Raw genomic sequence first — 57,671 nt, 5'->3', positions numbered from 1 at the left:
GGAAGGAGCTCGGGATCGACGAGGTGACGGCTGCGGCTCATGCGAAGATCTTCCCCGGGTTCATCAAATTCTTGGGATCGAGTGCTCGCTTGATGTCGCGCATCAGGTCAACCGCCTCACCGAGTTCGTCGCGCAGATAGTCCTGCTTGCCGAGCCCGATGCCGTGTTCGCCGGTGCAGGTCCCGTCCATCGCCAGCGCGCGCTCGACCATGCGGCGGTTGATCTCCTTGACCTCGGCCAGTTCGGCGGCGTTGTCGGGCTCGATCGAGAAGACGACGTGGAAATTGCCGTCGCCGACATGGCCGAGGATGGTCGCGGGGACCTGGCCGGCGTCGAGGTCGGCCTTGGTCTCGGCGATGCATTCGGCGAGCCGGCTGATCGGCACGCAGACGTCGGTCGCCCAGCCGATCGCGCCGGGGCGCAGGTTGACCGCGGCGTAATAAGCCTCGTGCCGCGCCTTCCACAGGATGGTGCGTTCCTCGGCGAGATTGGCCCAACGGAACTCGCCCCCGCCATTGTCGGCGGCCAGCGCCTTCACCGTCTCGACCTGCTCGGCGACATGGCCGGGCGAGCCGTGGAACTCGAAGAACAAGGTGGTGAGTTCGGGCAGGTCGAGCTTCGACCAGCGGTTGACCGCACGGATCTGGAGGTCGTCGAGGATTTCGACTCGCGCGAGCGGGACGCCGAGCTGGATCGACTGAACCACCGTGTCGACCGCCCCGGCGATGGTGGCGAAGCTGCAGGTCGCGGCGGAAATGGTCTCGGGGATGGGATGGAGCCGCAGCGTCACCTCGGTGATGACGCCGAGCGTGCCCTCGGCACCGACGAACAGCCGGGTGAGGTCGTAGCCCGCGGCCGACTTGCGGGCGCGGCGGCTGGTGCGGATGACGCGGCCGTCGGCGGTGACCACGGTCAGGGCGAGCACCGCCTCGCGCATCGTGCCGTAGCGCACCGCATTGGTCCCCGAGGCGCGGGTCGAGGCCATCCCGCCGAGCGTCGCATTGGCGCCGGGATCGATCGGGAAGAACAGCCCGCAATCGCGCAGGTGCGTATTGAGTTGCTCGCGGCGGACCCCGGCCTCGACCACGCAGTCGAAGTCGCCGGCGTTGACCGCGACGATCCGGTCCATCCGCGACAGATCGAGCGAGAGGCCGCCATGGACCGCGAGGGTGTTGCCCTCGACCGAGGTGCCGGCGCCGAACGGGACCACCGGGACGCCGTGCGTCGCGCAGGCCCTGACGATCGCCTGCACCTCGGCGGTGCTGGTGGCAAAGGCGACCGCGTCGGGCGGCATGGGCGCGAAATGGGTTTCGCTGCGCCCATGCTCCATCCGGATCGCCTCGCCGGTCTGCAGCCGGTCGCCGAGCAGCTGCTCGAGCTCCGCCAGCAGCGGGCTCGGCAGCCAGTCGGGACCCGTCTCCTTGCGGGTCGCCACCGGCCTAGAACCGGAAGCGGGTGCGGACGCCGTAGCGGCGCTTGTCGCCGATGATGCCGACGTCGCTGTTGGGCAGGCCGGCGAGGATCAGCGTGGTCCGCTCGATGTAGCTTTCGAAATATTTCTTGTTGAAGAGGTTGTCGACGAACCCGCCGATCTCGATCCCGCCGACGCGATAGGTCAGCGAGGCGTTGACCAGCGCATAGGCCTTGAGCGCGCGCAGCGGCGGCTGGCCGGGGACCTCGGGAGCGATCTGGCGGATGCTCGCCGGGATGCGGCTGCCCTTGCCGACCACGCCCGCGTCGAACGCCACGCTGCCCTTGCCGAGCGGCACGACATAGTCGGAATTGAGGTAGTAGTTGTAGTCGGGCTGGAACGGCAGGCGATCCGACGCCAGTGTGCGGCCGGTGGTTGCGGTGTAGATGTCGTCGTTGGTGATCCGCGCGTGCATCAGCGAGCCGCCACCGGTCAGCGTCCAGTTCTCGGTCGGACGGAAGGTGCCCTCGATCTCGACGCCGTAACTCTTCACATTGCCGGTGTTGAGATCGATGGTGGTGAAGCCAGCGGCGGTGCGCAGGATACTGTTGAGGCCGATATAGTCCTTATAGTTGTTGTAGAAGACGTCGGCGGCGAGGCTGACGCGGCGGTCGGCCGAGGCATATTTGGTGCCCAGCTCGTAGGTCCAGGCGCTGTCGCCCTTGTAGGTGCGCAGGTTGGCCGGGACCGCGGGCGGGTTGAAGCCGCCGCCGCGCGAGCCGCGCGCGACCGAGGCGTAGGTCATCAGCTCGCGGTTCCAGTGGCGGGTGACCGCGACGCGCGGCGAGACGTTGGTCTCGTTGATCGCGCCGCCGGTGACGACGGTGGCCGGCGGCAGCCCGGCGAGCGCGTTGGGGAAGGCGTTGACCTGGAGCCCGTTGGCGCGGCGCTTCTGATGGTCGTAGCGCAGGCCCGCCGACACTTCCCACGCATCGCTCGGCCGCCAGAACAGGGTGCCGAAGGCGGCGGTGCTGGTGTTGCCGGTGAAGGCGTGGGTGGTGTTGGTGAGGTTGAGGACGCCGGGGAGGACGGTCAGAACGCTGTCGGTTGTGCGGGTCTCGCGGCTGTAAAAGAGACCGATGATCGAGCTCAGGGTCGAGCTCAGCGTGCTGTCGAAGCGCAGCTCGGCGGTCTTGGTCTTGAGGTCGTCGAGCGAGCTCTGACGGAGCGTGTCGGCGGCGGTGAAGTCAGGGTCGGCGTTGTCGGTGGTGACGCCGCGGCGATCGTAGGCGCCGATCAGCGTGACCTTGGTCGACAAGGCGTCGAGCGGGAACTCGAGCTTGGCGTTGAGGCCGCGGTACTTGAAAAACTGATAGTTAGAGCTGTTGTAGGCGACGTCGCTCTTATAGTCGGTCGGCCCCGAGACGAAGGCATAGGGTACCGCGCCGCCCTTCACCCAGGTGTAATAGCCGTTGACCGTCAGCTGGACGTTGTCGGCCGGGGTCGCCCGGACGGTGCCGCTCAGCGCGTCGGTGTTGAGCGGGTTCTGGTCGACGTTGAGCAGCGTGTTGTGGATGAAGCCATCCTGCTGCTGGTGGGTGTAGGCGATCCGCGCCTGAAGCCGGTCGCGGATGATCGGGCCGCTGATCGAGCCGCCCGCGATCCACTGGTTGTCGGGCCCGGCGTAGCTGGCGATGCCCTTGATCTCGGTGCGGTTGCTCGGCTGGCGGGTGATGACGTTGATCGCCCCGCCCAGCGTGTTCTTGCCGTAGAGCGTGCCCTGCGGGCCGCGCAGGATCTCGACCCGCTCGACGTCGGTCAGCGGGTTGTTCAGGTAGGAGGTGTTGGGCTGGTAGATGCCGTCGACGAAGATGCCGACGCCCGGCTGGACGGTGTCGATGAGCGTGGTGCCGACGCCGCGGATGGCGACAAAGGCGCGGCCGGCGCCGTCCGAGTTGATGTTCACCGAGGGCGAAATGGTGGCGACGTCGCGGACCGCGGTGAAGCCGCGCCGCTCGATCGTGTCGCCGGTGACGGCGGTGGCGGCGACGGGAACGTCCTTGAGCGTTTCCTCGCGCTTACGGGCGGTGACGACGACGTCCTGGCCCTGGCCTTCGGCGGCGTTGGCGGGCTGGCTGGCGGCGGTGTTGGGTGCGGTCGCGGGGACCGGGGTGGCCGGCGGCGGCGGCGCGGCGACTTCCTGCGCCACGGCGGGCGACGCGATCAACATCGCCGACCCGGCGAGCAGCAGAAACTTGGACGTCATGATGTGCGATCTCCTCCAGACCAGAGGAGCCGTGTAGGCGTTGCGCTACCTATCTGAAAGGTCGGAGGCTGTGCCGATCGGCACAAAAACTATGCCGAGCGGGCCTGCAAAGCGAGGGCGATGCTGGCGAGCGGGCCGGCCTGGTCACCGAGACCCGGGGCGCTGACGTAGCCTTCGTCGGCGGCGAGCGCGGGCGAGACATGGTAGCCGGCGAGGCTGTCGAGCAGGCGCGCGCGCACCCGCGGCAGCAGCCACGGCCGACCCTCGCTGACCCCGCCGCCGATCAGGATCCGCTGCGGCTGGAGCGTCAGGAAGAGGTTGTGGAGCAGCATGGCCAGCGCCTGCTCGACCCGGTCCCAGCCGGGCCAGTCGTCGGCGATGGTGCCGGGGCCGTGGGCGGCGCGGATGGCGGGGCCGGCGGCCAGTCCCTCGGCACAGTCGCCGTGGAAGGGGCAGGCGCCGGGCCATTCGTCGCCCGCGAGCCGCGGCCCGCGCAGATGCCCGGCCTCGCCGTGCCCGAGCCCGCCGATCGAGCGCCCGTGATCGACCACGCCGACGCCGATCCCGGTGCCGACAGTGATGTAGGCGAAGCTGGTGAGCCCTTGCGCGCGGCCCCAGCGCCCTTCGGCGAAGGCAGCGGCGTTGACGTCGGTGTCGAGCGCCACCGGCACCGCGCCGTCGCTCAAGCCGTCGAGCAGGTCAGCGCCGCTCCAGCCGGGCTTGGGGGTCGGCAGGATCCGGCCGTAGCCGCGCGAGTTGGGATCGAGGTCGATCGGGCCGAAGCTGGCGATCCCTAGCGCGTCATAGCGGCCGCGCCAGCGCTCGAGGATGCCGCGCAATTCGCCCAGCGTGGCGGCGGGATCGCGCGTCTCCACCCGCTGCTGCTCGACCACCGTGCCGCGGGCGTCGGCGAGGGTGCAGACGCCCTTGGTCCCGCCGAGCTCAACCCCGGCCAGCAAAGCGTCGGCGCCGCTCACCAGCAGCTGTAGCCGCCGTCGGCGAGCACGATGCTACCGGTCATCAGGCTGCTCGCGTCGGAGGCAAGGAAGAGCACCACCGCGGCGACTTCCTCGGGGGTGCCGAGCCGGCCCATCGGCGTGCCGTCGATCCAGCGGCGGTACATTTCGCTGGTCTGGTCGGCGAAGGCGTTCAAGGGCGTCGAGATATAGGTCGGGGCGACGGCGTTGACGCGCACGCCGCGCGGCGCCCACTCGGCGGCGAGCGAGCGGGTGAGCTGGTGCACCGCCGCCTTGGAGGCGTTGTAATAGCTCTGCGGCTGGGGGCGGTTGACGATGAAGCCGCTCATCGAGCCGACGTTGACCACGCTGCCGCGCCCGGCGGCGAGCATGTGGCGGCCGAATTCGCGCGCGCACCAGAAAGTGCCGTTCAGATTGACGTCGAGGACGTTGCGCCAATGCTCGTCGGCGACCTCCTCGGCGGGCGTGTCGCTGCGCGCGATGCCGGCATTGTTGACGAGGATGTCGGCGTCGCGGTGGCGCGCGGCGACCGCGACGACCTGCGCGCTGTCGGTGACGTCGAGCAATTCGGTGGCGACGCTGAAGCCCGCTTCCGCGAGCTGCGCGGCGGCGGTGTCGAGGCGGGCCTGGTCGAGGTCGGCGATGACCACCGCGGCGCCCGACTCGGCGAGCGCTTCGGCGCAGGCGAGGCCGATCCCCTGCGCGCCGCCGGTGACGAACGCCTTGCGGCCGTCGAGCCGGAATTTGGCGAGGTAGCTCATGAGAGGAACTCGGCGGCGGGCATCACCGGCTCGTGCACCGTCTTGTCGGCGGCGAGCAAGTGGACCTGGCGGCCGGCCTCGTCGAACTCGGGCCAGGGCAGGCTGCCGTCGGTGGCGAAACCGACCCACAGGTCGTGGATGCGATCGGCCAGCGCGGTCGGCGGGCTTTCGCCGAGCAGGCCCTTGGGCCCGCTGGCGAGGGCAGTCGTCTTGAAGACGAACGGCACCTCGACCGCATGGGCGGCGCCCAGCTGGCCGTCGCAGGCGGGCGAATGCCAGTCGAACTCGTAGAGGTGGGTGGGGCCTTGGTGCGCGGCGGCGAAGCGGCGCGCGGGCCAGCGGAAGACGAGGTCGGTGAGCGCGTCGGTGAAGACATGGCCGGCGCGCTTGCCGCGGCCCCAGCCGTAGGCGCGCAGCACGGCGAGCGGACGCGGGTGCGACTTGCCGAGCAGCCAGCGCAGCAGCAGCCCGGGCGCCTTGTCGCGCACCTTTGTGGGGACGAAATAGAGGTTCATCTCGGCGGCGTTGGTGCCGATCAGCAGGTCGATGTCCTTGCCGGCGCCGTGGGCGAGCGCGTCGACCGGCTTCTCGGGCAAAACGTCGTCACCCCAGACGGGGACGAAGCGGCTGATCCCGAACACCGGCTCATAGCCCTGGGCGTCGCGCAGGTCGAGGCGGGCGAAGGGCTGGCCGACCTTCTCGAGCGCCTGCCAGACCTTGTCGGCCGGGACCGTGCCGAACCCCTCGGCGGTTGGGGCGACGCCGAGCTTGACCGCCAGCTTGCGGACGAGGCGCTGCATGACCGAGACCTCGCGGACCATCGCGCCATGGCCGCTCTCGACGATCGCGCGGCGGAAGAGGCCGGTGGCGAGCGGCGAGGTGATGAGGTTGGCGATCGCCATCGCGCCGGCGGATTCACCGAACACGGTGACGTTGGCGGGGTCGCCGCCGAACGCCGCGATATTGTCGCGCACCCAGGCGAGCGCGCACAGCATGTCGCGCAGGCCAAGGTTGGTCGGCACGCCCGGGATCGGGAGAAAGCCGTCGATCCCCATGCGATAATTGATCGCCACGCAGACCACGCCCGAGCGGGCGAATTCGCTGCCGTCGGTGACCGGTGCATCCTTGCTGCCGACGACGAAACCGCCGCCGTGGATCCAGACCATTACCGGGCGCCTGTCGCCGTCTTCAGGCGCCCAGATGTTGAGGCGGAGGTAGTCGCCGCCGTCGAGCCCGCCGTGGCCGACCAGTGCGGCGACATCGAGCTGGGGGAAGGGGCGGATCTTGTGCGGGGCGCACGGGCCCGCCTCGGTCGCGTCGCGCACCTCGGTCCACGGCTCGGGCGGCTCGGGCAGCTTGAAGCGGCGGGGGCCGACCGGCGGCGCCGCGTAAGGAAGGCCGAGGAAGGTGCGGACGCCGGCGCTCAGCCGTCCCCGCACCGGCCCCGAACGGGTCGCGACGACGGGCGTCGCCTTGCTGTCAGCCGGATCGATCATGCGGCCTTGTAGGGCGCTCGGGCCCAGCTTCGCACCCGCGCCCACTGTGCGGAGCGGATTTTTCGCTGTGCCGCTGAGCGCAGGCCGATGGCACTCACCGGCGGTGGGCGGTCAGCCAGGCGAGGCTTCCCGCGCGCAGCCGCGCGGTTTCGCCGAGGCGGGTCCGGATGCGCGTGGTGACCTGCTGGATCGGCTTGCGGTCGCTCGCCGCGACATGCGCCGCAGCATAAGCGTTGAGCTTGGCGATCGTCGCCGGCTTGTCGCTGCCCGAGCCCAGCTGCGCGAGGTAGCGCGACCAGCCCGATGTATCGACCAGCGCCCGCACCTGCGTGAGATGCGCGAGCGCGAAGTCGAGCGCGAGCTCGGGATGGTTGCGGGCGACCGCCGAGATCATGCCCGCGCTGACCGTCGCGCCGGGCTCGGTCGTCAGCGCGAGCGCCAGCGCGCGGCGGGCGAGCCCCTCGTCCTTCGCGCTGCCGAGGAGCTGGTAGTAAGTAGTGCGCTCAACCGAGCCCTTGGTCGACTGGGCGAGCTGGTGCAGCCGTTCCCAGGTCGGCGCATCGGCGCCGTAAGCTACGACCCCGAGCCAGGTCGAGCGGAGCGCGCCGGGAATGCGCGCCGGATTGGCGAACAGGCGGCGGCTCTGCGCGAGCACGGCCGGGTCACCGACCTTGCCGAGCGCGCTGATGAGGTCGGGCCTGAGCGTGGCGTCGAGCACCGGCTCGTCATCGCGCGGGCTCATTCCAATCTGGTCGAGGATCGGCTTGAAGCGGCGGTCGATCTGCGCCGCGACCAGCGCCTGCGCCGACGGCTGGTCGGCGAACAGGCCGTAGAGGTCGAGCCACTTGGCCAGCGCGCTCGCGGTGACCTTGCGCTGGGCGTTGGCGGGAACCGCCGCGAGCAGGTCGAGCGAGGGCGCGACCGGCAGGTAACCCGAGCGGGACAGTGCGCTGTTGTCGTTGAGCAGGCCATATTGATCGACCGCGCTGAGGCGACCGAAGGCCTGGGTCAGCGCGGCAAGCTGCTGCGGCTGGTAGAGCGTGCGGTAGTAGCCAGTCTGGCCGGCGTTGACGAGCAACGGGCCGCAGCCGGGGGTCGACAGCGTGGCGGTGCGGCCGGCGGTGACCAGCGCGGTGGCCGGGCCGCCGACGGTCGTCGCCCGCACCGGCACGTGCCAGGACAGCGGCTTCAGCTTGCCGCGGCGGTCTTCGCTATACTGGTCCTGGGTCAGCGTGGCGCGGGTCGCGCCGCCGCTGCAGGTGGCCGGCCCGACGCGGATCAGCGGCACGCCCGGCTGGAGCGTGAAGTCGTGGGCGATGCGGGTCAGCCCGGGCGCGCCGGCGCCCTCGACCGCCGACCACAAATCGTCGGTGCGGGTGTTCCCGTAGGCGTGCTTGGCGATGTAGGCCTGGATGCCGCGCTGCCAGACGTCGGCGCCGGCGAAGCCCTCGAGCATGGCGATGACGGATTCGCCCTTCTCGTAGGTGATCGTGTCGAACGCCTGGTTGGCCTGCTCGACCGTGCGGACCTGCTGGACGATCGGGTGGGTGGTGGCGAGCGCGTCGATGCCGAGCGCCGCTTCGCGCGAGGCGACATGGCTGACGTCGCTGCCCCATTCGGGGTGGAAATGCTGCTCGGTCTTGTTCGCCATCCAGCTGGCGAAGCCCTCGTTGAGCCAAAGGTCGTCCCACCACGCCATGGTGACGAGGTCGCCGAACCACTGGTGCGCCATCTCGTGCGCCTGGACGCCGAAAATGGCCTGGCGTTCGGCGTCGGTGGTGATCGCCGGATCGTCGAGCAGGATCCGCTCGAAGGTGAAGATCGCGCCCCAATTCTCCATCGCGCCGAAGAATTGCGACTGGCCCGGGCCGGCGACATTCTCGAGCTTGGGCAAGGGGTAACGGGTGCCGAAGTAGCGGTTGTAGTAGGTCAGCACCTGGCCTTCGGCGTCGAGCGCGGTGCGGGCCTTGGATTCATTGCCGCGGCTCATGGTGATGGCGACTTCGGTGCCGTCGACCTTCTTGGAAATGCGACCGAAATCGCCGGTGGCGAAGAAGAGCAGGTAGCTCGACATCAGGGGGGTGGTGGCGAAGGTGACGCGCTTCATGTCGCCGGAAAGTCGCTCGGTTGCGACAATTGGCATATTTCCTACCGCCATTTGCGCATTCGGAACGACCGCCGAGAGGTCCCACTGGGTCTTATAGTCGGGCTCGTCCCAGCTGGGCACGAAGGCGCGCGCGTCGGCGGCCTCGAACTGAGTGAAGAGCGAGCGGCGCGGGGTGCCGTCGGGTGCCGTGCTGTCGAGCGCGAACAGGCCGGTGGCCTGCTGGTTTATGGTGCCGGTGTAGGCGATGGTCAGGCGGTAGCGGCCAGGGGTCAGCGTGCCCGGGAAAGTCAGGGTCGCGGTCTCGTTGGCGGCATTGACGGTGGCGCGGCCGGGGCGGACCGGGCCGCCGCTGCCGGGCTGGATCGCGACCGACTGGAAGCGGAGCGCCTTGGCGTTGAGGGTCAGGCTGCTGGTCGGCTTCACCACGTCGAGGTCGATCGCGACCGTGCCGGCGAAGCTCAAGCGCGCGGCGTCGGGGGTGACGGCGACGGTGTAGTGGCGCGGGATGGCGGTACGCGGCAGCTGGGTGACGGTGGACTCGATACGGTCCTGGGCAGGCGCGGGAACCTGGGCGAAAGCGGCGGGCCCGGCCAGCGCGGACCCGAGGAGCAGCAACGGCAACAGACGGTCAGAACGCATCACTCGGGCCTCTTCCTTGATGGAACGCCCGTGTGGCCGCTCCCGCGCCATCAAGCAAACAAGCGCGGATCGTCAGGCGGCCGGCGAGGTTCGACGGACGGCGGCTTGCGATCAGCGCCGGTAGGTGCCCGCGGTCATGAGGTCGCGCGGCTGCGACGAGGTGCCGACCAGCAGGCGATAGCTGCCCGCGGGCGTGAACCACTTGCCCGCGGCGGCATCCCACGACTGGAGCGGGTGATTGCTGCCGTCGAGCGCGATCGGGATGGAGACGGTGCGCGACGCGCCGGGCGCGAGGTCGACGCGGGCGAAGCCGACGAGGCGCTTGGCGCCGCTGCCGGGCAAGGCGACATAGGCCTGGACGACCTCGCTGCCGGCGCGCGCGCCGCTGTTGCGGACGGTGGCGCGGACGGTCAGCCGGGCGCGCTCGGTGACGAGGCTGGGCCGGGCGAGCGTGAAGCTGGTGTAGGAGAGGCCGTAGCCGAACGGGAAGGCGACGCACGGATTGCGGCCGCCGACCGCGGCGCAGCGACCTCTCGCATTGGCGTCGTACCAGCGATAGCCGATCAGCCGGCCTTCCGCGTAAGTCACCGTCTGCTTCTTCGCCGCGGCGTCGAGGACACCGGGAAATTGGGTGGCGGTGACGGTGTCGAGGAAGCTGCGCCCCGCGAAGGGGAAGGTGACCGGGGTCTTGCCGCCGGGCACCGCGCGCCCGAACAACAGGTCGGCGACGATCCGGCCGTCCTCCTGGCCCGGGAACCACGCTTCGAGGATCGCCGGCCCCTGCGGTCCGACCATCGCCGGGTCGAGCGCGACGCCGGCATTGTCCTTGAGGACGAGCGCGGTCTTCTGCGCCATCGTCCGGCCGGTGGTCGAGCGGGCGGCGAGGAGCGCGCGAAGCATCGCCTCGGTCCCGCTCGAGCGGGCGACGTTGGGGCCGCCGCGGCCGGTGACCGGCGCACCGGGCACGGTGGCGATGCTGTTGGGCCGCGCGCTGTACCAGTTGAGCGACTGGCCCGCGGCGGCGGGCGCGGCGAGCGCATGGCCGCTGTCGTCGTGGAAGGTGGCGCGGTCGGCGCCTTCCTCGGCGACGGTGCCGGCCATGACGATCACCGCATCGGCCGCCGCGGCCGCGGCGAGCGCGTCGGCGAAGCGCACCGGGCCACCGTCGATGGTGGCGGTGCGATTGTCGTCGTCGACCAGCACCACCGACAGCGCCGCGCCGGCGGGCATCGCCGCGCGAATGCCCTCGGCCGGGGCGACCGTGTAGTGAGGGACGACGTCCGAGCTGCCGCCGCCGCCACCCATCGGCTTGCCGAGCACCGCGCCGCCAGCGATCGCCTGCTGCGCGAAGGGCTGCGAAGCCTTGCCGACCAGCACCAGCCGGTGCGCGGTCGGGGCGAGCGGCAGGGCGCCGTTGTTCTGCAGGAGCACCGCCGAGCGGACACCGATTTCGCGCGCGATGCGGCCGCCGGCGGCGACGTCGAGCGGGGTCTGCCGGACCGGGCGGTCGAAGATGCCGGCGCGGAACATCTCGGTGAAGCGACGGGTCAGCGCGCGGTCGATCTCGACCTCGCTGACCTCGCCCGCGGCAAGTGCGGCGCGCACTTTGTCGGGCGCCCAGTGGATCGGGGTCGGCATCTCATGGTCGAGGCCGTTGCGGAGCGGGGCGACGGTGCTCTTCATCGCGAAGAAGTCGGTCTGGACGTAGCCGCGGAAGCCCCAGTCGCCGCGCAGGACGTCGGTCAGCATCGCCTTATTCTCGCAGGCCTGCGCGCCGTTGACGAAGTTATACGAGCACATCACCGCCGCGACATGGCCGTCGCGGACCGCCATCTCGAAAGGCAACAAATAGATTTCGCGTAAGGTCGCCGGGTCGATCGTCTCCTGGATGATCATCCGGTTGGTTTCCTGCTCGTTGGCGACATAATGCTTCGCCATCGCGATCAGTCCGCCGGCCTGGACCGCCTTGATCTCGCTCACCGCCATGGTCCCGGTGAGGAAGGGGTCTTCGCCGAAATATTCGAAGTTGCGGCCGAGCACGGGTAGCCGCGCGAGATTGACCCCGGGCGCCTCGAACACGTGCAGCCCGAGCGCGTTCATCTCGGCCGCGATGACCTCGCCGAAGCGGGTCGCGACGGTCGGGTCGAACGAGGCGGCGACCGCCATCCCCGACGGCAACGCGGTGGCCTTGGCCGAGGTCGGGTGGGTGTAGACGGCGAACTTGCTCTCGGTCCCGGCGGCGATCCTATCGCGGACCGAGGGCGCGACGCAGTCGTTCTGGCCGACCCCGACCGGGCCGTTGGTGATGCGGAAGGTCGGGATGCCGAGCGCGGGGATCGCGCTGACGTGGCGCGCGCCGAAGCATTGCGGCAGCTCGGCGAGCAGCTCGGGCTCGGCGCCGGTCAGTTGCTGCAGTTTCTGGTCGAGGGTCATCGCCGCGACGAGCTGGCGGGCGCGGCGGGTGGCGACGGCATATTGCGCGTCCGGCGTGCGCGCGGCGGCCTGCTCGGCGCGGGCGGCGGGGGAGAGCCACGGGCGGGCGAGCGGCGGCGCGGCGCCGATGGCGGCGGTGGCCAGGAGCGCGAGAGCGAACCGTTTGATCATGACGATTTTCTCCTCAGCGTGTGCGCTGGGCGCGGCTGGCGTAGAAGCCGGCGAGCACGTCGAAGGCGGCCTTGCGCTGGCCGGTCTCCGAGATCAGGCCCTTGCGGTTCCAGCCCTGCTGGAAGTCGGGGTTCTGCCGGCGCGGCGAGCGGAAGTCCTTGAGGATCCACGGCGACATGCCGCGCAGGGTCGGCAGCTTCTGCGCCATCGCCAGCGTCGCGCGGTAGTAATCGGCCTGGAACTCCTCGGAGAATTTCTGCTTGTTGGCGGGGTCGTGGAAGCCGGCGCGGGCGTCGGCCCCGAACTCGGAGAAGACGAGCGGCTTGTCGGCGGGGACGCGCCACTCGCTCGTGGCGAGGTCGCTCAGCCGGTCGTTGGTGTACCAGCCGTTGTAGGTGTTGATCGCCAGCACATCGAGGTCGGAGGCCAGGGGGTCGGCCATGGTCATCACCGGATGGTCGGCGGCCTTGTCGCGCTCGACCAGCAGGGCGGCGCTGACCAGGCGGGTGTCGTCGAGGCGGCGGACGTCGCTCACCAGGGTTCGGAGGAAGGCGATGCGGGCGTCGGTGACGGGGGTCTCGTTGGCGACGCTCCAGATGGCGATCGAGGCGCGGTTGCGGTCGCGGGTGATGTTCTCGGCGAGCATCGTCCGGGCGCGCTCCAGCGTGGCCGGGTTCGACCAGGCGACGCGCCAGTAGACGGGGACCTCGCTCCACACGAGGAGGCCCAGCTCGTCGGCGAGGCGGGTGGTGACCTCCGAATGGGGATAATGGGCGAGGCGGACGAAATTGCCGTGGAGGCCGTCCTTGATCTCGCCGAGCAGGGCGCGCGAGGCGGCGGGTGTCATCGCCCGGGTCGGCTCGGCGCCCAATTCCTCTTCGTGCATCGAGATGCCGCGGAGGAAGATGGGCTTGCCATTGAGGAGGATGTCGCGGCCACGGACGGCGATGGTGCGGAAGCCGATGCGGTCGCGCCAGCGGTCCTCGCCGGCGCTGATCGCGACGTCGTACAATTGCGGGCGTTCGGGCGACCAGCGGACGAGCGCGCGGGGGGCGGTCATGGTCGCGCGCCAGTTGCCGGCGGCGTCGGTGACGCCCGACTGGGTCAGGCGGAGGCCGGCGATGCTGAGCTGGACCGGGCGGCCCGCGGCCTGGGGTCCGTCGAGGTGGACGTCGACCGCCAGCCGGCCGTCGCGGGTCAGCCGGACCCAGGCGTCGTCGACATAGGTGTCGGGGGTGGCGATCAGGCGGATGTCGCGGGTGATCCCGCCGTAATTCTCCCAATCGGTGACGGGCGGCGGGACGGTCGCTTCGGTCGCCTGCGAGTCGACGCCGACGGTGACCTGGTTGTCGCCATCGCGGAGCAATTTGGTGACGTCGAAGGCGAAGGGGGTGAAGCCGCCCTCGTGCATCCCGACGAGCTGACCGTTCAAGTAGACGCGGGTGGCGTAGTTGGCGGCGCCGAAGCGGAGGAAGCGGCGGCCGGGGCGGGCGGCGGGGACGGTGAAGGTCCGCTGGTACCACATCAGGCCGTCATAGTGGCGCAGCTCGGGCGCGGTGGTCAGCCAGGAGGAGGGCAGCGAAGTCAGCGGCGAGCGGGCGAGGTCGAACTCGTAGAGGACGCGGCTGTCGCGCTGCATCGCGCTGCGCACGTCGACGTCGCGCCAGCGTTGCTGGCCGATGTCGGGAGTCTCGCCGTGGAAACCGGCGATGCCTGAGCGGAACGGGTCGATCGAGTAGTGCCACGGGCCCGACAGGTCGAGGCCGTCGCGGAGGTCGGCGGCGACCAGCGCCGGGGAGGGAGACGTTTGGGCGGAGGCGGTGGTTGCGCCAAGGAAGAGGCTGGCGGCCAGGATTGCCCAGCGGGTCATTCGCATCGCCTCAAACTCCTTGCATCGATCAGGCTTGTCCGGTGGTCGCGAGCAGGATCCCGCGCTCGAGCCCGCGCAGCTCGGCGAGGCCGCGCATCCGGCCGAGCAGCGAGTAGCCGGGGTTGGTGTGTTTGGTCAGGTCGTCGAGCATCTGGTGGCCGTGGTCGGGGCGCATCGGGATCGAGCGGCCGGTCCGCTGCTGGAGCGCGACGACCTTCGCCATCACCGCGGGGAGGTCGGCGTCGCCCTCGAGGTGGGCGGCTTCGTGGAAGGCGCCGCCGGCCTCGCGCTGGACCGAGCGGAGGTGGAGGAAGCCGATCCGGTCCCCGAGCCGCTCGACCATGCCGGGGAGGTCGTTGTCGGCGCGCACACCGAACGAGCCGGTGCATAGGCACAGGCCATTGGAGCGGTTGGGGACGGCGGCGAAGAGCGCGGCGACGTCGGCCTCGGTGCTGACCGCGCGGGGCAGGCCGAAGATCGGGAAGGGCGGGTCGTCGGGGTGGACGACGAGCTGGAGCCCGAGCTCGTCGGCGACCGGGCAGACCGCTTCGAGGAAGGCGAGGTGGTTGGCGCGCAAAGCCGAGTGGTCGATCCCGTCGAAGGTCTGGACGGCGGCGAGGAACTGGGCGGCGGTGAAGCTTTCCTCGCTGCCCGGCAGGCCGGCGATGATCGTCTGCTCGAGCCGCGTCCGACCGGCCTCGTCGAGCGCGGCGAAGCGGCGGCCGGCTTCCTCGACCAGCGCGGGGTCATAGTCGTCGGCGGCGTTGGGACGGCGCAGGATGTGAAGGTCGAAGGCGGCGACCATCGCCAACTCGAAGCGGAGCGCTAGCGCGCCGTCGGGGAGGGGCCAGGCAAGGTCGGTCCGGGTCCAGTCGAGCAAGGGCATGAAATTGTAGGTGACGGTGGTGATGCCGCCCGCGGCGAGGTTGCGCAGGCTTTCGCAATAGGCGTCGACCAGCCGCGCCCAGTCTGGCCCGCGGCGCTTGATCTCCTCGTGGACCGGGAGGCTCTCGACGACGGTCCAGTCGAGCCCCGCCGCCTCGATCAGCGCGCGCCGCTCGAGCACTGCTGCGCGCGACCAGACGTCGCCATTGTGGACCTCGTGGAGCGCGGTGACGATATGGGTCGCGCCGGCCTGGCGGATGTCGCGCAGGGCGACGGGATCGGCCGGCCCGAACCAGCGCATCGCCTGGGTCATGCGGACCGGGGCGTCGCTCATCGGCCCGGGCGGCTTTCGAAGCGCAGGCCGACCGCGCGGCTCGGCTGGAAGCCCTTCCACACGGTGACGGCGGGCGGGCCCGGGCTGTAGCCGGCGTAGCGGCCGACCGGGGCGTCGGGCCACGCGCCCGCGTCGCTGTCGGGAACGAGGCCGTCGATGTAGGCGGCCTTGGCGTCGTCGTCCTTGACGTAGCGGTCGAGGAAGGCGGTGATGAAGTGGGCTTCGATCGGCAGCAGCCGGTCCTTGCGCCAGACCGAATCCTCGAACCAGTCCTGGTCCCAGAAGGTGCGGCGCATCGCCGGCGGGGCGCCGACCAGTGCGATGCTGTGGCCGGCCTCCTTGAAGGTTAGCAGGTAACGCGGGGCGCGAGCAGGCTTGTCATATTCGGCGCGGACGTTGTCGTAGCCGACGACATGGTCCTGGCTGCCGGCAATGAACAGGGTCGGCACGGCGACCGCGCCTGCCTCGGCGCCAGTCCAGATCGGCAGCGGTCCCCAGCGGACCGCGGGCGAGATCGCGACCACCGCCTTGAGCCCGCTCGGCGCCAGCGTGCCGGCCTGCGCTCCGCCCGCAGCATAAGGCGCGAGGATGTTGCGGCTGGCGGGCACGAAGGCCGGGTTGAGCGGCGCGCCGGCGACGGTGAGCACTCCGTAGCCACCCATCGAATAGCCAATCAGCGCGATGCGGTCGGGATCGATGGCGGCGGGCAGGCCGCGGCTGGCGCGGGCGCGGCGCTGGGACTCGGCGGTGACGAAGGCGATGTCGAGCGGACGTCGCGCGACCGGGGCGGCGCGCATCTGGGCGGTGCGCAGGCTGATCGCCGGATCGCGGAAGGCGGGGGCGATCACGACATAGCCCTTGCTGGCGAGATTCTCGCCGAGCCAGGACAGTACCTCGGGCGTGTTGCCGTAGCCGTGGGCGAGGATCACCAGCGGGAAGCGGCCGGCGGCGGCGCGGGCGCCGGGGGTGGCGAGGCCGGGCAGGGTGAAGGGCACGTCGCGCGCGTCCTCGCCCGACAGCGCGGTGCGGTAGGTGGTGCCGCCGCCCATGTGCGCCGCGGGATACCAGATGGTGACCGGCAGCACGCGGTCGCCGATGGCGGGGCGGTCGGCGCCTTTGAGCGGATCGGCCTGGTTCGGCTGGACCCAGCGGTCGGTGGCGACGCCGACGCCGTAGCCGCCGAGCTGAGCGAGCTCGGGCGCGTCGACGCCCGGGCGGGCGGCGGCCCCGGTCACCGGCGCCGGGGTCGTGGCCGCAGCGGTCCCGCCCGCCACGGCCGCCGCCGCCAGCAGTGCCATCTTACAAAACTGACCCACGCTTATGCCTTTCGCGGGCGGCGGGTGCCGCCGCCTAGAAGTTCAGGCCCAGCCGCATTCCGGCGTAGCGCCGGAAGTCGCGCGGCAGCACCGCCTGGGTGGCGATCTGGTTGCCGAAGTTGCCCGCCGAGTTCACCAGCGACCCATAATATTGCTTGTCGAAAAGGTTGTTGACGAAGCCGATCAGCTCCCACCGGCGCTGGGCATCGCGGACGCCGAGGCCGAGGTTGACGATGCTGTAGCTCCCCTGGATCGTCTGCGGATCGATCGGGGTGAAATAGACCTTGCTCTGATATTGCCAATTGGCCTGGATCACGCCGCGCATCTCGGCCGACACCGCGGGGGTGAATTCGCCGCCGACGTTGAACTTCCATTTGGGCGCCTGGATGGCCCGCGTGCCGGTCAGGTTCTGGCGGGCGGGCGTTCCCACGCAGCCGGTGGTCGCGTTTTGCAGCGGATAGCACTGCGCGACGTCGAACGAGGTGTATTTGGCATCGAGATAGGTCACCGCGCCATTGAGGTTGAGGTCTTCGCCGACGCGCAGCGAGCTTTCGAGCTCAACGCCGCGGGTGCGCAGCTTGCCGACGTTGGTCAGGCGGAAGTTGGTGGTGCCGTCGGCGAGCGTCTCGATCGTCTGCGCCTGCAGATCCTTGTAGCTGGTGTCGAACAGCGTCGCGTTGAGGGTCAGCGCGCGGTTGAGGAACTGGGTGCGGATGCCGAGCTCCTTGTCGCGCGACTTCTCGGGCCGGATCGGGCCGGCGGCGGCGCGGTTGGCGTTGAAGCCGGTGGTCAGATCGTAGGTCTGGCCCTTGTAGCCGGTCGCGTAGGTGGCGAAGGCGTTGATATTGGGCGTAAACTCGTAGCGCACGCTCGCCTTGTAGGTGGTCGCGGTGTCCTTGGCCGACCCGGCGAACGACGTGTTGGTGATGAAGTCGTGGAAGGTGTAGCTGACCTTCTCATTCTGGACGCGGCCGCCGGCGGTGAGGGTCAGCTGGGGCACGACGGTCCAGTCGGCCTGGGCGAAGGCCGAGAGCTGGCGCGAGCGCGCGGTGGCGAACCAGTTGGCGAGCGAGAAATAAGGCCCGCGGACGAACGGCCGCTCGAACTTGGTCAGCGCGTAATAGGCGCCGATCGTATAGCGGAAGGGTAGCTCGCCCGGGGATTGCAGGCGCACCTCCTGGGTGGTCTGGCGCGACTTGAACTGGCCGACCTGGTTGTTGTTGCCGAGCGTGCTCGGCGCCGAGGTGTCGTCCTGGTCGAGATAGTCGTAGAGGTGGAAGCGGTCGTAGGAAGTGATGGTGACGAGGTTCATCGGGCCGAGCCCGATCTCACCCCGCAGATAGCCGCCGCCGCCCTTATATTTGGTGCGGCTGTCGAAATTGTTGCTGATGTCCTGGTTGTCGGGGCCGATGGTCACGCCGGGGAAGACCACCGCGGGGGTCAGCGCCGCATTGCCGCGCAGGCGCGCGTTGGGCGAGATGCGGATGAACGGGCGGCCGACGTCGGTCTTGCCGTCGATGTAATTGCCCGAGAGGGTGAAGGCGACGCGGTCCGACGGCTTGAAGCGCAGCTTGCCGCGCACGTTCACAGTCTGGCGCCCGTTGACCTCCTTGTTATTGTAGAGGTTGCGGACGTTGCCGTCCCAATAGTTGTAGGCCGCCGAGACGACGTAGCCGAGCGTCGGCGAGAGCGGACCCGAGACGCTGAAGTTGACCGCGCGCTCATCGTCTTCGGTGACGACCGCATTGGCGCGGACCTGGAGGTTGTTGGTCGGATCGCGGGTGATGATGTTGACGAGGCCGGCCGAGGCCGACTTGCCGTAGAGCGTGCTCTGCGGACCGCGCAGCACCTCGATCCGCGACACGTCGGGGAGGTCGGTGAAGGCGCGCGCCTGGAAGGCCAGCGGGACTTCGTCGACCAGCACCGCGACGCTCGATTCGACGCCGATGCCGAAGGCGAAGGTGCCGACGCCGCGCAGCGAAATGTTGCTGTTCTGCGGTTGCTCGGCGGGGCGGATCACCAGCGAGGGGTTGATCTTGCCGATGTCGGCGAAGTTGCGGACGCCGGCGGCGGCTAGCTGCGCGGGCGACACCACCGACACGGCGAGCGGGACCTTCTGGACATTCTCGGCGCGCTTGTTGGCGGTGACGATGATCTCGCCATTGTCGACCGGGCCGCCGACGTTCGAGGTGGGACCGCCGGGGGCGGTCTGGTCGGGCTGGTTCAACGCAGCGGAGGCGGTGCCGGCCGGATCGGGGGCGGGCGCCGGGGCGGGAGCGGGCTGCGCGCTCGCGGTGTCGGCGGGGGCGGTTTGGGCCATGGCCGGGCTGGCCAGTAGGGCCAGCGCAAGCGCAGTGGTGCCGACGGTTGCACGAAGATGCTGCATGATTTTCCTCCTCACACCCGAAGGTGCCTCCGACTCAGGCGTTACCAAATGGTCAAGCCACTTGCAACAAGGTTGGTCGAACACTTATCGGCAAATCAGCCTGACCACTCATTCGCCGCGTTGCGAAACAGAGGGGGAGGCGCTAGGATGCGGGCAAGAGCGGGATACGGACATTGATCAGACCACTTGGCATCGCCGGCGGAGTCCAGGCCGAGGGGCGCAAGCTCTACCAGCAGGCGGCGGCGGCGATCGCCGCGTCGATCCAGCGCGGCGACTATAAGCCCGGCCAGCGGATCCCGTCCGAGCGCGACCTGGCCGAGGAGCATCAGGTCAGCCGGCCGACCATCCGCGAGGCGCTGATCGCGCTCGAAGTGACCGGCCTCGTCCGCTCGCGCCACGGCTCGGGCATCTTCGTGGTCGACAATCCGCCGGTCGGGCCGCTGTCGATGAGCCTCGACATTGGCGCGTTCGAACTGACCGAGGCGCGGCGGCTGTTCGAGGGCGAGACCGCCGCGCTGGCCGCGGTGTCGATCAGCGACGAGGACCTCGCTCGGCTCGAGCAACTGATCGCCGAGATGGACCGCGAGAATCAGGAGCAGGTGGCGGGCGAGCAGGCCGATCGCGAGTTCCACCTGGTGATCGCGCGGGCGACGCAGAACAGTGCCATCGTCAGCGTGATCGAGACGCTGTGGGACGCGCGCTACAGCTCGCCGCTGTGCGCGCACATGCTTGCGACCGCGCGAAGCATGGGGGTCCAGCCGCGGATCGACGAGCATGTCACGATTTTAAAGGCGCTGCGCAAGCGCAACCCGACCGCTGCGCGCGCGGCGATGCGCGACCATCTGCAGCGGGTGATCGAAGGGCTGCTGGTGGCGACCGAGACCGAGGCGCTCGAGCGGACCCGCGCCGAGCTCAAGGAAAAGCGCAACCAGTTCGCGCGGCGCGCGGCGGTCTAGCGCTACAGCGTCAGCCGCACGCCGGCGCGGCCATCGTGGGTCACTGGCTCGCCCGCGCCGTCGTTGACGCGGAGCGGGCGCCGGTCGCCGGGCGGGAGCAGGATGGTGACCGCGTCGTCGCCCCAGCAGCCGGGACCATCGCGCCACACCTTCACGTCGATGCGGTCGGCGTCGGCCGAGCCGGTGAGGTGCCAGCGGTCGACCGGGCCGTCGCCGTCGCCCGCATCCTCGACCGCGTTCCACTCGAACGACCCCGCGGTTGGCGGGAACAGCCAGACGCCGCGCCGGTAGGGCTCCAGCCGCCAGCCGCCGCGGGCGAGGTCGACCAGCATGGCCGAACCGGCGCGGGCGAATAGAGGCGGCGGGCCGTCGAGCGGCGCGGCGACGATCGCGGACGCGCCGCCGGCGAAGCGCTGGCCTGACCAGAGGTGAACCCACTCGGTGCCGGCGGGGAGGTGGAGCGTTCGCTCGGTCGCCCCCGGCTCCATCACCGGCGCGGCGAGCAGGTCGGGGCCGAGCAGATGCTCGTCGCTTTCCTCCCAGCAGGCGGGGTCGGCGGGGAAGTCGAGCCAGGTCGAGCGGACCATCGGTTCGTAGTCAGCGCAATAGCGGTGGAGCAGGTCGTAGAAGAAGGGGATGAGCGTCTGGCGCAGCGCCATCAGGCGGTGGATGGCGGGCAGCGCCTGCGGGTACATCCACGGCTCGTTGACCGTACGGTCGTCGTTCCAGCTGTGGATGCTGAAGCGCGGCATCAGCACGCCGGCCTGGACCCAGCGGAGGAGCAGCTCGGGCGAGGGGGCGGGGCCGGCGAAACCGCCGACGTCGTGGCCGCTGTTGGAGACGCCTGACAAGGCGAGCCCGAGCGACTGGCGGGCATTGTAGCGGATGGTCTTCCACTCGGTCCGATTGTCGCCCGACCAGGTCTGCGCATAGCGCTGCAAGCCCGCCATGCCTGAGCGGGTGACGACATAAGGCCGGCGGTCGGGGCGCGCCGCGACCTGCGCCGCGCGCGAGGCGCGGGTCATCAGCAGCGGGAGCAGCGGGCGCATCGCCGCCGCCGCGACGGGCTGACCGAAGCCGTCGAAGCGGGCGCGGCGGTCCCACAGCTCATATTCGTTATTGTCGTTCCACGTCGCCTCGATGCCCTGGTCGAGCAGCGCTCTGGTGACCTGCGCGCGCCACCAGGCCGCGCCGGCGGGGTTGGTCATGTCGATATAGCTGCCGACCTCGTCCCAGAATTGCGCCTCGACCGGCTGGCCGTCGGCGTCGGCGACGAACAGCCCGGCCGAGGCGACCTCGTCGTAGCGCGGGTGGCTGCGCAGCAGGCACGGCTTGATGTTGGGGACGAGCTGAACGCCGGCGTCGCGATAGGAAGCAACAAAGGCGCCCGGGTCCGGGAATTTGTCGCGGTTCCAGTGGAAGACGTAGCGCTTGTCGCCGATCGAGGTGTAGCCCGACGACAAATGGAAAGAGGTGCAGCCGAGGTCGTGCTCGGCGCATTTGTCGAGGAAGCCCGCCATCTGCGCCGCCGCATCGGGCGCGTCGGTGTAGGTCATGGTCGAGCCCGAATAGCCGAGCGACCAGCGCGGCATCATCGCCGGGCGGCCGGTCAGCCAGGTGAAGCGGCGGGTGACGGCCAGCGGGTCGGGACCGGCGATCATCCAGCGGTCGACGTCGCCCTCATCGGCGACGACGTGGCGGTAGAGGCCGTGATAATTGTCGAGCTCGCGGCCGAGGTCGTAGGTCACGTCGGCGGCGCTGTCGAAAAATTCGCCGTGGCAGTGCCCGGCGGCGTCGGCGACCAGCAGATAGGGGATCGACTTATAGAGCGGGTCGCTGGTCTCGGCGTCGAAGCCCATCGGGTCGAGATTGGTGAGGCGGAAGCTGCGGCCGGCGCGGTTGGCGTCGCCGGCGCGGTCGCCGAGGCCGAAGTAGCGTTCGCCCGGCTGGCGCGCGAGATAGTGGTGGGCGCGGCCGTCCCACCAGCCGAAGTCGTAGGATTGGGTCGGGCGGTCCTCGGCCATCAGCGTCCAGCCGTCGCCGTCGTTTTGCTCCCAGCGGCAGCGGAGGCCGTGGAGGGCGACGGTCAAGCGAAGGCGCGGAGTGGCGAGGGTGAGGGTGCCGGCGGCTTCGGCGAGATCGAAGTCGGGGCAGGTGAAGCCGGCGATGTCGAGGCGGTCGCGGCCGGGCTCGGCGAGGTCGCTTGCACCAGGCGCGATCGCCCAGCTCGGCGGGCTGGTGACCTTGCCGTCGCGGAGCAGGAGCAGGCGGACGATGTCGTCCTCGAGCACGAACAGATGCGCCACCGCGCCGGTGTCGGCGGTGAGGGTGACGCGGCCTTTCTCGCGTGCGGTGGCGGCAAACAGTGGCGGGTTGGAAAGCGTCGCGCGTCTCATGCGGGGCTCAGGACTGGCTCGGGTTCGGGAAGGGTCAGGAAGCGCATGAAGGTGATCAGCACCGCCGCGCCGATCAGGTCGAATACCGCCAGCGCGCCGAACAGCGGGGTATAGCCGACCGAGTCCGCAAGCTGGCCGATCAGCAGCGAGAAGAGGAGGCCACCGATCCACCCCGCCTGGCCGACGAAGCCGTTGGCGGTGCCGACCTCGTTGGGCTTGAAGACGTCGGCCGAGAGGGTGTTGAGCAGGCCCGACAGCATCTGGTGGGCGAAGCCGCCGACGCTGAACAGGGCGATGGCGGCGAAGGGGCTGGCGACGAGGCCGATGCAGCCCGGCGCGATCATCAGGACGGCGCCGAGCGTGAAGCCGGCGACGCGCGAGGGGACGAGTTGCATTCCGCGCCGCATCAGGAAGGGCGAGAGATAGCCGCCGAGGATGCCGCCGGCGTCGGCGGCGAGGAAGGGCAGCCAGGCGAACAAGGCGATCTGCTTCAAATCCATGCCGCGCTCGGTGGCGAGGTAGAGCGGAATCCAGAAGCTGAAGGTCTGCCACGCCGGTTCGGACAGGAAACGGGGGATGGCGATGACCCAGAAACGCTTGGCCGAGAGGATCTCGCGCGCGCTCGCCTTGCGGCCGACCACCGGGGGTCGGTCGGAAACGATCATCTCGAGCTCGGGCTCGGTGATGGCGGGGTGCTGCTCGGGCGGGCGGTAGCAAAGCCACCACAAGGCGGCCCAGACGATCCCGACCGCGCCGGTGACGATGAAGGCCCAGCGCCAGTCGGCCCAGATGGCGACCGCGGCGACCACCGGCGGAGCGATCAGCGCGCCCAAGGAGGTGCCGGCGTTGAACCAGCCGACCGCGACCGAGCGCTCGCGCGCTGGAAACCATTCGGCGACCGCCTTGATGCCCGAGGGGATGGCGGCCGATTCGGCGAGCCCGAGCAGGCCACGGAACAGCGCGAGGCTGAGCCAGCCGACCGCGAAGGCGTGGAGCATGTTGATCCCCGACCAGGCGAGGCCGAACAAAGCGAAGCCGGCGCGCAGGCCGACCTTGTCGACGATCGCGCCGGCAATCGGCTGCATCACGGTGTAGGCGAGCTGGAAGGCGCCGACGACATAGCTGTATTGCTGCGTCGACATGTGCAGCTCGGTCTTGAGTTCGGCGGCGAGCACGCCGAGCGAATTGCGGGCGAGGTAGTTGGCCATCGTCCCGGCGCAGATCAGCGCGACGATCCACCAGCGAAGGCCGCGAATCCGCATGGGCTTTATGTCCTCCCGGGCCCCGCTCCTCCGGTGCCCACGCGTCGAAACCTAGGCCAAGCGCCTTGGCCTGTCCAGATTGGTTAGACCAATTGCGCGAGCGCGGCGTAGGGCGCGTCGTCGGTGCGGGGCGGGACGGCGCCCTGGTGCATCACGACCCAGCCGGCGAGGCGGTGACCCGCGGCGGCGCCATCGCGCGGCGCCTGGCCGGCGAGGCGGGCGTGGAGGTAGCCGGCGTTGAAGGCGTCGCCCGCGCCGCTCGTGTCGCGCGGCTGGAGCAAGGCCGGGGGCGGGACGAGGTTGCCGTCGATGAGGCAGCCCTCGCCGCCGCATTTGATGACGACCTCGGCGACCCCCGCCTCGCGCCACTCGGCGGCGATGGCGGCAAGGTCTGCGGTGCCGGCGAGCGCGGCCTCGTCCTCGCGGGTCGGCAAGCCGATGTCGGCCACCGCCATGCCGAGCCGGCGGGCGCCCTGGGCGGTGGCGAGGTCGGGCCACAGCCGCGGGCGGTAGTTGGTGTCGAAGGCGACCCTGCCGCCGCGCTCGCGGACTTGCTGCGCGAGCGCGAACAGGCGGTGGCGGCCGACCTCGGGGAGGATGGCGAGCGAGATCATCGAGAAGAGGAGCAGGTCGGCCTGCGCGGCCTGGGCGACCAGCGCGTCGGTGTGGGGGAGCGCGAAGAGGTGGCGGGCGGCGCTGTCGCCGCGCCAGTAGGTGAAGTGTCGCTCGCCGTCGGGGTCGTTGGCGATCGCATAGAGGCCGGGGGCGCGGGCGGGGTCGGTGGCAATGAGGGCGGTGTCGACGCCTTCGGCCTGCCAAGCCGCGCGCAGTTCGTCGCTGAAGCGGTCCTTGCCGAGCGCGGTCATGAAGGCGACGGGACGGCCGAGCCGGGCGAGGTGGATGGCGGTGTTGAGCGTGTCGCCGCCATGGCCGAGCTGCCAGCCGCCGCCTGATGGCGCACGCGCCAGCTCGAGCATTCCCTCGCCGACGATGACAATCCTGCTCATGCGCGTGTCGCTCCCCAAAGCGGCCATACCAATTTCGCGCGACTGGTAAAACCAAGACCGGCTGCTATGTTTCGCGCTCGGCGCCATGGAGGAAGAGTAGCGCGATGACCCGGCCGTTGGCCCTGCACGAAGATCGACTGTTTTCGAGCGACCCCGTCCAGCGCGGGATCGCGCGCGAGCTGTATCGTCAGGTCGCCGACCTGCCGATCGTCTCGCCCCACGGCCACACCGACCCGAAGTGGTTCGCCGACGACCAGCCCTGGCGCAATGCGACCGAGCTACTGCTTGCGCCCGACCATTATATTTTTCGCATGCTCTACAGCCAGGGCGTCTCGCTCGAGGCGCTCGGGGTGCCGTCGCGCGAGGGGGCGCCGGCGACCGATCCGCGGGCGGCGTGGCGGACGTTTGCCGGCCACTACCACCTGTTTCGCGGAACACCGTCGCGGCTGTGGCTCGACCATTCGTTCGCGACCGTGCTCGGCTTCGACGTCCAGCTCGAGGAGGCCACCGCCGACCATTATTACGACCGGATCGAGGAGCTGCTCGCGACCCCCGACTTCCGCCCGCGCGCGCTGTTCGACCGCTTCGGGATCGAGGTGCTGGCGACGACCGAGGGGGCCGAGGCCGACTTGTCGGCGCACCACGCGATCCGCGCCTCGGGCTGGCCCGGGCGGGTCATCACCACCTACCGGCCCGACGGGGTGATCGACGTCGAGCATGAGGTCTTCCCGACCGCCATGGCGCGCTTTGCCGAGCTGACCGGCGAGGACGTGTGGTCGTGGGTCGGCTACCTTGCCGCGCACCGCCGGCGGCGGGCGGACTTCCGCGCCGCGGGGGCGACCGCGACCGACCATGGCCACGCTTCGGCGCGCACCGCCAACCTCGGTGTGGCCGAGGCCGAAGCGTTGTTCGCGCGGGTGACCGGGCCTGACGCCAGCCCCGCCGATGCCGAGCTGTTCCGCGCGCAGATGCTGACCGAAATGGCGAAGATGAGCGTGGAGGACGGGATGGTGATGCAATTGCATCCGGGGTCCTACCGCAACCACAATGCGCGGCTGTTCGCCAGCCACGGGCGCGACAACGGCGCCGACATCCCGATGCGGGTCGATTATGTGGCGGCATTGAAGCCGCTGCTCGACGCGGTCGGCAACGAGCCGGCGCTGACGCTCATCCTGTTCACGCTCGACGAGAGCACCTACGCACGCGAGCTGGCGCCGCTGGCGGGCCATTATCCGGCGCTGCGGCTGGGGCCGGCCTGGTGGTTCCACGATTCGCCCGAGGGGATGCAGCGCTATCGCGAGCTGACCACCGAGACCGCGGGCTTCTACAACACGGTCGGGTTCAACGACGACACCCGCGCCTTCCTGTCGATTCCGGCGCGGCACGATGTTGCGCGGCGGGTCGATTGCGCTTTCCTCGCGCGGCTGGTCGCCGAGCACCGGCTCGAGGAGTGGGAGGCGGCCGAGCTGGCGGAGGAGCTGACCGTCGGCCTCGCCCGCCGCGCCTACAAGCTGTGAGCGCGCCGCCGCGGCTGGCGCCGGCGACGGTGGAGCGGCTGAACCGCGAGGTAGAGCGGCCAGGCTATGACCGCGACGCGCAGGGGATCGGGATCGTCCATCTGGGTATCGGCGCGTTCCACCGAGCGCACCAGGCGGTGTTCACCGACGATGCGATGGCCGCGGGCGACCGCGACTGGGGGATCGCCGGGGTATCGCTGCGCTCGGCGGCGGTGAGGGATTCGCTTGTCCCGCAGGACGGGCTCTATCTGCTCGACGAGCGTGCGCCGGCGGGGGATCTGCTGCGGCTGGTGGGGGCGGTGCGGCAGGTGCTGGTCGCGCCCGAGCAGCCGGCGGAATTGACCGCGCTGATCGCGGCGGCGACGACCAGGGTCGTCACGCTGACGGTGACTGAGAAGGCCTATTTCCGAAGCGGCGAGGGGATCGACCTTACGGAAGCGGAGGCTGCCGGCAATTCGATCTACGCGGTGCTCGCGCGCGGGCTGGCGGAGCGGCAAGCGCAGGGGCTGGCGGGGCTGTCGCTGGTCAGTTGCGACAATCTGGCGAACAATGGCGCGGTGCTGGCACGCGGGATGAGCGCGTGGCTCGAGAAGCATGCTCCGGCATTGCGGCGCTGGTTCGAGGCCGAGTGCGCGTGCCCGGCGACGATGGTCGACCGGATCGTGCCGGCGACCACGCCAGCCGACCGCGACCGGATCGCGGCGGCGGCGGGGGTGCGCGACGAAGCGGCGGTGGTGACCGAGCCGTTCCGCCAGTGGGTGATCGAGGACAGGTTTGCCGGGCCGCGGCCGGGGTGGGAAAAGGTCGGCGCCGAGCTGGTCGCCGACGTCGCGCCGTTCGAGGCGGCGAAATTGCGGATGCTCAACGGGGCGCATTCGGCGCTCGCTTATCTCGGGCTGCTGGCCGGGCATCGCTTCGTCCACCAGGCGATCGCCGACCCGGCGATTGCGCCGGTGGTCGAAAGGTTAATGCGGCAGGAAGCGGCCACCAGCCTGACCCCGGCGCCGGGGCAGGATCTGGGCGCCTATGCCGACGCGCTGCTCGCCCGGTTCGGCAACCACGCACTGCCGCACAGCCTCGCGCAGATCGCCACCGACGGCTCGCAGAAAATCCCCCAGCGCTGGCTCGAGCCGCTGGCCGTCAATGCGGGGCAGGGGCGGGCGAGCCCGGCGACGCTGCGCGCGCTGGCCGCTTTCCTGCTTCACGTCCGTGGCGACGGGGCGCCGGTCAACGATCCCATGGCGGAACGGCTGGCGGCCTGCTGGGCCGAGGCGGGCCGCGACGGAATCGTCGCGGCGGTGCTCGGGCCGGGCGGCGTGCTGGCCTCGGACTGGGTGCCGAGCGAGGCCGACCGGCGGACGATCGAGGCGGCAATGCGCGAGCTGGCGGGAAGTTGAGCGCCGGCTACAGGATGGTGACGCGGCCAGTGCTGAGCTAACGGTGCTCTACCCTGTTCTTCCCTGCTCTTGATGCAATAAGACGAAAACAGCTCATTTTTGGTACCAAGATCGGGCACTTCCCCCCTATCGCAGGCATTTTCAAACGCAATGATCTGCCGATTTCTGACACTTTAAAGCCGCGGAACGCGCGTTGCCTGTTATTTGCCCTAACAGGGGAATTAGTCGCCGGAACAGGGCTAAACTTCGGCCGAAACAGTTACGCCTTCCGCCAATAAGAGGCGGATACAGGTCTCGCGCGTTGGCTCCGCCCAAATTTTCAAACGCACCCGTTGACCGCGTTCCGCTAAACCTCCGGATGAAGACCCCGAAGAGAAATCCATGACTACAGACCGCGTCAAGCGATCGATTTTATAGAAGGCAACGGTCTGAACTTTTCGGCGTTCAATGTCCGCGATAAGGCTCTGGAGAGCTGGACGCTCGAGGTTGCTTCCAGACCACCCGGCACCGTCATATTTTTAAGCGATCTCCTCCCAGCCGAGATGTGATTGGCAGCGAATGTAGGCCGAACAAACCTCGCGTTTAGCTTGCAGCGAGTTTACCTCTTCGTGGTTGCTAATCTCAGCGCTCTTGCGTGTGTAGATAGCACATCGACTTGCTGACCTCTCATGGTCGTGAGTCATTCCGAGCCTATCCGATCCGATTGGGACGTCGCGCGGCACTTTGCGATTGATACAACCACATTGGATGCAATCTGAAGTAAGTTTGAAATAAGTTTCGGCAGTCTCCGCGAATGATCGAGGCGGACCCCATTGAGCATCGAGTTTCGGACAGCACATATCTCGAGCTTATCGATAGCTTGCTTGCGAATCTCGTCCCCACAAGCATTATGAGCTTTTTATTTGTTTTGGTCGCAAGCGCCGCGACAAATCCGCACTCGGACCACTATTTGACGGGGTTCGCGCTCGCGGGCGCGGTGGCGTCAGTCGCGCGAATACTAGTTCTAGCCTTGCAACGCATCCGACTGAAGAGTCGCCCATGGACATTGGAGAGCGCCGCAAAATTCGAAAAACTTTTCGGAAGTACGTATATCGCCTTCGCCGCTTTGCTTGGGTTATTTGCGGCTCGGGCGATGCTAATTTGCGATCTCGCGATGCAAGTCCTGCTTGCAGCTTTGGTGGTAGGCTATGCCGCCGGAGTGGCGGCAGGTGTTTCACTCCGCCCCCGCATCAGCCTGTTGGCACTCTTGGTCGCGGTGATCCCGTTTGCCTCAGCGTCCGCTATGATCGCAGATCCATCTCACCTGACCCTAAGCCTAATTCTCGTTGCACTTCTGATCGGCGGGATTGGTAGTATTCGCGCTCGGTATCGCTGGACAACCGACAACATCGGCATGCGAGATTTGCTCAGCTCGTTGGCCCGTCACGATCCTCTCACCGGCCTGGCTAATCGACTGGGGTTGGCTGAAGCTTATAGTCGGGTTGAGACCGCTTCGGATTCCCGGACTTTCGCAATGCATTATCTTGACCTTGATCGTTTCAAGCCCGTCAATGATCAATATGGTCATCTGGTTGGAGACCGCCTTCTGCAGTTGGTTGCGCGGCGCTTGTCGGACATAGCAGGGGGTTCGGGCATCGCCTGCAGGCTCGGCGGCGATGAATTTGCTCTGCTGCAGACCGCCATCACGCATCCAGGCGAGGTCGAGCTTGTGCGGCGACGCATAACGAGGACGCTTGAACGGCCGTACGAGATCGACGGTGTCTCGATCGTTATCGGCGTGAGTATCGGAAGCGTTCTAGGTGATGGGGGCTCCTGCCGGCTTGAGGAGCTTCTGGAGCGAGCCGATGCAGGTTCTTACGCCGTAAAGAGAGGTCGTCAGACGTTCGCAGCCGCTGGGCCAGCGATGCAAGCTGCCCTCTAGTTTAAGAATATCGAGTGTGGCTCGTCTTACCCCAAGCGGACGGGCCTACCCTTGCGAGATGTCATTGTATCCCAAGACATCTCGCAGCAGCGCCGCCGCGGCCGGTCCTAATCTCACACCGCGGCGGCGCTTTTCAACTTTGGCGGAGTAGGCTTCAGCGCTTAGAAGGTTGGCGCTCTTGACCTCCAACTAATCAATTGTCCGCCAGCTGTCGCGCTGCTCATTGGCTAATCTGGCAGACTGGAACCTCAATTGGATCAGGCATATGCGTCAATAGGTCGCTGCCAATCTTTCAATCGGCCTTTTTCACAAAGTGAATTGTCGGCGTCCGTGCCGACAAATGACTAGCCGCATTGGTGTGCCTAAACGCTAATGGCGTCGAGGTAGCTCCTCATGCGTTCCGCGCCGCGATCGGTGAGCGCGATAAGCGTCATTCGCTGATCCCTATCATGTCCCCGACGGAATATGAGCTGCTCCTGTTCGAGATACTCAAGCCAGCGCTTACAACTGGTTGCCGGCACTCCCGATTTCTCGGCGAGGTGATTTACGCTCATGCCAAGCGTGCCTTCGCTGGTTGCGAAAAGCGTGAGGAGGATATCCCAAGGAGCCTCACCGAACATGGCTGGCGCGAAAAAAGTGTCTCTCTTCCGGCGGCTCTCGAGAAGCTTGCGCGCTTTGAGCCATGCGGCAACGACGCGTTCGCCTTCATTATGGTCGGCGTCGGCGTCGGCGAGGACGAGCGATGACAGTAACTCCTTGAGATGCCCGAGGCCAACCTGTGAGATTCTCAATTCAAGGATATTGTCTTCCTGTCCCATCAGTAACCTCAACTCCAACCAAGTCAGTTTCGACTTGCGTCACTCGCCACCGCCCTGGTGACGGGAAGGCAATCTAACCGCCCGTGTGACACGCCCGTGCCTTCGAGACCTGCACCAGTGAGCCGTATGTTATTTTTTGGGTTACTTTCCGAGCCAGCCCAAGGCTCGCATGCTGCTCCAACCACCGCTGGCGAGAACGACGTGGTCCACGACTTGAATGTTGAAGAGGCGAGCTGCGGCGACAAGCGAGTCGGTCGCCCTGCGATCGGTGACCGATGGCGCCGGATCGCCAGACGGGTGGTTGTGCGCCACGACCAAGCGCTGCGCGCCAAGGTCCAGGCAACGCCTCACGATTGCCCGCGGGTCGAGCACCGCATGCCGGTTGTCGCCCCGCGCAATTTCCTCGTCGCGAAGTAGGTGTCCGCGGCCGTCAAGGAAGAGAACTCTTACTCGCTCAACGTCGGAGTGAGCCAGGCAGAGCCAGAGATAGCGCACTAACACCTGGCCGCTTGGCGGCGAGCCGAGGTCGGCAGTCAGCAGCGGACGAAGCGAAGTTTCCATCACCGCTTGCGTTGCCATAACTTGGCGAATGATGGCGGGATGCGCCACGACGCGTTGTAAGGCCGCAGCGTCGGCTGCCAGTAGCCGCGGAAGCGATCCAAATACATCAAGCAAAGATGCTGCCGCTGTATCTGCAAAGGCCGGATCAGCAGCGCGTAGCAGGTCGGTCAGAACGGCCCGTGACTGATCGATGCCCTTCTCTTCAAGCTGGCCAGCAATATGATCAGCAGAATGGGGTAACTCCACATCGACAGAATCGCGGCGTAGGCCCACGGTAAGATATCGGGAGCGAGCATCCGTGCGAGATGCCCGAAAAGCGGAATTGCTAGCAACGCGGTTACCCATATCGGCCAGAACCTGTTGGCGTTGAGCGCGAGGACAAAAAAAGCAGCAAAGGTCGTAAGATCGACCAGAAGAATGCCCGTTTCCTCACCGGTGAAGCGTGTCGCACCAGGCGACGCCGCCAAGACAGTCAGCAAGCACCCCACCAGATAAATTGTGATGCCTACCTGCTCAGTATTCTTTCCTCTGATGAACGCAGTCACGACGGTCAGGAGAAGAAACACAATAAAAAGGTAGTTGGCTTTCATCTGGCAGGGCGCGAGGCAATGGCTTACGCGACAATCCGCAGTGGCGGAGTTTCATCGGTGGATGCAGCGGAGGGCTTGGGCAGGATGTCGCCGACGCTGACTTCGCGAAGGCCCATCTGAACTCGCGTTTCTTGAAGATGGTGATGCGCTTCGATCACCTTCGCACGTGCCTGGACTAGAAATGATAATGCCTCGGCCGTACTCCCAATCGCTTCTTGGCCGACCACGGCGGACACGCGGGCTTCTGCACGAGCAGTCGGGATAGTTGCGGCAAGACCGCCAGCTTGCGCCAGGGCGATATCAAGAGCCTCTTCGAGGGCGAAAAGGTTAGCCGCGATCTTGCGGGCTGCGGTGCGACGTTCATTGAGCATCATGATCTCCTAGGCGCCGAGCGGCGCGGGCTGGTGGTCCGATGCCGAACCCCGAAAGATCGCTACCCGTGAAGGCGTGAAAGCGCCTCCAGGCCAGCAACAAATACCCCGAACACAAGGAGCAGCCCGGTCGTGATGACCGCCATCCAAATCACTCGCTGCGAGGGCGAGAGATCTGCTGGCTGACGCCCTTCTCCGGCCCAGGGCCAGTTGACCGCTTTAGCGAGCGGCTTGTCCCAGTGCGGATCAAAATACCCCGCGCTGTCGGCAAGCTGCGCCGCTTCCCATGCGTCCGAAGCCCGAGCTTCGACAATAACCGGATGTGGCCCTGCCTCGAATTCCTCAACGCCCGGTGACCCACATGTGGATTCCCCACAGCCAGCTTGCTCCCAGCGCGCGAATTGCCGAGCGGCCTCGCGCCGATCACGGGCGCCCAAAGTGCGTACGGCGTATTTCAGTCGCTGCTCGACAGCCGACGCGCTGATGCCGAGCGCGCGAGCGATTTCTTTCGAACTCATGTGATCAGCCGCGAGGCGCAAGCACTCCCGCTGTTTGTCAGTCAATTCGTCGAAAGGTGATGCAATCATAGGTCGATCTCGGCTTACCTTTTCCTCGAGAAAACGGGCTTTAAGCCCCGCATCGAGGTGAAAGGATGCGCAAGCTTTCCGCGCGCCTGTCAATGCTTGCCACGATCGCGCTTCTCAACACGAATTCGCTCCTCGCTAAGACGGCCCGATGCATCTCCATCTCAGCGCAGGGTAACTCCTCTTTCGGACACTAGCCAGCAGAGTTCGTTTACTCAGGCGTAATGATGATAGTGCTCTCTTGAGATCGAATTGAGGGAACACTCAGCCTACTGCGACCCGAAGCGCCACAAACATCCGACAGGGTGCCGGTCGTCGGCTCGCCGCGTGCTCGAGACGCCTGATAGGATGCAGCGGGCAGATTGAGGCATACCGATCCGTCCACTGCAACCCATGCCCGAGGTGCGACGCTCACCCGTATCACAATAGAGGCTTGCGAACTCGCCCCCAACTCGCCTGCCTCGGCACGATAGTCGCCGAAGGCCAACGCAAGCACTAAGACGCTTAGGTATATTCGCATGCGCGCGAAGCCCCGACACAATCATTGCTATGCCGGATTTGCGCGAGCGCTGGGCCAAATTGAGATAATAATGCATCCAAAAGCGAGCGATCGCACTATTTTCCCTGCGCGGCGCGAATCTCGCGAGCCTTTTTCAACATCGCAATGACGTCGTCCCGCGGCTCGGCTCGTTCCAGCCGATCGATAAGTTCGTTGAGCGGAATCAAGCGAATTTTAGGGCTCAACCGGCTGGCGACAATGGCTTCGGGACGCATGTGAAACCCTCTGATATTCCAGTCATACTTACCTCATGGGCGATTTAATTGTTGGTCCAAGGTGGACTATGCGCGGGCCAATCTGGGTGACACTTCAGCTTGCCCTTAGTGCCTCACGTTCATAGTCGACCTGGAGCTGGGCAATCCGGTGCCTCCAAATTTCCGAAAAGTTGAGATTGATCATGGACGAACCTTCCAAGCCTTCCGCCAGCGCGAGAAATAACGATGTCATCGAAGTCCCGCGTCGCAGGCTGTTGCGCCTGTCATTCATGCTTGAGGCTTTGGCGCACACTCGGGAGCCGGCATTTGAGAGCGACTGCTCAGCTCGGCGTGGCGAACTGATTTCCTATGCGCGTAGCGCAATGCAGCGTCGCCAAGCGCGCAAGGAGCATTTCGCCAAAGCCATCATTGGCGAGCCCGCGTGGGACTTGTTACTCATTCTCTATGTTGCTGATGGGATCGGTGAAGCCATTACGGTGACTGAGGCCGCCGACCGCGCGCGATTAGCGTCCACGAGTGCCAAGCGTTGGATCGAATACCTCGAAAAGGAGCGTCTGGTGCATCGTCGTCCGCACGAACGCGACGGCCGGCGCATCGCGCTTTCGCTTTCGACGAAGGGGAGAAGGTCGCTCGATAGCTATTTTTGCGGGATCGTTTGCACGGATCGTTAGGTTCGAAAGCTTAGGACCAATCTGAAGCGATATCGTCGATCAGGTCGGCGAGCCGCGCGCGTAAAGCGAGCGGAGCTCCGCTTTCGTCAAGGAGGGCTAGGCTCTGCCTCAAAAGCAAAGCCACTTTGCTCTGCACGTCGGACTCCTCGGGTTGCCCCGGCGGCAAGCTCATCGGTTCCGACACTACTCTACCCTCATCACCAATGCGGACCGCACATTCCCCGGATTCCGCGAATTAATCCGCAGTTAATAGGTTTCAACGTGAGATTAGTAAAGCCGGTCGATGGGTCGGCTAGCATGCGAATTGAGGAGGTGCCTTCTTTGGTCAAAGGTCAAACTGGTCCAATTTTCTGATCAAATCGATATACGACTTCATCTTTGAATAACCGCTTGCAGTAAGTGCGAGGCGCGTCGTGCGCTTGTCATGCGGGTCGGAGCATCGCTCCGTAAGGTCCCAGTCTACCAACGTCTCGACCCACCTCAGCATACTCGTGGGCTTGATCTGAGCGCGTCGACCGATCGATGAGATCGACAGCGGGCGACCTAGAAAGCTCGCTTCGTATAGAATGAGAAGTATATCCCAAGCCGGCTCACCAAAGCATCTGGCATCGAAAAGTCGCGTCCTCGCCCGGCGGAAGGCAATGATCTGACTGACCATGCGATGATCCTCAGCATCGACGAATGGCAGTCCGCGGGATTGGTTAGCGCCGCTCACCATCTAGCACATCGCTCCGCCGGGCAGAGAGATGGTCGAACCCAATTGTTGATCAAAGCCAGGGTGGAAAATTGACTTGCAACTTCGGCTCAAATCACTCTCCAGACGCAAATTTTCCGGAATCTACCGAACTTTGCCTCAGGAGTTTGCACCGTCTTGGTTTGACTTAGGTCTGTCTTGGACCGTGTTCTCGAGGGAGCCAAGCGCTTCCACTGTCGACGACGACACCCAAATCTTTGAGATTGAGCGCACGATTAAACAGGATGCCGATGCGGGCACCATCGCTCCAACGGATCTGCCCCGGCACCGGACCGACTTGCGGAAAGGTGACGACAACCTGGCCTCGGTCGGTCGGATCGCCGTCGACCGCAAGCATCGCGCCAGAGGGCGAAATGTTTCTAAGCCAGGCTTGGGCGACCTCGGCGCCCAACCTGACTTTAACGCTAAGGTCGGTGTTGAGCCGCGGCGCTCGCATTCGCGGGTCGAACGCGCTTAGGAGGCTTTGAAGAATTTCCGGTGCGAGATCGTCGTAGAATTGAACCCCGACCTTTCCAGCATCAAGCCACGCGATCGTCCCTTCGATAACAAATTCGCGGAGACACACGGTAATCGGTTGCCCCGGCTTGCCGGTAGTTGCGGCTCTTAGACTCAATCCGCTGAGGCTGAGATCCAGAACTAGACCGAGCTGAACCCGGCCGCCTGTCTCGATCGAAGCTAACTGAAGGACCGGCACATGCCGGGCTCCCTTGCGCCGTTCTCCGACTTGTTCACTGACGCCAAATACACTCGCCACACGCGGTCTCCCTTCGCGAGAACCGTTGGCGAGCAGCGTTTACCAAGCGCGCAAAAATAGAACCGAAACGGAACTTCCTTCGGTTCACCGGACAAAGGAATGTAAAGCCCCATGGCATTCGTGAGATGGCAACTTCATTCTCAGTGTGCGACGAGCGCCGGGTACTCATACAGTCCGGCCGTAAGCAGTCCGGCTGCGATCACAAATAACCCCACGACCTGTGACCAATACAGTCGAGGCCGGCTGTCCCGGGTCTTCTGATGCAACGCGTTAGGAGCCAAGACACGACCGCTCATAAGCGCGGTAGCAAGGAGCGCTAAACTGACAGCCGACGCCACTAACAATGTTGTTGGCACTTTACCTCTCCATCGCCTGCAGGCGGCAATATCGGGAACGGCGGCCTACGTAACATCCAGTTTGGTCCGAGAAAGGTCCAATGCGGTTCAAATGTTGTTTCGGCCGCGCTCAAGGCTGGTCGCCATGTTCGCTGTCGAGGCAGAGAGAATGGAATTGAAGCCGCAGTGGGATCGGATCGAAGACGTGGCAGCCTTGTTGATGGAACTTCACGCCGCAATCAGCAGATAGTCCATCTTTGCCAGGTCAGTGAGCATGTCAGGACCGGACGGCCTCCATCCCAATCGTGCGCGAGTCCACTCGTTCGATGCGGTCATGTCGAGTGCGGCGAACGGCGCCATCCAGCCGAAATAGCGCTCGACCTCGTCGGCCGCGATTGAGCGGACAGGGAGGCCCGTGCCCTTGCCGAACGCCTCGGCGATGGCGCGGGCTGTGACGCCCTTCTCGACCGACGCATTGTAGCGCGCGCCCGGCTCACCCTTGTCCAGCGCGAGGACGTAAAGCTTCGCGACGTCGCTGACGTGGGCGGCGGACTAGCGCGTCTGTCCGTCGCCGACATAGGCGACGGCGCCGGCCCGGCGCGCCTCGGCGACCAGCGGCGTGTTGAGCCCCGCCTTGGTGGTGTCATGCACCTGCGGCAGGCGGATGGTGCGCAGGTCGATGCGCCGCGCGATCAGCGCCGCGCCGGCGAGTTCGGTCGCGATGCGCGGGTTGGCGTGGCGCGGGTTGAGCACATCCTCCGTTGCCGGACCGCCGTTCAGCGGCGTGCCGAGACCGACGCCCGAAGTGATCAGGATCGGCTTGTGCGTCCCTTCGAGCGCCTCGCCCATGGCGGCGATGTTGCGCTCGTCCTTCCTGGTGTTGTCGACGAAAGTTGAGAAATTATGGTCGAACGCGCAGTGGATCACGGCGTCGGCCGCCGCCGCGCCGCTGGCAAGCGTTTCGGGCTGTTCGAGGTCGCCGCGATAAATGTCGACGCCGGCCGCTTCGAGTTGCCGAGCCCCGGCGTCGGAGCGGGTGAGGCCGAGCACCTGTTGGCCGGACGCGAGCAGCTTGGGAATGACGTGCGAGCCGATGGAGCCGGTGGCGCCGGTCAGGAATACGCGCATGGGAAATCTGCTTGTCGCGAAGGATATCGCGCCCTGCTCGAACATGTTAAAGTAGTAATCTTATCGTGGTATAACCGGCAACAGGATCAATCATGGCCAGCGACACGCCCAGCCAGCTCGGCACCTATCTGCGCGATCGCCGCACTCGCCTCGATCCCGCGGCGTTCGGCTTTGGTGGCGGCCGCCGGCGAACGCCGGGGCTAAGGCGCGAAGAGGTGGCCAGCCGGGCCAACATCAGCCCGACCTGGTATACCTGGCTGGAGCAGGGGCGGGGCGGGGCGCCGTCGGCCGACGGCTCGACCGCATCGCGAAGGGCCTGATGCTGACCGAGCCGGAGCGCGAGCATCTCTACATGCTGGGCCTCGGCCGCCCGCCAGAGGCGCGCTACCAGCCGGTCGACGGCATCTCCCCGCGACTGCAGCGCGTGCTCGACGCCCTGGTGCTGAGCCCCGCGATCATCAAGACGGCGATGTGGGACGTGGTCGGCTGGAACCGGGCGGCGGCGGTGCTGCTGACCGATTATTCGAAGCTGCATCGCGAAAGTCGCAACATCCTCCGCCTGATGTTCGGCAGCGGCCGGGTCCGTGCACGCAACGACGACTGGGACAGCGTTGCGCGCTTTGTCGTTGGCGCCTTCCGCGCCGACATGGCGCGCGCGGGCGCCAGCAACAGCGCGGACGCCGCCAGACTGGTCGAAGAACTGTCCCGCCTCAGCCCCGAGTTCGAGGCGTTGTGGCAAGACAATGATGTGGCCGGACATGGTGAGGGCGTGAAGCGGATCCACCATCCCGAGGCCGGGGTGCTCGCGATCGAATTCTCGTCGTTCGCGGTCGAGGGGAGACCCGAACTTGGGATGATCGTCTACAACCCCGCTTCACCCGCCGACGCCGAGCGGCTGCGCGCATTGCTGGACGATCGCGAAGGCTGGGCGAAGGGGAAGGCTGTCTGGTGACGCGGGCAGTGCTGAGCTAACTGGTCTCTACCCTGTTCTTCCCTGATTTAAGCGGAATAACAGGGTAAATTGTATGAATCGCACGTCCGATCAGGACATTTCTGCTGGTTGAGCGGTGCCAATCTTCGCGTTTGCGGCGGAAATCTGCCGTTTCGCACGTGAGCCTTCGCCTTCCCTGTTATTCGCCGGAACAGGGCATTTAATCGACCGAACAGGGTAATGAAATTCACGAAACAGGTGCGTTAATCGCAAGTAACAGGTGAGACCGATCGGATTGCCGGGGATGGCTCAGGCGCCGGCCTAATTGTTCAAACGCAAGCCTTGGCGGATGACGCCATGCTGTCCGGACCTACAATCCGGAGACCGCTCCTCATGACCTTTGACCAACCGGACCTGAAGCATGCGCTCGCGCAGACGAGAACCGACCTGCTACGACCTAATGGCGCGAACGCCCGCACGCACTCTCGACAGCAAATCAAACAGATCGCTCAGAGCATCGAGCGTTTTGGCTTCACCAACCCTGTGCTCATTTCTGATGCTGGCGAGATCATTGCAGGGCATGGTCGGGTCGCGGCAGCCAAGCTACTTGGGTGGAGCCAAGTGCCCACGATCAAGCTCTCCCACCTGAGCGAGGTCGAACGACGGGCTTACGTGCTGGCGGACAACAAACTCGCACTGAATGCCGGTTGGGACCGTGAAACCCTGGCCATCGAGCTGGAGGGGCTGATCGACATCGGCTTCGATGTCGAATTGACCGGGTTCAGCCTCGCCGAGATCGACCTGACTCTTGATTCGGCGAGGGAAGGGGATCCGAGCCGTGACGACCATCCAGAAGAAGTGACCATTCAAGCGCAAGGCCCTGCGGTCTCTCAAGCCAGCAATCTTTGGTTGCTTGGCCGACACCGGCTCTTGTGCGGCGACTCCCAGGAGGGGGCCTCGTTTGAACATTTGATGGCCGGGGCGCAGGCCGACCTCGTGTTCACCGATCCGCCGTATAACGTAGCAATCGATGGTCACGTGTGCGGCGCCGGCGCCATCAAGCACCGCGAGTTTGCATTTGCATCCGGTGAGATGAGTGAAGGCAGATTCACGGCCTTCCTCCAGACTACACTGGGGCACGCAGCAGCCTGCATGCGCAATGGCGCCATTGCGTACGTTTGCATGGACTGGCGGCACATCAACGAGCTGATGGCTGCCGGCACTGAGGTGTTCACCGAACTCAAGAATTTGGTCGTTTGGAATAAGACCAACGCCGGGATGGGGACCTTCTATCGGTCCAAACACGAGCTTATCTTCGTCTCCAAGCAGGGTAACGCCAAGCACACCAACAGCTTCGGCTTAGGTGAGACCGGCCGCTATCGCTCGAATGTCTGGGACTATCCGGGTATCAGCTCGCTTGGTGGCAATCGTTCCAGCGAGCTGGCGATGCACCCGACCGTCAAGCCGGTCGCCTTGGTCGCCGATGCCATTCGGGATTGCTCCCGGCGCGGCGAGATTGTCCTCGATTGCTTCGGCGGGTCTGGCACAACACTCATTGCTGCCGAGAAGACTGGCCGATGCGCCCGGCTGATCGAGTTTGATCCTCTCTACTGCGACACGATCGTTCGGCGCTGGCAGGACTACACCGGCAAGGAGGCCCGCGATTCACGTACTGGGCAGCTGTTCAACGACCGTGCGGAGCAAGAGCGAGGCGAGGGCGCGTGACCGACAAAGCGCCTGGTGCCAATCGACCGGGGCTCCGAAGCGGGTACCGTCAGCCGCCCAAGGATCACCAATTCAAGAAAGGGCAGTCAGGCAACCCGAAAGGAAGGCCGAAGAAAAACCATCGGTCGCTAGGCGCCATCGTGGCGGCCGAGCTGCGCAAGCCAGTTCCGGTTACGCAAAACGGGGAACGCGTAATGATGACCCGTCTTGAGGCCATCGTCACAAAGGCGGTTCAGGATGCCTTGACTGGTTCTCCAGCTGAGCGACGGTTAGCCCTCAAGCTCCTTGCCGCGCATCTGCCCCAGGAGGCACTTCACCCCTTGCCGGCGGGCTTCCGGGTGCATTTTATCAAGGCTGACAAACACGATGAGAATCTGTGACCGGCTAAGGTCAAGCTCGTGCCTAATTCTGCTGTGTCGGCCATCTCCCACACGATGAGCCAATGTCTGCTTTCGACCCATTGCGGACATTCAGGTATTTTGGCCGGTGCGGTAGGCGGAATGTCCGTTATGGTCCTCAGCGACCTCCCGTCCAACGCGCTTAAGTCCAAGCCCGTGGACGGGAGCTCGCGGAAGTCCGCGGCTAAGTCGCTCTAGAACCGCAGCTGGAACGCGATCTTGCCGGTGTGCTCGGTTGCCGAGCTGCCGATAGTGCCGGAGTAACCGGCAACGAGCTTGGCTGCCCCGAATTCAAGATCGAGGTCGACGCCGAGCTTTGCGGCATCACGTGCCAGTGCTCCTCCGTTGATCGTGAAGTTGGCGCCCGCTGACCGGAAAGCGTTATCAGCACGGCTAGTGGTGTCGCCCGTTACGTGCTGCCACGCAATGCTGGTGCGCGGAGTGAACGTAGCCCGGCCGAGGTTGGCCGATGAAGAGAGCTTCACCCCGACCTGGGTGCTGGTCAGGTGACGGGACGCCGAAGTCACGTTCAAAGCCGCAAGACCCCCGTTTTCAGTGCCGCCATCAAGCTCGAGATGATCTCGCGACAAACCGGCGAACGGCACAACCATGATCCCTGAGACTTGAGTGGCATAACCCACCTGTCCGAAGAGATGATAACCGTTGCCATCGCGACGTGACGAGGCTGTCTCGTTGAAGCCGGGGAAGGTGATCGACCGCTGGGTCGTGATATTGTGCGAAGCATAGTTCGCCCCGATCACCGCATTCAGGCCGAGGTCGGCACCGTAAGCCACCTGACCACCGATCAGCCAGCTCTTGACCTTCGCCTCACTGCCGCGATCACGGATATCGATCTCGGTCCTTGCTCGGCCTCCCGCAACGGTTGCCGCGAACGCGCCGCGGGTCCAGTTGAGGCCGCCAAGAAGGTCATCGGTGCTGGACAAGGCAAGGGTGCTGCCAAGGCGCGTCGGCTCAAACCTGCCTCTGCTGTGTCCGCTGTCGAGCCACAGGCTGACGCCTTCGCTGCGACGCTGGTTGGTGGCCATGGCGTCCTGAAGGCGATCGCGCTCCCCAAAGATCGCGCTCTGAGTGGAGGCGTATGCCTCACCCGAAAGCGCGTCGTAAGCCTGACGAGCGCCGTCCGCCGACTGAACGAGTAAGGCGTCGTAGAGCGCGCCTGCGCCCGTGGACTGGAGGTTGGCTCCGACCGCCGCCTGGTTGGAACTGCCCGCGAGCGCCGCTAAATTAATGTCGTTGCGGCGCAGCACGAGCATGACCGACTTGGCGTCATATTCGAGGCCGGGTGTCAGGAAGGCCAGGTTGGACGAGATGTTCGCGAACGTACCGCTTACCGAGACATTTGAGTCAAGGATCGTGTAGCGGCTCAGCGGACGGTAAGCAGCGCCAGAGGCCAGCACCTGCACAGTGCCGCCGCCGATCATGATGGCGCCAGTGGCGCTTGTCCGATCAGCCGCCGACACGCTGGCGTCGACCTGGTAGATCGATCCGGCCGCGAAGCTCAGCGGACCGCCAATTGTAAGCAAGCCGATGCCATTGCCGGGCGCGAGAACACCACCCGACAGAACACTTACACCGCCAACACGACCGTTCCCGGTCAGCGTTCCGCCCGAATTGATCGTCGCGGCTGAGGTAAGCGAGCCATCGATTGCCAGTGTCCCCCCGTTCACGAAGGTCGCCCCGGTGTAACTGCTGGTACCGGTCAGGTTGAGGACACCCGAGCCGAACTTGGTAAGGCCGCCGGTGCCGGTAATGGGGCCGCTGAAGACCGTATTTGCTGCTTGATCAACGGTGAGACGCCCCGCACCAAGTGCAACCGTGCCTGCACCGGCAAGGCCACCGATGGTGTCATTGAAGCCGCCCAGATCGAATGTTGCGCCTGAGCCAATGTTGACGACGCTCGTATTGGCAAGAACATTGCTGGCGCCGAGCTGGAGGGTACCCCCCGACACTTGGGTCATCCCGGAGTAGCTGTTGTTGCCGGAAAGCGTCAGGACGCCGGTGCCAAACTTGGCAAGGCTGCCAGTGCCGCTGATCACGCCCGAATAGGTGGTGTTGTCGTTGCCACCCAGGATCAAGGCATTGCTGCCGAGATCAATCGCGCCCGACCCGCTGATCGTACGCACCTGTTCATTGCCATTGACTAGGCGAACGGTGGTGCCTGCGGCGTTGATCAACGCCGCACCGTCATTGAGTGCCGAGCCGCCTGACAGGACCAAGGTGCCGGCATTGACTGCGAAGTCGGCCGCCAGGCCGTCGGTGCCGCTGAGGGTCAGCGTCCCGACGCCATTCTTGAAGCGGGCTTCGAAACCGCTGAACAGGCCGGCGTCGTACGCCGTGGCGTCAGTGATATCGAAGGTCAGCGCATCGCCCCCTGCGCCGCCATCGATGGCACCACCGATGGCGCCACCCGAAGTCGTGAAGGTGTCGTCGCCAGCACCGAGCAGCGCGCCGTTGATCATGCCGGTCGACTCAAGGATTATTGTATCGGCCGCAGTTCCGGCAGTCGCAACGTAGCGGCCGTTTAATAGCCCACCGACTGTCAGAGCGCTGGTACCCGAACCAAGTGAGACGATATCCCCGTTGGTCGTCGAACCGTCCAGCAGGTTGATGAACGACGGTCCGTCGACAAGCACCGCCGTCGTGGTGCCCGTCCCGGCGTTAAGAGTTCCACCACTTGTCAGGTCGAGCCCCGCCTTGGCATTGATGGCAAAGCCGAAGGTGTTGCTTCCTCCAGTAATAGATCCGCCGGCTTGATTGTTGACCGTCAGGAGGGAATCGAAAGCCACGACGCCGGCATTCACACCGGTCACGATCGATCCGCTGTTCGTAAGGCTCAAGGCACCATGGGCGCTAACCCCGTCCTGGTTGCCACCAGACACGCCGCGGCTCAGGATTGAGCCAGTGTTGGTGACATTGCCGCCGGCGTTGAGGAACAGTCCGCTATTGCCGCCGCTGATGGTACCGCTGTTGTTGAGGGTCAGCTCACCACCCGAGTTCACGCCTGAGCCATTGGTGGCGAAAATCGTGCCGCTGTTGGTCAGCGCTTGGGTAACCGACCCGAAGTTCATCACTCCGTCCTGATTGCCGTTGATCGTTCCGGTGTTCGAGACGACCGCCCCGTTGACGTTGGTGACAATGCCGGTGTCAGCGTTGATCAGGCCGGCATTGGACACGTTTACAGCGCCGCCGGTGACGTAGACACCCCAGCCGCCCGACCCGAGCGCGGTGAGCGTTCCTTGCGCCTGATTGGTGACCGTGCCGCCATTGAACAGGCTAACCGCATTGTCGACCGTGGCCCGGATCAGGCCGGCGTTGGTTACGGTGCCGGCACCGCCGCTGATGGCCACGCCGCGATATTGGCCATCGATGACGCCGGAAGCCTGGTTCGAGACGGTCCCGCCATTGAACATGGCAATTGCCAGTTCGGTCGAAGAGCTGATGGTCCCGGCGTTGGTGACGGAGCCAGCCGAACCTTGGGTCGAAACGCCACGATACTGACCGGTGATGGTACCGCCGGCAAGATTGTTGACCGTTCCACCATTGAGGAAGATCGCGCCATAGCCCTGCGACGCCGTGGCTGCGGTGCTGGTGATCGAGCCGCTGTTGTTCAGGACGTCGTTGACACCAGAGAACTGCGTTGCTCGTCCGCCCGTGATGGTCCCGCCCGTCAGGTTCGTGAGCGTGCTATTGGCTCCGGTCACAACACCGAAATTGAAACCGGCGCTACCGCCGGAGATCGTCCCGGCGTTGCTGACCGAGCTGTTGGCGGCGATGTTGACGCCGTTAGAGACGCCGCTGATCAAGGCGCCTGCGCGGTTATCGATTGTAATCCCGCCGCCGGTGACGCCATTACCCTGGCCAGTAATCTGTCCACCATTCAGGTTGGTGACATTGCCACCCTGCTGAAGCTCAATGGCGTTCGCCCCGCTGACCGTGATCGCGTCATTGGAAATCGTGCCCGACGCGATGCGCCCGGAATTGACCACGCTATCCGTCGAATTGCGCCCGACTACGCCCCATCCGGAGCCTACGATGTCGCCAGCGTTGCTCAGGGTGAGGCCACCGCCATTTGACAGGTCGATGGCCGAGCCGAACACCACACGAACGATATTGCCGCTCGCGCTGTTCGTGATGTTGAGGTTGCCGCCGCCAGTGGACACGACCCCGCCAGTGAGATCACCCGCATTGTTAATCGTGGACGCTGCGGTGCCAGTCGACTGGAAAGCAAATGCGCCACCGTTGATCGTTCCGCCAAGCTGGTTATCGATGTTTCCGCCGCCTGCGGTCAGGACAGCAGTGCCATTGGCGCTGACGGAACCGGCGTTGGTGAGGGTTAAGGCTGCGTTTGAAAGGATGCCTCGCGACGCGCCAGTGATCTGGCCACCGGCGTGGTTTGTAACGGTGAGATTGCCGCCGTCGATGCCGATCTGGTTGGTGCCGGTGATTGTGCCGAAGTTGTCAACGGAAAGGCTCGAACCAGCCGCCGACACGCCGTAGCCGCCTGAAATCAAGGCTCCGCTATTGCTGGCCGACCCATTGATGAGCGTCGCATTGCCGCCGTAGACGGCAACTCCAACCGACGTTCCGCCGACGATCGAGCCTTGGTTATCGACCTTATTTCCATCCGCAAAACCAATCACGCCGACATCGCCAACGCTGACTAGAGAAGCAGTGGAGGCGATGCTTACCGATGCATTCGCTCCATCGAGGGATACGTTCCGGAGCGCATTATTGCTTCCAGTCAGGATGATGGCCGAGCCATCGACCACGTGAAAGCCGTTGGCGACGCTGTTGGTGCCGCTGAAGGTCATCGCTTCGCTCGCGCCGAGGCCCGAGATACTCACGACGCCGGAGCCGCTGATACCCTGTGCGACCGAGCCGCTCAGGGGCTGCGCATAGGCAAGCGTGCCATTGTCGATGATGGTGCTGCCCGAGATCGTGTTGCTTGCGCCAATCAAGGTCGAGCCGCTGTTGATCGTTGTCGTGCCCAGCCAGTTGTTGCCAGCATTCGTTAGGGTGACGCTCCCAGACCCATCGATGACGACGTATTGCACCGGATCGGTGCTCGCCGTTGAACCCGTGACGATGACGCCGCTGAGGATTACACCCACGCCGGCATCAGTCTGGAAGATTGATGGGTCGCCAGCGGCTGGCGAGGCTACCTCAAGCATGAAATCGTTTGTGTAGGTACCGGAAGCGGCAAAATTGACCGTCGGATCGATCATGTGGACAGGGCCGGAGCCAAAGGCCAGCGTGTTGTTGGCAACAACAACACCGCCGGTGACGTAGGTGCCCCCGGAATAACTGTTCGCTCCCGACAGGACCTGTCGACCGCCGGCGATCTCGATACCGCCGGGTCCAGTGACGGTGCCGCGGAAATCATCCGCAGCGTTGCTGATGACCAAGTTTCCGCTCGAGACGTCCACTGTTCCCGACCCGGCGAGTGAGGAGATGTGGGAATTCGTCCGGCCTGAGATGGTGACGTTGAACGTGGCAAGATCGCAGCACAGGCTGAGGTTGCCGTTGAGAGAATTGATTGTGGGAAGCAAATCCTGGCTCGAACCGGACGCGACCACGCAGGCCGAGATGCCGGCCGAAGCGCAGTTCGTGCCGATCAGGCCCACGCCGCTCAGGCTGTTCGATAGATTGTAGACGTCATCATCGTTAGTTGTCAGCACGCTCACGATCGTGCCGTTCTGATCAACGAACCCGATTGTCGCGGTAATGTAATATGCCGAGGCTGAAAAACTCAGGGTGCCCGGAGCGCCCGGCGTCGTAGAGCCGCTGAAGCTGCCGTAGACGGTGTCGCTCTTGTCGACAGAGACGACGTCACTGCCGGATTGCGTAACGTGCAGAACGCCATCGACGACATAGCGATCGGACGTGTTTGCGCCGAGTGTGCCGGTACTTCCGGCGGCAACTGTCACTTCCGCCGCAGATGCAGGGCCGGCCACGAAGGCGACTGAAGCAAGCAGCAACGCAATTCGACGGGTAGAGGTCTTCTGGTTCGTAAAGAGCAACGAGGCCACGGCATGATCTCCGAGAGAATATTCGAGGAGATCGTGCGGCAAGGGACGCCGGTCGGCGACCGAACGCCGAACGTGTCAAAAACGCAGACAAGCCCCCCTGGGCAACACTGCGGTTACCAGCTTCTCCTTACCGATCTGTAAAGTTTGGTGATTGCAGTTTCTTTTTGAGCGGTTCGGTCGGACGGTGGGCAAAGTTCGACAAGCAGACTGCTGCGGAAAGAGAGGCGCCGCGGGAGGGGGCGGAGCCTTTGCGAGAGGTCAAGCTGGCCGAGGCTACGGGCAATGTCGCAACCGGAATTGAGCGAAGTTAGGAGCTTGTCCACTACGCCGGGCTGGAGGGCGCCGTTCTGGCCTGCTCACTGCGCGCCTAACATCTCAAATCCATCCCCGCATCGAGGCGACGCAGTTGAACACCGCACTTTGCAGTCCTCGAGCAAGGCGAGCGGACGAGATCGCAATTTCCGTCAGCAGATTGAAGTCGTTCGCGGCTGGCTGTTGAACGAACGACGTAAGAGCTCGAAGAATGCTCAGCCAAATATGATGGCAGACATTTTGAGCGAGGCGACATTCTTTTAAGTTCGCGCGCGGTACCCGGCGCGGAAACGTGAATTCTCCACACCGACTTATTGAGGTCGAAATCGTCCCAACGCGAGTTGAGGATCTCGCGAGTCCGCGCGCCGGTCAGCATCAGCAGCGCCATGATGTATTTCAGCTGCCTGTTGGGGCTGCTCCGTGCGGCAATGAGCAGTTCTTTAGCACTGGCCGCAGTGAGCAATGCGAAGCCCTGATCCGGACGACCAAACGGGGTCGAACATACGCTCGCCGCAGCCTCAGCGGGTACGAACTTCATGTCGACAGCAAGAGTCCACATCCGCTTCAAAAGCTTTTCCAGCTGGCTCGCTTCGGCGCCGACCATGTCCGGAGCACCTGCGATAAGTTCCTGCAAATCGGCGGCATTGGTGTCTGTTAGACGGCGCGCCCCAAACTTCGGGATTATATGATCGGACAACAGGAGCTCGGCCGTGTCACGTGCCCGCTCATCCCCCGCCAGGCTGCTGAGATAATGCTGGGCCAACTCCTGGTAGGTCGGACTCATGGGAAGCGTCCCCGGTGTCCACTGGAGACTTTGCAGCGGGACCGGAGCAACGCGAACGCTCGGGGTATTCAGCCCCAGCTTGGTGGCGAGCTTCTCCACCGCTAGCGGCTCGCCGCCCTCCGCCAGGGTCTTGTCCGGATCGCCGGGACTTGGCAGCCCGCCGACCGGAAAAATCCTCCTCGCTGTTTGCTAAAGTGCAAATAAAATGACGATTAGCGACGGCCCTTGTGCGAGCGCCGGAGAATGACGAACAGGGTCATGACGCCCCCCCCTCGTCGCGCCGATTGATGGACTCGTTTGTCTTGGTGAGGATCAGCGGTGGTCGCCGTTTCTTCGCCGAGAATTTTGCCATCAAACGCAGGTCAAATTGTTTGCTGATGAAGAGGATGGCGAGAGCCACGAATGACAAAAGCACAACAAGCAACGCTGCCCGAACGGCTGGGTCGTCAATCGCCATCAGCCGGCTTCTCCTCACCCTTGTGGTGCTCACGCAAGAGTGAATTCAAGGCGTCAACTTGTTCCGGTGACGTCTCAGGCGAGCCGATTATGCGGCCACGCTCAACCGTACCGAGGACGCTCACGGTCGGCTTCGTCCACTTTCGTTTGGCGCCGCTCTCGTAATTTTCGGTCACTTCAAACTGGTCCTCATGTCGTTGCCCGCCCATGTCGTCGACGACGGCTTGCGAGTCGTCAATTCTTTTGTACTTGGAGGAGCGGTCACAGAACCGAGCTGTCGATCGGCGCCCACCGTTTTGGTCATCGACGGCGCCGAGGCGATGGCTCCTCTGGAGCGCACAAGTGGTACCGCCCCGGCGGCTGCTCGGTGGCCGCAATGGTACACCGACGCCCTTACAGCATTTAGGACCTCAACGCCGTAACTCTCGACGCCATTTTTCATTGTTCGCCGACTTTGGGCCAAACGCTGGTCAAATTAAAAGTCGCGCTGCGGCAGACGCTAATGCGCGACTTTTCGTCGCTCGAGCGACTAGGCACGGAGATAATCTACTCAGTTAGAGCCGATCAAGACCTAGCGGACAAACCGACCGGGAATTGCACGTGCTAGCTGCGATCGTCGATTGCGAAACGCATCAACGCGAGTTTCTCGGAACTGAAGCGAGTTCAAAAATCCGGAAAAAATTGAGTAAGACCAACGCGCGGGGAGTTGGCGTCATCTCGCTTGAAAGTTCGCTTCAGCGAACCGAACGATAAGTCTGCGAGCCTCAAAGCAGGCACGAGGTCGGCTTTCGATTTATTGCCGACATTCAGATACCGATCCAATAAACTCCGCAGTCTGCTCTTGATCGAGCGGCAGCTAGGCAGAGAGCCTTAGCGTACACGCTGCGTGTGACCCTATTCTGCCCGAACGATGACCAGACGAACGGGGCTTGTGGGGAGACCTTTCATCTCTAGCGCTGCTCCGCCGAACTCACAGCTGCCTAAGGGCTGCAGCTGCTTGATGATCTCGCCCGTTCGCCCGTCCACCAACACGAAGCCTTGCCTGACGGCTACGCACAACTGAGCCCGATTGTCTGAAATGCCGGTTTGCCAAGCGCGCTGAGCCACGCTGACACTGATGTTTACACTACCCGTGGAAGATGCACCGAACCGACCATCGGACGCACCTGCCAGGGATGACGACGTTATGGCGAGGAAGAAGAGAACGATGCGCATGACGCATTCTCCAAAATCGCAAAGACGAGACGGATCTCAGCTCATTCCGCCTGCATCTCCGAGCCGGCGGCAACAAACAGTCCGCTCCACGAGATGATCTGCTTGTCCCGGGTGTAAGTGGCTCTGCACCTCAAGCCCATCAACACGCGCCTAAGCCGCGTTCCTGACCGCCGCTCTCGTATTCAAGGAGCTGAGTGAGACCAGGCGCTGCAGTTGCGTGAAGAGCAATGGCGTGTTGAACGAGAGCCCTATTCTATCGCCATCGCTCCAGCGAACCTGCGCTGGGAAACTGGCGAGCCCTGGTACCTTCAGGGCCACCTGACGCAACCGCGGGGGCTTTCCAGAGATAATCACCGCAGCACCGCTCGGTGAAAGGTTCACAACCCGCACCGAAGTAAGTGCCCCTTCGCACCAAATTTGCGCTTGGAAATGTACCGGCAAGCGGGGACTCCGCTTTCGAGCGCCGCTGTCCAACACGGCGCAACCCTCGACAAGTTCGTTCAACTTTTCATTGAACCTAATCCCGAGCAAATCGCCAGTGCGCCAACTAACGTGGCCGTGGAATTTCTGGTCACCTCGCATCGACACGGTGACGGCCGACCCCTCGGGAGCGTTACCAAAGTAGCGGACTTTCATCCCACCCGCACCAATGTTCAAGACAAGGCAGAGCTGCTGCTCTAAATCAGTTGTGAGCGTCGCCATCTGAAGAACGAGACGATGCCGTTCGGATGAGCGTCGCTCGTTGAGCGATGCGTCACATTGCGCATCGCCGAAGTGAGTGGAACTAGCGGGCACTGAGTACAGCGCATCTCCAGACAAACAAGGCATCGTCAACCCCTCATAAAAGTCCGCTAAATCGAAATGGAACTGTCGATTGATTACCCTTCAACACGCTCCATCCGCACTGTGTTCTAAGGCGACTGGCATAACAGTCTTGGGGATTGCATATGCCAGTCGCCACTCGCTTGCACGAGACCATGTTCTTACCTTGCGATATCTACAAAGGAGCAAGGCGTGTTCAGAGGTTTTTTATGCACTGGAAGTTCGCCGATTGCGAGCATCGGAAATCACTACCGTGGAAATACGGTGAGGTAGTCGCCGGCCTTCAGACCTGAACCAACGGTATCGAATGTTGGCTTTTTCATCGCGGCGGTGGTCAAGCGCGCTGTTGTTAGCTCCGCTGCCTGACTAAATCAGTGCCGAACCTGCTCAAGACACGGGGCAAACCCGGTATCGATTCCGCAGTCGAACGAGTGTAGAGCCAGGCCTGCAGCTTCAATTGCGGGCCAGCCCCGCTCAGCAACTACGTAATATCGAGACCATGGAGAGACCGGGTGTCACTGGAGTACTTGCTCTACGTGAGCCTTTATAAGCCTAGTCCGCGTCGAGCGCCTAATGAGATTGGGCGCCTCGTGAACCACGCTCGAGAAGCGAACGCGCGCAATGGACTAAGCGGAACCTTGATATTTACTGGTACTCGATTTGCACAGTTTTTAGAAGGGCCGCACCAAAACCTCGCGAGAGTCATGTACAAGATATTGGCAGACGAACGTCACAACCGAATAACCGTCTTAAGGCGTGACACAAGCCGCGTGCGACGATTTGATAGTTGGTCGCTATCTTACTCTGGACCTTCGCTCTACGTCGATCGACAGCTTGAGTCTCTTGTTGGCAAAGGTAGAGAACTTCACGGTCATAACCATGAACGCGAAGTGGATCAACTCCTAAGGCTTATGGTGATCCTGTAACGCCCTTTGGGGAATGGACCTATTGACCCATTCCGCATAAGCTCGCACCAATCCAGGGTAAGCCGCAATCTCAGCTTATGGGCAAAGGGAGCATGACAACATCGAAACTCTCAATCGGGACATGAGCAAGCGAGCCTATGTTGTTGATGACGACGGCCCTTTTCGCAAATCAATGCTATTGCTGCTTGAGACGGCAGGATGGCTGGTTAGAGGCTTCGAGTCCGCTTCTCAATTTCTAGAAGAATGCCTTCTTCTCCCACCTGGAGCTTTATTATTGGATGTCAGGATGCCTGGCCACAGTGGACTAGATCTTCTTGAGAATGAGGGTGTCTGCCTCGCCAACTTCGCTACGATCATTGTAACGGGACACGGTGACGTTGAAACCGCTGTTCGCTCGCTCAAATCGGGAGCCGTCGACTTCATCGAGAAGCCCTTCAGTGGCGCCGATCTTCTCACCATGCTTGAGAATAGTTATGCCCATTTATTGAGCAGCGTTGAGTTCGCTAAACGAGAGCGTACGGCTGCACAACAAGTCGCAAATTTAACTTCAAGGGAACTGGATGTTCTGCGAGGACTTCTAGCAGGAGCTTCACACAAGACGATTGGTAGGCATTTCGGAATAAGCGATCGAACCGTAGAGATGTACCGCAACAATATGGTGCGGAAACTCGGGGCCAGGAGCACAAATGAAGCCATTCACGTCGGCATCATGGCGCGACTGGAACCAGCCAGGATCGAGCGGAACAACAGGGACTAAGGTGAAGTCCGCAGATCGGGTCAAGCCGAGCGAATTGGGCTACTAAATTAGCTCCGGACTTGCGTGATTGAGCAATTAAATTTGCGAACTTCTTACTTACGTTTTCAAATTCGACTTTCTTAGCGGTAACCGAAACGAAAAAACCGTCCCTTCCGGAGAGGATTTCAGAAGCTTGATGCTGCCTTCGTGAGACTCCACGATCGTTCGGCATATAGATAGTCCGAGGCCAGTACCGTGCGCTTTGTTGCTTGAGAATGCCTCGAAAACTGAGTCCTGCAATTCCACAGGAATTCCTGCGCCCGTATCAGCGACTTCGACTAAAGCCTCGCCTTTCTGCTCCCTTAATGTAATGCGGATCTTACGGATTTCAGCATGACCGATCGCGTCCATAGAATTTCTAATGAGATTGATGATCACTTGCTCTATTTGCACAGGGTCGATGTCGACATGCAGTCCTGCCGTCAGTTTCTCTTCGACGATTATGTCGCGTTGAACCGCGTCAATGGTTGCCAAGCGTATGCCGGACTGGATCACAGGCCTTAAATCGGAGATCTGACGTTCAGAGCTTCGCTTGTTGAGCCCTTCCCGTATTCGTCGTATGATGTCGCCAGCTTTCAGCACTGCCTGAGTTGCGTCCTGAACTGCTGCCCTGGCTGCCTCACTGCTTCCTTTTATCAATAGCATCTCGGCAACCGCCAAGTAGTTCGACGTGGCGGCAAGGGGCTGGTTTAACTCGTGGGCGATAGTAGAGGCCATGCTGCCCATTGCCGACATCCGCGCAAGTTGAACCAGCTCTCCTCGCATTTCTTCAATAAGTCGTTCTGACTTGCGGCGCTCGGTGACGTCGAGATTCAAGCCTACCAGCTTAATCGGCTTATTCTCTTGACCTGCACCATAGACGGCACTTCCAAAACCTTGAATCCACACCCTTCCGCCTTGAGTGCTATACTCGGCATTGTAGAGCGATCCGCTTGCTACGGCTGCGCGAAAAGCGGCGATGACACCTTCTGCATCGCCATCGAGGGTCGCTGCCCACTCATCTTGCGATAAAGTGCGGGAGGGGCCTCGGGGCAGCCCGTGCATTTCGAGACTTCGCTCATCCAGAATTATTAAACCCGTACGAAGGTCAACTTCCCAAACACCCGCGCCGGCCCGGGCTTGCGCAGCCGACAGTCGAGCGTGGTCCGCTTGCGCTTTTTCCTCGCGAATCGCCTCTTCAGTGAGATCCGTGATCGTTCCCGCGAATAGAAGCGGCGCACCGCCTGGGGCGTGCTCCACGATGCGGCCCCGCCCCTCGAGGATTTTCCAGCTGCTATCTGCAGCTCTAAAGCGAAAACGAACACTCATTGCGCCTTCGCCGGCGTTCAAATAAGTGTCCACAGTTTCCCGATAGCTTAAAAGGTCTTCGGCGTGGATCATACTGCGCCACCCGGCCACGTCCCTGACCTTTGGACCCGCATAACCCATGTGTCGCCAAAACCCTGGAGTAAGCTCGAGCTTACCCGTGTCGATGTGGCTTAACCAAGCACTTATGCCTGCGCGTTCTAAAACTTCTAGAAAAGAATTCATGCGATCCTTACTCGCATTTTTGATACTTTTGACGGGTTGTGCGGATGGACGCAACGGCGTTCTCAAGGCTGAGCTTCCCACCTTGCGGATTGTTCGACCTTTGCGGTCCGATCGCAAAGAGCATCAGTTCGTATGCGAACACTCCCGAGCGTTCGTGACTGCGAAACTTGGTCAGTTTGCAGCCGACCGTATCAAGCGGTCGCAAGCGGCCGCAGGCTTTCACACGGTATGACGCAAAGTGCGTGGTATTCTGGATTTTAGACAATCGGACACTTGCTATTTCGTCAAACGTTGGCCCGGAGATAAAATTCCACGTGTAGAACGAACTTTTCTATGTTAAGACCGGCGTATTGCTGGAATCGGTTTAGGCGCACCAGTAACTGGGAGACTGTGGAGAGCTTTCGCTATCGGAGGCTCTTCATGTTGCATGGAAAACGCGTAGCGGTCATCGAAGATGACCCCGATGTCAGAGCAGCAACGGCTATGTTGCTGGAGGCTATGAACGCCCTTGTGTTCAAATTTCCGTCTGCCGTTGATTTTATTGACGATGGCGGTTCCGTTCGAGCGGACATAATCCTACTTGATATGATCCTGCCAGGCATAAGCGGTGTTGATGCACTGAATGCACTTAGGAATGAATTTCCATCGATACCCGTTTTAATTGTCAGCGGGAGTGGCGACGCGACAGGCGAGATTCGTGAAGCTGCTATAGGCTACATCGAGAAGCCCTATCCGGCGGAGAAATTAGTAGCTCAGATCCTAGCCTTAACCGGTCATCAGACCGACAAGCTGGTTGCTTAGAGCGATTTTCCCGCGTTCGTTCAGTGCAGCAGAGACACTACGCACGTTCCGGACGGTGTGGCAGCACAGACCTACGCTTTCAACTTACGGCCGACGTCCCATCGGAGTGTCCGCTTTCATCCTAAAGCAGTATTTGGGCCTAGCGGATGCTCGCTTTGAGTACCTCAAAGCATTCCGGGTCGATCGCGTTCCCAACAGCTTCCGCCATGATCGCGAGGGCTTCGTCGACCGGCAGCGCCGCTCGGTAAGGCCTCTCGGAGACCAGGGCGTCATAAAAGTCGCAGGCGGTGATGATACGCGTGTCGCGACTAATTGCAGCTCCCGAAATGGCCAGCGGGTATCCGCAACCGTCAAGCCGCTCGTGATGCGCGGCTGCGACGTCAGCGAGATCTGACAGTGCGCCGATCCGTCCGAGGATCGCTCGCGTGTGAGCGGCGTGGCTTCGCATTTCGACCCATTCTCGCTCATCCAGGCCGGCGGGCTTTTCTAGGATCGCGCTCGATACGCCTAGCTTTCCGACGTCGTGGAGCACGGCAGCGCGGCGAAGCCAACGGGCGCGCTCGCGGCTCATTCCGAATGCTCCGGCCATGCGCTCGCTCAGCTGGCCGACGCGCTGTGAATGGCCGGCCGTGAACGGGCTCTTGGCGTCGATCACTTGGCCGAAAGCGTCGGCGATCGCATCGAGGTAGTGGTCATCCAGGGGCGCCTCGATTTCTTGGGGCGCCATCCGGACGACTCGAGCCTCAATAGTAGGGGACGCAAGCGCCGACCAAAACATCGCGGACGCGCTGACGGCTTCGAACGCTTTCACCAGTGCCGGGTCAAACCACACGCCACTGCGTCGCCGCGCCTCATCGATGGCGGCGGCCGGACCAGCATGGATGTGGAAGACATCCATCACCTGCGCCAGCAGGGCAATGCGCGAGTGGAGCGGAATGGCATCACCGCGCAGCCGGCCGGGCCGACCCGATGCATCCCAATGCTCATCGAGGTGATAGATGCCGTCACACACCGCGTCAGAAAAGCGCAGCGTGCGCGCAATGTCCGCTCCTCGCGTGCAGCGCGACACGATCAACTCCTGAGCGATGGCGTCGCCGTTGCGAAGAATGTTTCCAATTGCCGCTGCCCGCTGCCTGAACGGGCGCCCTTGCGCGGTCTTACGAAACACGAAGTGAAGTGTCGCTGCGAGGCTGGTACCAATCGTTTTGTAGCCCTGCTTGAAGGCTCGGTCGTCCGCTTCATAAAGCTCGCAAATACGTGCCGCGTTACTGCTGCAACCAAGGTCCTTAAGGAGCAGAGTGTAATAGAGGTTCCCGAGATCGTCCGGCGAAAGACCGATCTGACGGCCTATCTGCATGCCAATCCAGCAAGCGCGAATGCAATGGCCGGCGGGCTGCCCCTCCGTGAGATCGAGCGCGTAACTGAAAGCCGCGATCACCTCGGCTCGGCTGGTGGTTGGGACGGTGATCGGCTGGTGCAGCATCGCGAAACGTTATCACCTGGGTGATTAGCACGCTCTTTAGTTAAATGGTAAATATGCCTTGGGCGGGGGCGTGCGATCCCGAGCGAATGCAGCCCGCGGGAGCATTCCTGTCTCCCTCGATTAGACATTCAGGCTGAATGTCCGAATTCCACCACAAGCAGACGTCGAGCAGACCTGAACGGGGTTCCGCATATGGGTCTTCTCACGTTGGGCCCAAGCGGCTGACGAGGCCTATCGGTCTTACCCGGGCGACTTTGCCTGAGAGCTTTAAGGATTGGTCCTTGGTTCGCGCTGCTCGGATGCCCGCCGAAGCGGCGCGTTCGAGAATGATCGCGCAGTAATCACTCGACTGTTCGAGCAAGCAGAGCATTGGTGTTCGCGTGAGTCGCGGCGCTGAGAATGCGCTGCTGCCCCGACCAGCCTGCTGGCGGGGCTGTGAGTGGTGGGAAGAGGCATCTCGCCGCTTCGAACCGAAAGGCCACTCACATGACGAACATGCAAACAGCAGCGGACCGTAAGAGACTTAAAGCGGCAAGGGATTCAGCTGCGCCGAAAGTGGAAACAGCGCCAACCAAGTTGCCATCCAAGCAGCAGGGCCTGGCTGATCTGCTGGTCCGAGATCAAGGCGCTACGTTGGACCAGATGATCGCTGCGACTGGATGGCTGCCACACACGACGCGCGCGGCAATGACGGGTCTTCGTAAGAAGGGGTACGTCATCGACAGCGACAAGGTCGACGGCGTGCGCACCTACCGTGCGGTCGCACCATGATGAGCGACCTTGATGATGCGCTCTGCGCCTTGCCGAGGCTGGGCAGGGCTCGATTGCAAGAGAAGTGGCGCGAGACTTTCAGGGCCGCGCCACCAGCAGCGTTCACGCCAGACTTGCTGGCACGTGGCATTGCTTACCGCCTGCAAGAGAAAGCACTCGGCCGAATGGACGCCGCGCTTGCTCGCCAGTTGCTATCGAAAGCGCGGGGGAAGTTCGCTCCCAAACCTAAGCTGCGAACAGGCAACAGGTTGGTCCGTCGCTGGCGCGGTCGAACCTACGTTGTCGATGTGCTGGATGAGGGCTTCCGCTACGAAGCGGCAACGTACGGGTCGCTCAGCGAAATCGCGACGAAAATCACCGGCACGCGCTGGTCCGGACCTCGCTTTTTCGGATTGCCCAGGTGAGCAAGGTCCGCTGTGCGATCTACACCCGCAAGTCGAGTGATGAAGGGCTTGAGCAGGAGTTCAACAGCCTCGATGCACAGTACGACTCCTGCAAAGCCTACATCCTCAGTCAGAAGCATGAGGGCTGGTCTGCGACCCGGGAGCGTTATGATGACGGCGGCTTTTCGGGCGGGAGCATGGAGCGGCCGGGGCTCAAGGCTTTGCTGGCCGACATTGAGAGCGGCAAGGTCGATGTCGTGGTCATTTACAAGATCGATCGGCTGACCCGCAGCCTGGCCGATTTCGCGCGTATCATCGAGGTCATGGAAAAGCACGGCGCAAGCTTCGTCAGTGTGACGCAGTCGTTCAGTACCAAGACCAGCATGGGCAGGCTAACGCTGCACGTGCTCCTGTCGTTCGCGCAGTTTGAGCGCGAGGTCGGTGCCGAACGCGTGCGGGACAAGATTGCGGCGTCCAAGGCCAAGGGCATGTGGATGGGCGGCACGGTACCTCTGGGCTACGACGCCATCGATCGGAAGCTGGTGGTCAATGATGCTGAGGCGGCAACCGTACGGGCCATCTTTACTGCATTTGCTGAGATTGGGTCAGTGCAGGAGACCGAGCGCTGGTCATGCAAACAGGGCCTCACGACCAAGGTCCGGCAGCGCGCTGGCAAGCAGATTGGTGGAACGCCCTTTCACTACGGGGCACTGCGCTGTCTGCTAAGCAACCGGACTTACGTGGGCGAGGTCGAGCACAAGGGAAAGTCATACGCAGGGCAGCACACGGGGATCATCGAACCCGAGGTCTTTGACCGTGTGCAGACGATTCTTTCCAGCCGCAGCACACCCGCGATGCGCCTGCCCAAGTTGGTGTCCGCGAGTCTGCTCCAAGGCATCATCTTCGACCAGCATGGCCGGTCGATGGGACCGACACACACCCGCCGGAACGGTCAGCGCTTTCGCTACTACGTCACGCGCGCAAACAGCATCACGGAAGGATCTGCAGCAGCCTACCGGATTACCGCCGATCCGCTCGAGCGACACTGCATCGCCCTGCTGACTGCGCACCTCGCTTCGAAGGTCACCACGATCGAGGCGTTAGAAGCTGCCCGCCCAACGGAGAGCGCCAATCCCGCAGCGCAGCGATCATTCATCCAGCAGCACGTGCAGAAGATTATTGTGGGAGATGCCCAGCTCACCATCGAACTTGCGGACGGTATAATACTCCATCGCCAAATGGAGCGCGTGCGGCACGGCAACGATGCGACGCTGGTCATTGGTGAGCTGACTACTTCAGATAGCCCTGCGGGCAACCAGCAGCTTATCGTCCTGCTTCAGGATGCCGCCCGGGCCCAGGCTCTTGCTCTAGCCAAGCCGCAACTCACGCTCGCCGAGCTCGCCACGAAGTTCGGCCGGTCGACGGAGCGCTTCAAGCGTC

At 64.3% G+C, this 57,671-nt stretch carries 44 protein-coding genes and 2 pseudogenes (2 of these 46 running past the window's edge); 14 read left to right on the top strand and 32 right to left on the bottom strand.

From position 1 onward, the window contains the following. From GCU42_RS06725 to GCU42_RS06670, 12 genes are all read right to left on the bottom strand, one after another. Positions 1–41, bottom strand: the 5' end (the start) of a protein-coding gene (locus GCU42_RS06725) for an alpha/beta hydrolase (RefSeq protein ID WP_114226807.1). 901 nt of this gene lie to the left of the window's left edge; 41 of the gene's 942 nt are visible here — the first part of the coding sequence; the start codon lies at positions 39–41; the stop codon falls past the left edge of the window. Further along, positions 38–1,402 (bottom strand): FAD-binding oxidoreductase, encoded by a 1,365-nt coding sequence (locus tag GCU42_RS06720; protein WP_240309450.1) that lies wholly within the window; start codon positions 1,400–1,402, stop codon positions 38–40. Before GCU42_RS06720 ends, GCU42_RS06725 begins: the two co-directional genes overlap by 4 nt. A 37-nt stretch (positions 1,403–1,439) precedes the next feature. Next, positions 1,440–3,677, bottom strand: a complete 2,238-nt coding sequence (locus tag GCU42_RS06715; RefSeq protein WP_240309364.1) for a TonB-dependent receptor — start codon at positions 3,675–3,677, stop codon at positions 1,440–1,442. Between the two features lie 89 nt (positions 3,678–3,766). Continuing rightward, positions 3,767–4,654 carry an ROK family protein gene (locus GCU42_RS06710; protein WP_240309363.1) on the bottom strand — a complete coding sequence of 296 codons (888 nt, stop codon included), beginning with the start codon at positions 4,652–4,654 and terminating at the stop codon, positions 3,767–3,769. Next, a complete protein-coding gene (locus GCU42_RS06705) occupies positions 4,651–5,415 on the bottom strand; it encodes an SDR family NAD(P)-dependent oxidoreductase (RefSeq protein WP_114226806.1) in 765 nt (254 codons plus the stop codon). Before GCU42_RS06705 ends, GCU42_RS06710 begins: the two co-directional genes overlap by 4 nt. Then, entirely contained in the window at positions 5,412–6,911 is a 1,500-nt protein-coding gene (locus GCU42_RS06700; protein ID WP_114226805.1) for a carboxylesterase/lipase family protein, read from the bottom strand. Before GCU42_RS06700 ends, GCU42_RS06705 begins: the two co-directional genes overlap by 4 nt. A gap of 94 nt (positions 6,912–7,005) precedes the next feature. After that, the gene (locus GCU42_RS06695; protein ID WP_114226804.1) at positions 7,006–9,657 is read right to left on the bottom strand and encodes a M1 family metallopeptidase; all 2,652 of its coding nucleotides are present in this window, start codon (positions 9,655–9,657) and stop codon (positions 7,006–7,008) included. Between the two features lie 111 nt (positions 9,658–9,768). Continuing rightward, positions 9,769–12,261 carry a beta-glucosidase family protein gene (locus tag GCU42_RS06690; protein ID WP_205214939.1) on the bottom strand — a complete coding sequence of 831 codons (2,493 nt, stop codon included), beginning with the start codon at positions 12,259–12,261 and terminating at the stop codon, positions 9,769–9,771. A gap of 13 nt (positions 12,262–12,274) precedes the next feature. Further along, the gene (locus tag GCU42_RS06685) at positions 12,275–14,131 is read right to left on the bottom strand and encodes a glycoside hydrolase family 2 protein (protein ID WP_114226803.1); all 1,857 of its coding nucleotides are present in this window, start codon (positions 14,129–14,131) and stop codon (positions 12,275–12,277) included. A gap of 28 nt (positions 14,132–14,159) precedes the next feature. Next, complete coding sequence (uxuA, locus tag GCU42_RS06680) at positions 14,160–15,350, bottom strand: mannonate dehydratase (protein ID WP_205214938.1); 1,191 nt, start codon at positions 15,348–15,350, stop codon at positions 14,160–14,162. After that, the gene (locus GCU42_RS06675; protein WP_240309362.1) at positions 15,347–16,666 is read right to left on the bottom strand and encodes an alpha/beta hydrolase family protein; all 1,320 of its coding nucleotides are present in this window, start codon (positions 16,664–16,666) and stop codon (positions 15,347–15,349) included. Before GCU42_RS06675 ends, uxuA begins: the two co-directional genes overlap by 4 nt. A 34-nt stretch (positions 16,667–16,700) precedes the next feature. Further along, complete coding sequence (locus tag GCU42_RS06670; protein WP_240309361.1) at positions 16,701–19,052, bottom strand: TonB-dependent receptor; 2,352 nt, start codon at positions 19,050–19,052, stop codon at positions 16,701–16,703. A 173-nt stretch (positions 19,053–19,225) separates the two neighbouring features. Between GCU42_RS06670 and GCU42_RS06665 the strand changes: the two genes are divergently transcribed. Then, a complete protein-coding gene (locus GCU42_RS06665; protein ID WP_240309360.1) occupies positions 19,226–20,008 on the top strand; it encodes a FadR/GntR family transcriptional regulator in 783 nt (260 codons plus the stop codon). A gap of 2 nt (positions 20,009–20,010) precedes the next feature. Here the strand turns inward: GCU42_RS06665 and GCU42_RS06660 are convergent, their stop codons facing one another. From GCU42_RS06660 to GCU42_RS06650, 3 genes are all read right to left on the bottom strand, one after another. Further along, positions 20,011–22,404 carry a glycoside hydrolase family 31 protein gene (locus GCU42_RS06660; RefSeq protein WP_114226801.1) on the bottom strand — a complete coding sequence of 798 codons (2,394 nt, stop codon included), beginning with the start codon at positions 22,402–22,404 and terminating at the stop codon, positions 20,011–20,013. Then, a complete protein-coding gene (locus GCU42_RS06655; RefSeq protein WP_114226800.1) occupies positions 22,401–23,666 on the bottom strand; it encodes an MFS transporter in 1,266 nt (421 codons plus the stop codon). Before GCU42_RS06655 ends, GCU42_RS06660 begins: the two co-directional genes overlap by 4 nt. Positions 23,667–23,749: 83 nt before the next feature. Then, the gene (locus GCU42_RS06650; protein ID WP_240309359.1) at positions 23,750–24,673 is read right to left on the bottom strand and encodes a sugar kinase; all 924 of its coding nucleotides are present in this window, start codon (positions 24,671–24,673) and stop codon (positions 23,750–23,752) included. A gap of 104 nt (positions 24,674–24,777) precedes the next feature. Between GCU42_RS06650 and uxaC the strand changes: the two genes are divergently transcribed. Continuing rightward, entirely contained in the window at positions 24,778–26,190 is a 1,413-nt protein-coding gene (gene uxaC, locus GCU42_RS06645) for a glucuronate isomerase (RefSeq protein ID WP_114226798.1), read from the top strand. Next, positions 26,187–27,587 carry a mannitol dehydrogenase family protein gene (locus GCU42_RS06640; RefSeq protein WP_168713102.1) on the top strand — a complete coding sequence of 467 codons (1,401 nt, stop codon included), beginning with the start codon at positions 26,187–26,189 and terminating at the stop codon, positions 27,585–27,587. Before uxaC ends, GCU42_RS06640 begins: the two co-directional genes overlap by 4 nt. 239 nt (positions 27,588–27,826) lie before the next feature. Here GCU42_RS06640 and GCU42_RS15625 read toward each other — a convergent pair whose 3' ends face one another. Beyond that, the gene (locus GCU42_RS15625; RefSeq protein WP_425505010.1) at positions 27,827–28,036 is read right to left on the bottom strand and encodes a hypothetical protein; all 210 of its coding nucleotides are present in this window, start codon (positions 28,034–28,036) and stop codon (positions 27,827–27,829) included. Between the two features lie 344 nt (positions 28,037–28,380). On the opposite strand from GCU42_RS15625, the gene GCU42_RS15510 reads away from it, so the two are divergent. Continuing rightward, positions 28,381–29,508 carry a GGDEF domain-containing protein gene (locus tag GCU42_RS15510; RefSeq protein ID WP_114226796.1) on the top strand — a complete coding sequence of 376 codons (1,128 nt, stop codon included), beginning with the start codon at positions 28,381–28,383 and terminating at the stop codon, positions 29,506–29,508. Positions 29,509–29,870: 362 nt separating this feature from the next. Here the strand turns inward: GCU42_RS15510 and GCU42_RS06625 are convergent, their stop codons facing one another. From GCU42_RS06625 to GCU42_RS15005, 6 genes are all read right to left on the bottom strand, one after another. Further along, a complete protein-coding gene (locus GCU42_RS06625) occupies positions 29,871–30,326 on the bottom strand; it encodes a helix-turn-helix domain-containing protein (protein WP_114226795.1) in 456 nt (151 codons plus the stop codon). Positions 30,327–30,467: 141 nt separating this feature from the next. Continuing rightward, on the bottom strand, positions 30,468–30,905 hold the full coding sequence (locus tag GCU42_RS15015; RefSeq protein ID WP_168713101.1) for a JAB domain-containing protein: 438 nt from the start codon (positions 30,903–30,905) through the stop codon (positions 30,468–30,470). Between the two features lie 149 nt (positions 30,906–31,054). Continuing rightward, entirely contained in the window at positions 31,055–31,477 is a 423-nt protein-coding gene (locus tag GCU42_RS15010) for a hypothetical protein (protein ID WP_162789159.1), read from the bottom strand. A 23-nt stretch (positions 31,478–31,500) separates the two neighbouring features. Further along, positions 31,501–31,851, bottom strand: coding sequence for a hypothetical protein (locus GCU42_RS06615; RefSeq protein ID WP_152569479.1), 351 nt, complete (start codon positions 31,849–31,851; stop codon positions 31,501–31,503). Positions 31,852–31,910: 59 nt separating this feature from the next. Next, positions 31,911–32,366: a helix-turn-helix domain-containing protein gene (locus GCU42_RS06610; RefSeq protein ID WP_240309358.1), complete on the bottom strand. Its 456-nt coding sequence runs from the start codon at positions 32,364–32,366 to the stop codon at positions 31,911–31,913. A gap of 681 nt (positions 32,367–33,047) precedes the next feature. Continuing rightward, positions 33,048–33,206 (bottom strand): hypothetical protein, encoded by a 159-nt coding sequence (locus GCU42_RS15005; RefSeq protein WP_162789158.1) that lies wholly within the window; start codon positions 33,204–33,206, stop codon positions 33,048–33,050. 182 nt (positions 33,207–33,388) lie between these two features. On the opposite strand from GCU42_RS15005, the gene GCU42_RS06605 reads away from it, so the two are divergent. Next, positions 33,389–33,877, top strand: a complete 489-nt coding sequence (locus tag GCU42_RS06605; protein ID WP_152569478.1) for a MarR family transcriptional regulator — start codon at positions 33,389–33,391, stop codon at positions 33,875–33,877. Positions 33,878–34,202: 325 nt separating this feature from the next. On the opposite strand, the gene GCU42_RS15620 is transcribed toward GCU42_RS06605, so the two are convergent. From GCU42_RS15620 to GCU42_RS06590, 3 genes and pseudogenes are all read right to left on the bottom strand, one after another. Continuing rightward, positions 34,203–34,364 carry a hypothetical protein gene (locus tag GCU42_RS15620; RefSeq protein ID WP_425505009.1) on the bottom strand — a complete coding sequence of 54 codons (162 nt, stop codon included), beginning with the start codon at positions 34,362–34,364 and terminating at the stop codon, positions 34,203–34,205. Between the two features lie 394 nt (positions 34,365–34,758). Beyond that, positions 34,759–35,385 carry a PilZ domain-containing protein gene (locus GCU42_RS06595; protein WP_114226790.1) on the bottom strand — a complete coding sequence of 209 codons (627 nt, stop codon included), beginning with the start codon at positions 35,383–35,385 and terminating at the stop codon, positions 34,759–34,761. 563 nt (positions 35,386–35,948) lie between these two features. Then, a pseudogene (locus GCU42_RS06590) lies at positions 35,949–36,848 on the bottom strand (SDR family oxidoreductase). A gap of 92 nt (positions 36,849–36,940) precedes the next feature. Between GCU42_RS06590 and GCU42_RS06585 the strand changes: the two are divergent. The 3 genes and pseudogenes from GCU42_RS06585 to GCU42_RS06575 all read left to right on the top strand — a co-directional run bounded on the left by GCU42_RS06585 (position 36,941) and on the right by GCU42_RS06575 (position 39,884). After that, a pseudogene (locus tag GCU42_RS06585) lies at positions 36,941–37,800 on the top strand (helix-turn-helix transcriptional regulator). Positions 37,801–38,172: 372 nt separating this feature from the next. Then, the gene (locus tag GCU42_RS06580) at positions 38,173–39,504 is read left to right on the top strand and encodes a site-specific DNA-methyltransferase (protein WP_114226789.1); all 1,332 of its coding nucleotides are present in this window, start codon (positions 38,173–38,175) and stop codon (positions 39,502–39,504) included. Next, a complete protein-coding gene (locus GCU42_RS06575; protein ID WP_152569477.1) occupies positions 39,501–39,884 on the top strand; it encodes a DUF5681 domain-containing protein in 384 nt (127 codons plus the stop codon). Before GCU42_RS06580 ends, GCU42_RS06575 begins: the two co-directional genes overlap by 4 nt. A gap of 212 nt (positions 39,885–40,096) precedes the next feature. On the opposite strand, the gene GCU42_RS06570 is transcribed toward GCU42_RS06575, so the two are convergent. The 5 genes from GCU42_RS06570 to GCU42_RS15615 all read right to left on the bottom strand — a co-directional run bounded on the left by GCU42_RS06570 (position 40,097) and on the right by GCU42_RS15615 (position 49,421). After that, entirely contained in the window at positions 40,097–45,994 is a 5,898-nt protein-coding gene (locus GCU42_RS06570) for an autotransporter-associated beta strand repeat-containing protein (protein WP_114226787.1), read from the bottom strand. Between the two features lie 325 nt (positions 45,995–46,319). Further along, positions 46,320–47,147, bottom strand: a complete 828-nt coding sequence (locus GCU42_RS06565; protein WP_114226786.1) for a site-specific integrase — start codon at positions 47,145–47,147, stop codon at positions 46,320–46,322. 157 nt (positions 47,148–47,304) lie between these two features. Further along, positions 47,305–47,505 carry a hypothetical protein gene (locus GCU42_RS06560; RefSeq protein WP_114226785.1) on the bottom strand — a complete coding sequence of 67 codons (201 nt, stop codon included), beginning with the start codon at positions 47,503–47,505 and terminating at the stop codon, positions 47,305–47,307. 893 nt (positions 47,506–48,398) lie between these two features. Beyond that, positions 48,399–48,719: a hypothetical protein gene (locus tag GCU42_RS06555; RefSeq protein WP_114226784.1), complete on the bottom strand. Its 321-nt coding sequence runs from the start codon at positions 48,717–48,719 to the stop codon at positions 48,399–48,401. 150 nt (positions 48,720–48,869) lie between these two features. Continuing rightward, positions 48,870–49,421 (bottom strand): PilZ domain-containing protein, encoded by a 552-nt coding sequence (locus GCU42_RS15615; RefSeq protein WP_425505008.1) that lies wholly within the window; start codon positions 49,419–49,421, stop codon positions 48,870–48,872. 632 nt (positions 49,422–50,053) lie between these two features. Between GCU42_RS15615 and GCU42_RS15610 the strand changes: the two genes are divergently transcribed. Further along, a complete protein-coding gene (locus GCU42_RS15610) occupies positions 50,054–50,467 on the top strand; it encodes a BLUF domain-containing protein (protein WP_420496903.1) in 414 nt (137 codons plus the stop codon). A gap of 121 nt (positions 50,468–50,588) precedes the next feature. After that, positions 50,589–51,224, top strand: a complete 636-nt coding sequence (locus tag GCU42_RS06540) for a response regulator transcription factor (protein ID WP_114226781.1) — start codon at positions 50,589–50,591, stop codon at positions 51,222–51,224. Between the two features lie 96 nt (positions 51,225–51,320). Here GCU42_RS06540 and GCU42_RS06535 read toward each other — a convergent pair whose 3' ends face one another. After that, entirely contained in the window at positions 51,321–52,691 is a 1,371-nt protein-coding gene (locus tag GCU42_RS06535) for an ATP-binding protein (protein ID WP_240309448.1), read from the bottom strand. Between the two features lie 522 nt (positions 52,692–53,213). On the opposite strand from GCU42_RS06535, the gene GCU42_RS06530 reads away from it, so the two are divergent. Continuing rightward, the gene (locus GCU42_RS06530) at positions 53,214–53,594 is read left to right on the top strand and encodes a response regulator (RefSeq protein ID WP_162789154.1); all 381 of its coding nucleotides are present in this window, start codon (positions 53,214–53,216) and stop codon (positions 53,592–53,594) included. Positions 53,595–53,733: 139 nt separating this feature from the next. Here GCU42_RS06530 and GCU42_RS06525 read toward each other — a convergent pair whose 3' ends face one another. After that, the gene (locus tag GCU42_RS06525; RefSeq protein ID WP_114226778.1) at positions 53,734–55,077 is read right to left on the bottom strand and encodes an HD-GYP domain-containing protein; all 1,344 of its coding nucleotides are present in this window, start codon (positions 55,075–55,077) and stop codon (positions 53,734–53,736) included. Positions 55,078–55,563: 486 nt separating this feature from the next. Between GCU42_RS06525 and GCU42_RS06520 the strand changes: the two genes are divergently transcribed. The 3 genes in view from GCU42_RS06520 to GCU42_RS06510 are tightly spaced (each overlapping or abutting the next) and all read left to right on the top strand, a layout consistent with a single transcriptional unit that may run on beyond the window. Then, positions 55,564–55,848 (top strand): DUF3489 domain-containing protein, encoded by a 285-nt coding sequence (locus GCU42_RS06520; protein WP_240309357.1) that lies wholly within the window; start codon positions 55,564–55,566, stop codon positions 55,846–55,848. Further along, on the top strand, positions 55,845–56,252 hold the full coding sequence (locus tag GCU42_RS06515) for a DUF2924 domain-containing protein (RefSeq protein ID WP_114226776.1): 408 nt from the start codon (positions 55,845–55,847) through the stop codon (positions 56,250–56,252). The genes GCU42_RS06520 and GCU42_RS06515 overlap by 4 nt, the downstream gene beginning before the upstream one ends. Beyond that, positions 56,249–57,671 carry the 5' portion of a recombinase family protein gene (locus GCU42_RS06510; RefSeq protein WP_114226775.1) on the top strand. The gene runs 215 nt beyond the window's last position, so only the first 1,423 of its 1,638 coding nucleotides appear in the window; its start codon is at positions 56,249–56,251; the stop codon falls past the right edge of the window. Before GCU42_RS06515 ends, GCU42_RS06510 begins: the two co-directional genes overlap by 4 nt.

Origin of the sequence: Sphingomonas ginsengisoli An et al. 2013, assembly GCF_009363895.1 — a bacterium.
Lineage (GTDB): Bacteria > Pseudomonadota > Alphaproteobacteria > Sphingomonadales > Sphingomonadaceae > Sphingomicrobium > Sphingomicrobium ginsengisoli.
The sequence above is the reverse complement of the archived record's forward strand: the minus strand, read 5'-3'. Positions and strand labels throughout refer to the sequence as shown.

Bases quoted from the DNA above. Each gene is read 5' to 3' on its own strand.
- uxuA (WP_205214938.1), bottom strand. From the start codon at position 15,350: ATGAGCGACGCCCCGGTCCGCATGACCCAGGCGATGCGCTGGTTCGGG.
- GCU42_RS06690 (WP_205214939.1), bottom strand. From the start codon at position 12,261: ATGATCAAACGGTTCGCTCTCGCGCTCCTGGCCACCGCCGCCATCGGC.
- GCU42_RS06540 (WP_114226781.1), top strand. From the start codon at position 50,589: ATGAGCAAGCGAGCCTATGTTGTTGATGACGACGGCCCTTTTCGCAAA.
- GCU42_RS06605 (WP_152569478.1), top strand. From the start codon at position 33,389: ATGGACGAACCTTCCAAGCCTTCCGCCAGCGCGAGAAATAACGATGTC.
- GCU42_RS15510 (WP_114226796.1), top strand. From the start codon at position 28,381: ATGATCGAGGCGGACCCCATTGAGCATCGAGTTTCGGACAGCACATAT.
- GCU42_RS06705 (WP_114226806.1), bottom strand. From the start codon at position 5,415: ATGAGCTACCTCGCCAAATTCCGGCTCGACGGCCGCAAGGCGTTCGTC.
- GCU42_RS06560 (WP_114226785.1), bottom strand. From the start codon at position 47,505: ATGGCGATTGACGACCCAGCCGTTCGGGCAGCGTTGCTTGTTGTGCTT.
- GCU42_RS06685 (WP_114226803.1), bottom strand. From the start codon at position 14,131: ATGACCCGCTGGGCAATCCTGGCCGCCAGCCTCTTCCTTGGCGCAACC.
- GCU42_RS06670 (WP_240309361.1), bottom strand. From the start codon at position 19,052: ATGCAGCATCTTCGTGCAACCGTCGGCACCACTGCGCTTGCGCTGGCC.
- GCU42_RS06625 (WP_114226795.1), bottom strand. From the start codon at position 30,326: ATGGGACAGGAAGACAATATCCTTGAATTGAGAATCTCACAGGTTGGC.
- GCU42_RS15015 (WP_168713101.1), bottom strand. From the start codon at position 30,905: ATGGCAACGCAAGCGGTGATGGAAACTTCGCTTCGTCCGCTGCTGACT.
- uxaC (WP_114226798.1), top strand. From the start codon at position 24,778: ATGACCCGGCCGTTGGCCCTGCACGAAGATCGACTGTTTTCGAGCGAC.
- GCU42_RS06615 (WP_152569479.1), bottom strand. From the start codon at position 31,851: ATGATGCTCAATGAACGTCGCACCGCAGCCCGCAAGATCGCGGCTAAC.
- GCU42_RS06515 (WP_114226776.1), top strand. From the start codon at position 55,845: ATGATGAGCGACCTTGATGATGCGCTCTGCGCCTTGCCGAGGCTGGGC.
- GCU42_RS06660 (WP_114226801.1), bottom strand. From the start codon at position 22,404: ATGAGACGCGCGACGCTTTCCAACCCGCCACTGTTTGCCGCCACCGCA.
- GCU42_RS06525 (WP_114226778.1), bottom strand. From the start codon at position 55,077: ATGCTGCACCAGCCGATCACCGTCCCAACCACCAGCCGAGCCGAGGTG.
- GCU42_RS06715 (WP_240309364.1), bottom strand. From the start codon at position 3,677: ATGACGTCCAAGTTTCTGCTGCTCGCCGGGTCGGCGATGTTGATCGCG.
- GCU42_RS15615 (WP_425505008.1), bottom strand. From the start codon at position 49,421: ATGGCGACGCTCACAACTGATTTAGAGCAGCAGCTCTGCCTTGTCTTG.
- GCU42_RS06695 (WP_114226804.1), bottom strand. From the start codon at position 9,657: ATGCGTTCTGACCGTCTGTTGCCGTTGCTGCTCCTCGGGTCCGCGCTG.
- GCU42_RS06580 (WP_114226789.1), top strand. From the start codon at position 38,173: ATGACCTTTGACCAACCGGACCTGAAGCATGCGCTCGCGCAGACGAGA.
- GCU42_RS06520 (WP_240309357.1), top strand. From the start codon at position 55,564: ATGACGAACATGCAAACAGCAGCGGACCGTAAGAGACTTAAAGCGGCA.
- GCU42_RS06655 (WP_114226800.1), bottom strand. From the start codon at position 23,666: ATGCGGATTCGCGGCCTTCGCTGGTGGATCGTCGCGCTGATCTGCGCC.
- GCU42_RS15005 (WP_162789158.1), bottom strand. From the start codon at position 33,206: ATGCGTCCCGAAGCCATTGTCGCCAGCCGGTTGAGCCCTAAAATTCGC.
- GCU42_RS06610 (WP_240309358.1), bottom strand. From the start codon at position 32,366: ATGAGTTCGAAAGAAATCGCTCGCGCGCTCGGCATCAGCGCGTCGGCT.
- GCU42_RS06700 (WP_114226805.1), bottom strand. From the start codon at position 6,911: ATGATCGATCCGGCTGACAGCAAGGCGACGCCCGTCGTCGCGACCCGT.
- GCU42_RS06530 (WP_162789154.1), top strand. From the start codon at position 53,214: ATGTTGCATGGAAAACGCGTAGCGGTCATCGAAGATGACCCCGATGTC.
- GCU42_RS15620 (WP_425505009.1), bottom strand. From the start codon at position 34,364: ATGCTGAGGTGGGTCGAGACGTTGGTAGACTGGGACCTTACGGAGCGA.
- GCU42_RS15010 (WP_162789159.1), bottom strand. From the start codon at position 31,477: ATGAAAGCCAACTACCTTTTTATTGTGTTTCTTCTCCTGACCGTCGTG.
- GCU42_RS06555 (WP_114226784.1), bottom strand. From the start codon at position 48,719: ATGCGCATCGTTCTCTTCTTCCTCGCCATAACGTCGTCATCCCTGGCA.
- GCU42_RS06535 (WP_240309448.1), bottom strand. From the start codon at position 52,691: ATGGGTTATGCGGGTCCAAAGGTCAGGGACGTGGCCGGGTGGCGCAGT.
- GCU42_RS06650 (WP_240309359.1), bottom strand. From the start codon at position 24,673: ATGAGCAGGATTGTCATCGTCGGCGAGGGAATGCTCGAGCTGGCGCGT.